General features: G+C 71.8%; 53 protein-coding genes and 1 other RNA gene (2 of these 54 running past the window's edge). 19 read left to right on the top strand and 35 right to left on the bottom strand.

Annotated elements, in window-relative coordinates; genetic code table 11:
- Both SKED_RS07515 and SKED_RS07510 read left to right on the top strand, forming a co-directional pair.
- Positions 1–778, top strand: partial view of an S-(hydroxymethyl)mycothiol dehydrogenase gene (locus SKED_RS07515; protein WP_012866537.1) — the 3' portion only. The gene continues 323 nt to the left of window position 1, outside the view; the window shows 778 of its 1,101 coding nt (coding positions 324–1,101); its start codon lies off the left edge, out of view; the stop codon is at positions 776–778.
- Complete coding sequence (locus tag SKED_RS07510) at positions 778–1,392, top strand: MBL fold metallo-hydrolase (protein ID WP_012866536.1); 615 nt, start codon at positions 778–780, stop codon at positions 1,390–1,392. Before SKED_RS07515 ends, SKED_RS07510 begins: the two co-directional genes overlap by 1 nt.
- 29 nt (positions 1,393–1,421) lie before the next feature.
- On the opposite strand, the gene SKED_RS07505 is transcribed toward SKED_RS07510, so the two are convergent.
- Both SKED_RS07505 and SKED_RS07500 read right to left on the bottom strand, forming a co-directional pair.
- Positions 1,422–1,748 carry a hypothetical protein gene (locus SKED_RS07505; RefSeq protein WP_012866535.1) on the bottom strand — a complete coding sequence of 109 codons (327 nt, stop codon included), beginning with the start codon at positions 1,746–1,748 and terminating at the stop codon, positions 1,422–1,424.
- 78 nt (positions 1,749–1,826) lie between these two features.
- Positions 1,827–2,585 (bottom strand): class I SAM-dependent methyltransferase, encoded by a 759-nt coding sequence (locus SKED_RS07500; RefSeq protein ID WP_012866534.1) that lies wholly within the window; start codon positions 2,583–2,585, stop codon positions 1,827–1,829.
- A gap of 210 nt (positions 2,586–2,795) precedes the next feature.
- On the opposite strand from SKED_RS07500, the gene SKED_RS07495 reads away from it, so the two are divergent.
- Positions 2,796–4,043 (top strand): AI-2E family transporter, encoded by a 1,248-nt coding sequence (locus tag SKED_RS07495; RefSeq protein ID WP_012866533.1) that lies wholly within the window; start codon positions 2,796–2,798, stop codon positions 4,041–4,043.
- Here SKED_RS07495 and SKED_RS07490 read toward each other — a convergent pair.
- Positions 4,025–7,108 carry a bifunctional [glutamine synthetase] adenylyltransferase/[glutamine synthetase]-adenylyl-L-tyrosine phosphorylase gene (locus tag SKED_RS07490; protein ID WP_245534617.1) on the bottom strand — a complete coding sequence of 1,028 codons (3,084 nt, stop codon included), beginning with the start codon at positions 7,106–7,108 and terminating at the stop codon, positions 4,025–4,027. The genes SKED_RS07495 and SKED_RS07490 overlap by 19 nt on opposite strands.
- 86 nt (positions 7,109–7,194) lie before the next feature.
- A complete protein-coding gene (gene glnA / locus SKED_RS07485; RefSeq protein ID WP_012866531.1) occupies positions 7,195–8,529 on the bottom strand; it encodes a type I glutamate--ammonia ligase in 1,335 nt (444 codons plus the stop codon).
- 80 nt (positions 8,530–8,609) lie between these two features.
- Here glnA and SKED_RS07480 point away from each other — a divergent pair, with 80 nt between their 5' ends.
- Both SKED_RS07480 and panB read left to right on the top strand, forming a co-directional pair.
- Positions 8,610–10,271, top strand: coding sequence for an NAD+ synthase (locus SKED_RS07480; protein ID WP_012866530.1), 1,662 nt, complete (start codon positions 8,610–8,612; stop codon positions 10,269–10,271).
- 121 nt (positions 10,272–10,392) lie between these two features.
- Positions 10,393–11,256, top strand: coding sequence for a 3-methyl-2-oxobutanoate hydroxymethyltransferase (panB, locus tag SKED_RS07475; RefSeq protein WP_012866529.1), 864 nt, complete (start codon positions 10,393–10,395; stop codon positions 11,254–11,256).
- Positions 11,257–11,282: 26 nt separating this feature from the next.
- Here panB and SKED_RS19955 read toward each other — a convergent pair whose 3' ends face one another.
- A complete protein-coding gene (locus SKED_RS19955; protein ID WP_012866528.1) occupies positions 11,283–11,459 on the bottom strand; it encodes a hypothetical protein in 177 nt (58 codons plus the stop codon).
- Between the two features lie 105 nt (positions 11,460–11,564).
- Between SKED_RS19955 and map the strand changes: the two genes are divergently transcribed.
- The gene (gene map, locus SKED_RS07470) at positions 11,565–12,434 is read left to right on the top strand and encodes a type I methionyl aminopeptidase (RefSeq protein ID WP_012866527.1); all 870 of its coding nucleotides are present in this window, start codon (positions 11,565–11,567) and stop codon (positions 12,432–12,434) included.
- Positions 12,431–13,213 carry a polyphosphate--glucose phosphotransferase gene (gene ppgK / locus SKED_RS07465; RefSeq protein ID WP_012866526.1) on the top strand — a complete coding sequence of 261 codons (783 nt, stop codon included), beginning with the start codon at positions 12,431–12,433 and terminating at the stop codon, positions 13,211–13,213. Before map ends, ppgK begins: the two co-directional genes overlap by 4 nt.
- 161 nt (positions 13,214–13,374) lie before the next feature.
- Here the strand turns inward: ppgK and SKED_RS07460 are convergent, their stop codons facing one another.
- Together SKED_RS07460 and SKED_RS07455 are read right to left on the bottom strand one after the other, a co-directional pair.
- Complete coding sequence (locus SKED_RS07460; protein ID WP_012866525.1) at positions 13,375–13,710, bottom strand: STAS domain-containing protein; 336 nt, start codon at positions 13,708–13,710, stop codon at positions 13,375–13,377.
- Positions 13,711–13,997: 287 nt separating this feature from the next.
- Positions 13,998–14,150, bottom strand: a complete 153-nt coding sequence (locus tag SKED_RS07455) for a hypothetical protein (protein ID WP_042438842.1) — start codon at positions 14,148–14,150, stop codon at positions 13,998–14,000.
- A gap of 148 nt (positions 14,151–14,298) precedes the next feature.
- Here SKED_RS07455 and SKED_RS07450 point away from each other — a divergent pair, with 148 nt between their 5' ends.
- Positions 14,299–14,727 (top strand): phage holin family protein, encoded by a 429-nt coding sequence (locus SKED_RS07450; protein ID WP_012866523.1) that lies wholly within the window; start codon positions 14,299–14,301, stop codon positions 14,725–14,727.
- A gap of 133 nt (positions 14,728–14,860) precedes the next feature.
- Positions 14,861–15,466 (top strand): hypothetical protein, encoded by a 606-nt coding sequence (locus SKED_RS19740; RefSeq protein ID WP_012866522.1) that lies wholly within the window; start codon positions 14,861–14,863, stop codon positions 15,464–15,466.
- Between the two features lie 25 nt (positions 15,467–15,491).
- Here the strand turns inward: SKED_RS19740 and SKED_RS07440 are convergent, their stop codons facing one another.
- The 8 genes from SKED_RS07440 to SKED_RS07410 form a co-directional block, all read right to left on the bottom strand.
- The gene (locus tag SKED_RS07440; RefSeq protein ID WP_012866521.1) at positions 15,492–16,442 is read right to left on the bottom strand and encodes a PfkB family carbohydrate kinase; all 951 of its coding nucleotides are present in this window, start codon (positions 16,440–16,442) and stop codon (positions 15,492–15,494) included.
- Positions 16,439–17,890 (bottom strand): purine-cytosine permease family protein, encoded by a 1,452-nt coding sequence (locus tag SKED_RS07435; protein WP_012866520.1) that lies wholly within the window; start codon positions 17,888–17,890, stop codon positions 16,439–16,441. The genes SKED_RS07440 and SKED_RS07435 overlap by 4 nt, the downstream gene beginning before the upstream one ends.
- A 184-nt stretch (positions 17,891–18,074) precedes the next feature.
- Positions 18,075–19,142 carry an ADP-ribosylglycohydrolase family protein gene (locus SKED_RS07430; protein ID WP_012866519.1) on the bottom strand — a complete coding sequence of 356 codons (1,068 nt, stop codon included), beginning with the start codon at positions 19,140–19,142 and terminating at the stop codon, positions 18,075–18,077.
- A complete protein-coding gene (locus tag SKED_RS07425; RefSeq protein ID WP_042437859.1) occupies positions 19,139–19,873 on the bottom strand; it encodes a GntR family transcriptional regulator in 735 nt (244 codons plus the stop codon). Before SKED_RS07425 ends, SKED_RS07430 begins: the two co-directional genes overlap by 4 nt.
- A gap of 67 nt (positions 19,874–19,940) precedes the next feature.
- Positions 19,941–20,537, bottom strand: coding sequence for a hypothetical protein (locus SKED_RS07420; RefSeq protein ID WP_012866517.1), 597 nt, complete (start codon positions 20,535–20,537; stop codon positions 19,941–19,943).
- Between the two features lie 9 nt (positions 20,538–20,546).
- The gene (locus tag SKED_RS07415; protein ID WP_012866516.1) at positions 20,547–21,107 is read right to left on the bottom strand and encodes a GNAT family N-acetyltransferase; all 561 of its coding nucleotides are present in this window, start codon (positions 21,105–21,107) and stop codon (positions 20,547–20,549) included.
- Positions 21,108–21,127: 20 nt separating this feature from the next.
- Positions 21,128–21,507: RNase P RNA component class A (gene rnpB, locus SKED_RS19320), an RNA gene on the bottom strand.
- A gap of 18 nt (positions 21,508–21,525) precedes the next feature.
- Entirely contained in the window at positions 21,526–23,976 is a 2,451-nt protein-coding gene (locus SKED_RS07410) for a glycoside hydrolase family 31 protein (protein WP_012866515.1), read from the bottom strand.
- Positions 23,977–24,125: 149 nt separating this feature from the next.
- Here SKED_RS07410 and SKED_RS07405 point away from each other — a divergent pair, with 149 nt between their 5' ends.
- The gene (locus SKED_RS07405) at positions 24,126–25,166 is read left to right on the top strand and encodes a LacI family DNA-binding transcriptional regulator (RefSeq protein ID WP_012866514.1); all 1,041 of its coding nucleotides are present in this window, start codon (positions 24,126–24,128) and stop codon (positions 25,164–25,166) included.
- Here SKED_RS07405 and SKED_RS07400 read toward each other — a convergent pair.
- From SKED_RS07400 to SKED_RS07385, 4 genes are all read right to left on the bottom strand, one after another.
- Positions 25,156–25,980, bottom strand: coding sequence for a carbohydrate ABC transporter permease (locus SKED_RS07400; RefSeq protein WP_012866513.1), 825 nt, complete (start codon positions 25,978–25,980; stop codon positions 25,156–25,158). The genes SKED_RS07405 and SKED_RS07400 overlap by 11 nt on opposite strands.
- Positions 25,977–26,912, bottom strand: a complete 936-nt coding sequence (locus SKED_RS07395; protein ID WP_012866512.1) for a carbohydrate ABC transporter permease — start codon at positions 26,910–26,912, stop codon at positions 25,977–25,979. Before SKED_RS07395 ends, SKED_RS07400 begins: the two co-directional genes overlap by 4 nt.
- A 6-nt stretch (positions 26,913–26,918) precedes the next feature.
- Positions 26,919–28,292, bottom strand: coding sequence for an ABC transporter substrate-binding protein (locus SKED_RS07390; protein WP_012866511.1), 1,374 nt, complete (start codon positions 28,290–28,292; stop codon positions 26,919–26,921).
- A gap of 223 nt (positions 28,293–28,515) precedes the next feature.
- Positions 28,516–28,902 (bottom strand): tautomerase family protein, encoded by a 387-nt coding sequence (locus SKED_RS07385; protein WP_012866510.1) that lies wholly within the window; start codon positions 28,900–28,902, stop codon positions 28,516–28,518.
- A gap of 58 nt (positions 28,903–28,960) precedes the next feature.
- Here SKED_RS07385 and SKED_RS07380 point away from each other — a divergent pair, with 58 nt between their 5' ends.
- Complete coding sequence (locus tag SKED_RS07380; protein WP_012866509.1) at positions 28,961–29,416, top strand: DUF7832 domain-containing protein; 456 nt, start codon at positions 28,961–28,963, stop codon at positions 29,414–29,416.
- A 10-nt stretch (positions 29,417–29,426) separates the two neighbouring features.
- Positions 29,427–29,972: an NUDIX domain-containing protein gene (locus tag SKED_RS07375; RefSeq protein WP_012866508.1), complete on the top strand. Its 546-nt coding sequence runs from the start codon at positions 29,427–29,429 to the stop codon at positions 29,970–29,972.
- 19 nt (positions 29,973–29,991) lie between these two features.
- Here SKED_RS07375 and SKED_RS07370 read toward each other — a convergent pair whose 3' ends face one another.
- On the bottom strand, positions 29,992–30,885 hold the full coding sequence (locus SKED_RS07370; RefSeq protein ID WP_012866507.1) for an alpha/beta fold hydrolase: 894 nt from the start codon (positions 30,883–30,885) through the stop codon (positions 29,992–29,994).
- Between the two features lie 186 nt (positions 30,886–31,071).
- On the opposite strand from SKED_RS07370, the gene SKED_RS07365 reads away from it, so the two are divergent.
- From SKED_RS07365 to SKED_RS07355, 3 genes are read left to right on the top strand one after another with little or no spacing between them, the layout of a single operon-like run.
- Complete coding sequence (locus SKED_RS07365) at positions 31,072–33,360, top strand: carbon starvation CstA family protein (protein WP_012866506.1); 2,289 nt, start codon at positions 31,072–31,074, stop codon at positions 33,358–33,360.
- A complete protein-coding gene (locus SKED_RS07360; RefSeq protein WP_012866505.1) occupies positions 33,357–33,548 on the top strand; it encodes a YbdD/YjiX family protein in 192 nt (63 codons plus the stop codon). Before SKED_RS07365 ends, SKED_RS07360 begins: the two co-directional genes overlap by 4 nt.
- Positions 33,549–33,594: 46 nt before the next feature.
- Entirely contained in the window at positions 33,595–34,371 is a 777-nt protein-coding gene (locus SKED_RS07355) for a YaaA family protein (protein ID WP_012866504.1), read from the top strand.
- Positions 34,372–34,405: 34 nt separating this feature from the next.
- Here SKED_RS07355 and ppk2 read toward each other — a convergent pair whose 3' ends face one another.
- Positions 34,406–35,323: a polyphosphate kinase 2 gene (ppk2, locus tag SKED_RS07350; protein ID WP_012866503.1), complete on the bottom strand. Its 918-nt coding sequence runs from the start codon at positions 35,321–35,323 to the stop codon at positions 34,406–34,408.
- Between the two features lie 168 nt (positions 35,324–35,491).
- Between ppk2 and SKED_RS07345 the strand changes: the two genes are divergently transcribed.
- Entirely contained in the window at positions 35,492–36,262 is a 771-nt protein-coding gene (locus tag SKED_RS07345; RefSeq protein WP_012866502.1) for a phosphotransferase, read from the top strand.
- A gap of 67 nt (positions 36,263–36,329) precedes the next feature.
- Here SKED_RS07345 and SKED_RS07340 read toward each other — a convergent pair whose 3' ends face one another.
- The 7 genes from SKED_RS07340 to SKED_RS07310 form a co-directional block, all read right to left on the bottom strand.
- Positions 36,330–37,061 carry a histidine phosphatase family protein gene (locus tag SKED_RS07340; RefSeq protein ID WP_012866501.1) on the bottom strand — a complete coding sequence of 244 codons (732 nt, stop codon included), beginning with the start codon at positions 37,059–37,061 and terminating at the stop codon, positions 36,330–36,332.
- A 2-nt stretch (positions 37,062–37,063) separates the two neighbouring features.
- The gene (locus SKED_RS07335; protein ID WP_012866500.1) at positions 37,064–37,813 is read right to left on the bottom strand and encodes a zinc ribbon domain-containing protein; all 750 of its coding nucleotides are present in this window, start codon (positions 37,811–37,813) and stop codon (positions 37,064–37,066) included.
- Positions 37,810–38,766, bottom strand: a complete 957-nt coding sequence (locus tag SKED_RS07330; protein ID WP_012866499.1) for a Nif3-like dinuclear metal center hexameric protein — start codon at positions 38,764–38,766, stop codon at positions 37,810–37,812. Before SKED_RS07330 ends, SKED_RS07335 begins: the two co-directional genes overlap by 4 nt.
- A 93-nt stretch (positions 38,767–38,859) precedes the next feature.
- A complete protein-coding gene (locus SKED_RS18930) occupies positions 38,860–39,945 on the bottom strand; it encodes an RDD family protein (RefSeq protein WP_012866498.1) in 1,086 nt (361 codons plus the stop codon).
- A gap of 54 nt (positions 39,946–39,999) precedes the next feature.
- Complete coding sequence (locus SKED_RS18925) at positions 40,000–41,097, bottom strand: RDD family protein (RefSeq protein ID WP_012866497.1); 1,098 nt, start codon at positions 41,095–41,097, stop codon at positions 40,000–40,002.
- 71 nt (positions 41,098–41,168) lie between these two features.
- Positions 41,169–41,849: a hypothetical protein gene (locus tag SKED_RS07315; protein ID WP_012866496.1), complete on the bottom strand. Its 681-nt coding sequence runs from the start codon at positions 41,847–41,849 to the stop codon at positions 41,169–41,171.
- Positions 41,850–41,927: 78 nt separating this feature from the next.
- Entirely contained in the window at positions 41,928–42,869 is a 942-nt protein-coding gene (locus tag SKED_RS07310; protein ID WP_012866495.1) for a saccharopine dehydrogenase family protein, read from the bottom strand.
- Positions 42,870–42,968: 99 nt separating this feature from the next.
- On the opposite strand from SKED_RS07310, the gene SKED_RS07305 reads away from it, so the two are divergent.
- Positions 42,969–43,583: a TetR/AcrR family transcriptional regulator gene (locus SKED_RS07305; protein ID WP_012866494.1), complete on the top strand. Its 615-nt coding sequence runs from the start codon at positions 42,969–42,971 to the stop codon at positions 43,581–43,583.
- A gap of 43 nt (positions 43,584–43,626) precedes the next feature.
- On the opposite strand, the gene SKED_RS07300 is transcribed toward SKED_RS07305, so the two are convergent.
- Positions 43,627–43,908: a hypothetical protein gene (locus tag SKED_RS07300; protein WP_012866493.1), complete on the bottom strand. Its 282-nt coding sequence runs from the start codon at positions 43,906–43,908 to the stop codon at positions 43,627–43,629.
- Between the two features lie 331 nt (positions 43,909–44,239).
- Between SKED_RS07300 and SKED_RS20845 the strand changes: the two genes are divergently transcribed.
- Positions 44,240–46,990, top strand: coding sequence for a glycosyl hydrolase 53 family protein (locus SKED_RS20845; protein ID WP_012866492.1), 2,751 nt, complete (start codon positions 44,240–44,242; stop codon positions 46,988–46,990).
- 167 nt (positions 46,991–47,157) lie between these two features.
- Here SKED_RS20845 and SKED_RS07290 read toward each other — a convergent pair whose 3' ends face one another.
- A complete protein-coding gene (locus tag SKED_RS07290) occupies positions 47,158–47,994 on the bottom strand; it encodes a TSUP family transporter (RefSeq protein WP_012866491.1) in 837 nt (278 codons plus the stop codon).
- Between the two features lie 13 nt (positions 47,995–48,007).
- Positions 48,008–48,682, bottom strand: coding sequence for a TetR/AcrR family transcriptional regulator (locus SKED_RS07285; protein ID WP_012866490.1), 675 nt, complete (start codon positions 48,680–48,682; stop codon positions 48,008–48,010).
- Between the two features lie 131 nt (positions 48,683–48,813).
- Here SKED_RS07285 and SKED_RS07280 point away from each other — a divergent pair, with 131 nt between their 5' ends.
- Positions 48,814–50,352, top strand: a complete 1,539-nt coding sequence (locus tag SKED_RS07280; protein ID WP_012866489.1) for an MFS transporter — start codon at positions 48,814–48,816, stop codon at positions 50,350–50,352.
- 79 nt (positions 50,353–50,431) lie between these two features.
- Here the strand turns inward: SKED_RS07280 and SKED_RS07275 are convergent, their stop codons facing one another.
- The 4 genes from SKED_RS07275 to SKED_RS07260 form a co-directional block, all read right to left on the bottom strand.
- The gene (locus SKED_RS07275) at positions 50,432–53,440 is read right to left on the bottom strand and encodes an alpha-mannosidase (protein ID WP_012866488.1); all 3,009 of its coding nucleotides are present in this window, start codon (positions 53,438–53,440) and stop codon (positions 50,432–50,434) included.
- 83 nt (positions 53,441–53,523) lie between these two features.
- Entirely contained in the window at positions 53,524–54,825 is a 1,302-nt protein-coding gene (locus SKED_RS07270) for a glycoside hydrolase 5 family protein (RefSeq protein ID WP_217167955.1), read from the bottom strand.
- A gap of 26 nt (positions 54,826–54,851) precedes the next feature.
- Positions 54,852–55,769, bottom strand: a complete 918-nt coding sequence (locus tag SKED_RS07265; RefSeq protein WP_012866486.1) for a carbohydrate ABC transporter permease — start codon at positions 55,767–55,769, stop codon at positions 54,852–54,854.
- A protein-coding gene (locus SKED_RS07260) for a carbohydrate ABC transporter permease (protein WP_012866485.1) crosses the window boundary here: on the bottom strand, positions 55,766–55,940 show its final stretch. It continues 779 nt past the right edge of the window; the window shows 175 of its 954 coding nt (coding positions 780–954); the start codon falls outside the window, past its right edge — the gene reads right to left on this strand; the stop codon is at positions 55,766–55,768. The genes SKED_RS07265 and SKED_RS07260 overlap by 4 nt, the downstream gene beginning before the upstream one ends.

The raw sequence follows: 55,940 nt of genomic DNA, 5'->3' as shown, positions 1-55,940 counted from the left end.
CACCGCCAACGCCACGCAGAAGATGACCCTCGAGGACGGCACCGAGCTCACGCCGGCCCTCGGCATCGGCGCCTTCGCCGACAAGACGCTCGTCGCGGCCGGGCAGTGCACCAAGGTCGACCCGTCGGCCCGTCCCGCCGCCGTGGGCCTCCTCGGCTGTGGCGTCATGGCCGGCATCGGTGCGGCCATCAACACCGGCGGCGCCACCCGCGGCAAGTCCGTCGCCGTCATCGGCTGCGGTGGCGTCGGCGTGGCCGCCGTCGCCGGTGCCGCGCTCGCCGGCTCGAGCCCGATCATCGCCGTGGACATCGACCCCAAGAAGCTCGAGACCGCGAAGAAGCTCGGCGCGACGCACACCGTCGACTCGTCCAAGGTCGACCCGGTCGAGGCCATCCGCGAGATCTCCGCGAAGACCTACCCCGGCGCCGAGGGCGCCGACATCGTCATCGAGGCCGTCGGTCGCCCCGAGACGTGGAAGCAGGCGTTCTACGCCCGCGACCTCGCCGGGACGGTCGTCCTCGTCGGGGTGCCCACCGCAGGCATGATGGTCCCCGAGCTCCCCCTCACCGACGTCTTCGGCCGCGGCGGCTCGCTCAAGTCCAGCTGGTACGGCGACTGCCTGCCCAGCCGCGACTTCCCGATGCTCGTCGACCTGTACCAGCAGGGTCGCCTCGACCTCGACGCCTTCGTCACCGAGGAGATCAGCATCGACGGCGTCGAGGCCGCCTTCGAGCGGATGCACGGCGGCGACGTCCTGCGATCGGTCGTGGTGCTCTGATGGCCGCGCGCATCGACCACGTGGTCACGTCGGGGACCTTCAGCCTCGACGGCGAGACCTTCGACGTCGACAACAACGTGTGGGTCGTCGGTGACGACAGCGAGTGCGTCGTGATCGACGCCCCGCACTCCGTCGACGCGATCCTCGCCGCCGTCGGGGACCGCCGTCTGACCGCGATCGTGTGCACGCACGCGCACGACGACCACGTCCGCGTGGCCCCCGAGCTGCGCGAGCGCACCGGGGCGCCGATCTACCTGCACCCCGACGACCAGCCGGTCTGGGACCTCACGCACGGCGAGTCCGTCCGCTGGGACCACGACCTGTCCGACGGGCAGACGATCGATGTCGCCGGCACCACGCTGACGGTGCTGCACACCCCCGGTCACGCCCCCGGCGCCGTGTGCCTGTCCGCGCCCGACCTCGGGTGCGTCTTCACCGGCGACACCCTGTTCGACGGCGGCCCCGGCGCGACCGGACGGTCCTTCAGCGACCTCCCGACGCTCGAGGCCTCCATCCGCGCACGCCTCTTCGCCCTCCCGGACGAGACGGTCGTGCACACCGGCCACGGCGGCGACACGACGATCCGCGCCGAGAAGGCCAACCTCGACGGCTGACCCTGCTCCGTCGAGGGGCGCCGAGGCCATCAGGCCTCGGCGCCCCTCGCTGCGCTCCACCGCACCGACTCCACGGTCGGGTGCCGACCCCCGACGAGCGTCCAGCAGACCGTCGCGTCGGCGGGATCCTGGACCGACCGGTCGACGGTCCGCAGCAGGGACCCGTCGAAGGCGAGCGCGTCGTCACCGACCGTGAGGTGCCACAGCTCTGCCTGGACGCTGCTCGACGGGTCGTGCGGGACGGCGTGGCGGGTGTCGACGTGCAGCACGCTGATACCGTGCCGCTGCGCCTGCTCGGCGAGGTCCCCCCGACCGCAGCTGCGCAGGATGGCCAGGACGAGGTCGATATGGGTCACCCGTCCATGGTGTCTGCTCTGAGCGTTTCGCACCAGTCCCGTCCGACGCGACCTTCGCGCCCTGTGCGGTGAGCCGGGCTACCTCCGTCGCGCGTCGATCAGGAACCGCGTCGAGTGCGCGACGAAGGCGCCCTCCCGCTCGATGTGGCCGTGCATCGCCCGGAGCTGCTCGTCGTAGGCCTCGGTCGTGAAGCCGGGGACCATCCAGATCACCTTGCGCAGGTAGTAGACGACCGCCCCGACGTCGAAGAACTCCGTGCGCAGCGTCTCGCTGCGCAGGTCGACCACCTCGAGACCGGCCGCCTCGGCTGCCGCCCGTGCGTCGTCGGGGTGTCGCGCCCGGTAGGTCTCGGCGGGCAGCGGCCCGAGGAAGTGCTCGACGAGCCCGAACATGCTCGCGGCACCCACCTGCTGCGAGAGGTACGTGCCGCCCGGCTCGAGGACGCGCGCGATCTCGTCCCACCAGACGGTGACGGGGTGGCGGCTGACCACGAGGTCGAAGGCCGCGTCGGCGAAGGGCAGCGGCGGCTCGTCCGGGTCGGCGACCACGACCACGCCGCGCGGACGCAGCAGACGGGTCGCGACCGTCACGTTGGGCGGCCAGGACTCGGTCGCCGCCGTCACGGGCGGGAGGACCGGGGCGCCTGCGAGGACCTCTCCCCCGCCGGTCTGCACGTCCAGCGCCGCCGACGCGACCGCCAGCCGCTCCGACATGACCCGTTGGTACCCCCAGGACGGCCGCTCCTCCGTGGCACGGCCGTCGAGCCAGCTGAAGTCCCAGCCGTCGACGGAGACTGCGGACGCCTCGGCGACGAGGTCTTCGTAGGTGCGTGACATGCCTCGATGCTGCCCGGCCTCACCGTCCGGGCGCAACGGGAATCTGACCGGCGCGGGGCCCTGACCTGGCAGTGCCGGCGGCGCAGTCGAACGTGCTGGACGGTCCTGTCGGCAGGGTGCCCCGCGACGTGTTCCAATGTTCCTGCCCTGCAGGGCACCGAGAGATCCGGCCGCGCCCAGCGCTGGCTGCCACCCGAAAGCTGTCGCCCCATGAACCAGTCCCCGGCTGCGTCGCCCGCACCGTCCTACTACTCCCGGCGACCGCCGCGCTGGCTCGGGCGCGCGCTGCTGTCGGCGGTCGTGACGGTCTTCGCCGCGATCTTCGTGTGGCGGGCCCTCGGGTCGCTCACCGGCCTCATCGTCAACCTCATCATCGCGCTGTTCCTCGCCCTCGCGATGGAGCCGATGATCCTCTGGCTGGTCAAGCACGGCTGGAAGCGCGGCGCAGCGACGGCGACAGTCCTCTTCGGGCTGCTGGCCGCGGCCGGTGCCGTGATCGCGCTGTTCGGCCGGATGTTCCTCGAGCAGGCCGGTGACCTCATCACCTCGCTCCCCCGCACCTACGACTCGGTGACGCTGTGGGCCGAGAACCAGTTCGACGTGATGATCCCGGAGATGGAGGAGCTCCAGGCCCAGCTGCTCCAGGACTACGGCAACGAGGTCGCCTCGCGCGCCCTGGCCATCGGCAGCTCCGTGATCGGCGGCCTCTTCGCCTTCGCGACCATCATGCTCGTCGCGTACTACCTGGCGGCCGCGGGCCCGCGGTTCCGCGCGTCGATCTGCGGGTGGCTGCGCCCCAAGAACCAGACCGAGGTGCTGCGTCTGTGGGAGATCACGCAGATCAAGATCTCCGACTACATCAACTCGCGCGTGGTGCTCGCGGCGATCGCGAGCTTCTTCACCGGGGTGTTCCTCACGATCATCGACATCCCCTACGCGCTGCCGCTCGCCCTGTTCACCGGGGTGGTGTCGCAGTTCGTGCCGACCATCGGCACGTACATCGGCGGTGCGTTGCCGATCGTGTTCGCCCTGACGTCGGGCAGCTGGCAGAAGGCCGTGATGGTCCTCGGCTTCATCATCCTGTACCAGCAGGTCGAGAACATGTGGCTGTCGCCCAAGATCTCCGCCCGGGCCCTGCAGATGAACCCGGCCGTGTCCTTCGTGGTGGTGCTCGCCTTCGGCGCCGTCTTCGGGGCGCTCGGCGCGTTCCTCAGCCTGCCGGTGGCCGCGACCATCCAGGCCGTCGCGACCACGTACCTGCGCCGCCACGAGCTCGTGGACTCCCACATGCTCCACGACCCGGCCCGTCCGGGCGACGACGACACCGACGACGAGGCCGGCGACGTCCAGCCCGACGAGAGCACGGCAGCCGCGGCACGCGCGACCTCCCACGACAGCGCGGCCGACCGGCTCCGTGACCGGGACGAGCGGTCCGGCGGTCAGTCCTCGAACTCGTAGAAGAGCCGCTCGACGACGCCGCGGGCGCGCCGTGCGGACCGCAGGTAGTCGTGCTCGAGCTGGGCGCCGCTGCCCGGCGGGTAGTGCACCACCCGCGCGATGCCGCTGAGCGCCGTGATGTCGGACGGCAGGACGTCGGCCGTCGCGCCACCCACGCGCCCTGACCACAGGACGAGGGCGTCGCGCAGGTTGGACGCGAGCTGCCACGCCTCGGCGAGCACGTCGGCGTCCTCGCGCTCGACCAGCCCAGCCTCGACGGCGGCCTCGAGCCCGGCCCGCGTCTCGGTGGTCCGCAGGCCCGGGACGGCGTGGCCGTGCTGGAGCTGGAGCAGCTGGACGGTCCACTCGACGTCGCTGATCGCGCCGCGACCGAGCTTGAGGTGCCGCGTCGGGTCGACGCCGCGCGGCAGCCGCTCGGCCTCGACGCGCGCCTTGATGCGCCGGATCTCGCGGACCGTCGTGGCGTCGAGCCCCGAGGCCGGGAACCGCAGCGGGTCGACGAGGGCCACGAAGTCGGCCCCGAGCGACTCGTCGCCAGCCACCGGACGGGCGCGGAGCAGCGCCTGGCTCTCCCAGGCGGCCGACCAGCGGCCGTAGTACTCGGCGTACGACGCGAAGGACCGCACGAGCGGGCCGTTGCGCCCCTCGGGCCGCAGGTCGGCGTCGACCTGCAGCGGAGGCTCCTCGCTGCTGCCCCCGAGAGACGACCGGACCTTGCGGGCGACCGCGAGGGCGTACGTCTGGGCGGTCGCGTCGTCGGTACCCGGGGCGGCGCGGTAGACGAACATCACGTCGGCGTCCGAGCCGTAGCCCACCTCCCTGCCACCCAGCCGGCCCATGGCGATGATGGACATCGCCGCGGGCGCCTCGGCGCGGGTGAGCCCGGCCTCCTCGCAGAGCACGAACTCGGCGACGCGCAGCGCACCGCGGAGCACGGCGTCGGCCGCGTCGGAGATGCCGAGCGCAGCGGCCTCGGGGCCGCAGAGCCCGAGGAGCTCCGCGCAGGCGATGCGGGCGAGCTCGCGGCGGCGCATGGCCCGCAGGACCGTGAGCGCGCGCACCTGGTCGTCGGCACGCGTGAGCACCGCGTTCGACTCGGCGACCAGCCGGTCGAGAGAGCGCGGCACGAGTTCGCTGTCCTCGGCGAGCCACATGACGGACTCCGGCGAGCGGCCGAGCGCCTCGGCGACGTACCGCGACGTCGAGAGCAGCGACGCGAGCCGGTACGCGGCCGACCCCGAGTCGCGGAGCAGCTTGAGGTACCAGTGGGTGGTGCCGAGCTCTTCGGAGAGCCGCCGGAAGGCGAGCAGGCCACCGTCCGGGTCCGACCCCTCCGCGAACCAGCCGAGCATCACCGGCAGCAGCTGCCGCTGGATCGACGCGCGCCGGCTCACGCCCTCGGTGAGCACGGCGATGTGCCGCAGCGCCCCCTTGGGGTCGCGGTAGCCGATGGCCGCGAGGCGTGCTTGGGCGGCGTCGGGCGCGAGGCTCGCCTCCTCGGCCGAGAGCTGGGCGGTCGCGGGGAGCAGCGGGCGGTAGAAGAGCTCTTCGTGGAGGGTCCGGACGTCGCGGCGCACCGTGCGCCAGCGCTGGAGCAGGCCCGTGGCCCCCTCGCTCCGCATCCCGGCCGAGCGGGCGAGGCGCCGCAGGTCGCCGTCGGCGGTCGGCATGAGGTGGGTGCGACGCAGGTGGACCAGCTGGATGCGGTGCTCGAGGACCCGCAGGAACCTGTAGCAGACGGCGAGCTGGGCGGCGTGCTCGCGCCCCACGTACCCGGCGCTCGCCAGAGCAGCGAGGGCGGTGAGGGTGTTGGAGCTCTGGATCGACGGGTCCGACCGGCCGTGCACCAGCTGGAGCAGCTGGACGGTGAACTCGACGTCGCGCAGGCCGCCCTTGCCCAGCTTGAGCTGGCGGTCCGCCTCTGCGGCGGGGACGTTGTCCTCGACGCGACGACGCATGGCCTGGGAGTCCTCGACGAAGTGGTCGCGCTCGACGGCCGACCACACGAAGGGCGTGATGGCCTCGATGTAGTCGCGCGAGAGGTCGACGTCGCCCGCCACGTGGCGGGCCTTGAGGAGCGCCTGGAACTCCCACGTCTTGGCCCAGCGCTCGTAGTACGACACGTGGCTCGACAGGGTGCGCACGAGCGGGCCGTTCTTGCCCTCGGGGCGCAGCGCGGCGTCGACGGGCCACAGTGCGGGCACGCTGCTCGGGCCGCCGCCGCAGACGCGGGTGAGGATGGTGGCCAGCCTCGCACCGGCCGTCATCGCGTCCCCCTCGTCCGTGCCCTCGGTGGGCTCGGCGACGTAGACGACGTCGACATCGCTCACGTAGTTGAGCTCGCGCCCGCCGCACTTGCCCATGCCGAGCACGGAGAGGCGGACGCCGGCCCCGTGGTCGGGGAGCTCGCCGCGGGCGACGGCCAGGGCCGCCTCGAGGGCCGCCGACGCGAGGTCGGCGAGGGCCGCGCCGACCGCCGGGAGGATCGAGAGCGGCTCGGAGGAGGTGAGGTCGCTCGCCGCGATGCGCAGCAGCCGGGTGCGGTAGGCGCGGCGGACGGCGTCGGTGGCCTCGAGCTCGGGCATCGACGCGACGGGGACCGGGGCCTGAGGGTCCGCGCCCACCGAGCGGAGCAGCTCGGCGCGCACAGCGCTCGCGTCCACGCCGAGGCCGCTCGTCGTGTCGCTCACCACGTCGAGCAGCTCGGGGTGGCGGACCAGCTCGTCGCCAAGCGCCACCGACGACCCGAGGACGTTGAGGAGCCGGTCCCGGACGAGCTGCTCGTCGGGGGCGAGGTACACCGCGTCGATGCCCTCGGTGTCCCCCGACAGCAGGCGCCCCAGGAGCGCCGCCCGCTCGGCGTGGTCCGGGTCGACGGTCGCGGCGCAGCAGAGCCGGATGAGCGCGATGAGCGCGAGGTCCGGGTCCGCCGTCGCCGCGAGAGCCGGCAGCAGCGCCGAGCTCGGGTGGACCTCGCCGACGACGGCGACGAGGTCCTTGTCGCCGCACAGCTGTGCGGCGCGCGCGACGTCAGAGAATCCGAGCCGGGTGAGTCTCCCGGTCATGGACGTGGTCCGGGAGGTGCTCACCATCGGTCGCTTCCGTCGGTCGTGGGGCGGGTCGGTGCTGTCGTGCCGGTCAGGCGCTCAGGTCAGAGGACCTGGAGGAGGCGCTTGATCTCGAAGGGCGTCACCTGCTGGCTGTAGCCCTGCCACTCCTGACGCTTGTTCTTCAGCACGAAGTCGAACACGTGCTCGCCGAGGGTCTCGGCCACGAGCTCGGACTTCTCCATGAGGCTGATCGCGTCGTCGAGGGTCTGCGGCAGCGGCTTGATGCCGAGCGCGCGGCGCTCGGCGTCGGTGAGCTCCCACACGTCGTCGTCGGTCGCCTCGGGGAGCTCGTAGCCCTCCTCGATGCCCTTGAGGCCCGCCGCGAGCGTGAGCGCGAAGGCGAGGTACGGGTTCGCAGCCGTGTCGAGGGCGCGGTACTCCACGCGGCTCGAGTTGCCCTTGCCCGGCTTGTACATCGGCACGCGGACCAGCGCGGAGCGGTTGTTGTGGCCCCAGCACACGTAGCTCGGCGCCTCGGCGCCGCCCCACAGGCGCTTGTACGAGTTCACGTGCTGGTTGGTGACGGCGGTGATCTCGGCGGCGTGGACCAGGAGGCCGGCGATGAAGTGCCGGGCCGTCTTGGACAGGTCGTACTGCGCACCGGGCTCGTGGAACGCGTTGCGGTCGCCCTCGAAGAGCGAGAAGTGCGTGTGCATGCCGGAGCCGGGCTGGTCGGCCAGCGGCTTGGGCATGAAGGACGCGAAGACGCCCTGCTCGAGCGCGACCTCCTTGATGACCGTGCGGAAGGTCATGAGGTTGTCGGCCGTGGTGAGCGCGTCGGCGTAGCGCAGGTCGATCTCGTTCTGCCCCGGGCCCGCCTCGTGGTGCGAGAACTCGACCGAGATGCCCATGGACTCGAGCATCGTGATCGCGGCGCGACGGAAGTCGTGACCCTGCGTACGGGCGACGTGGTCGAAGTAGCCCCCGTGGTCGATCGGCACGAGCGGCCCGTCGGCCTTCGGCGGCTCGAAGAGGTAGAACTCGACCTCGGGGTGCGTGTAGAAGGTGAACCCCTGGTCGCTCGCCTTCGCGAGGGCGCGCTTGAGCACGTTGCGGGAGTCTGCGAGGGAGGGCTCGCCGTCCGGCGTGAGGATGTCGCAGAACATCCGGGCGGTCCCGTGATGTTCACCACGCCAGGGCAGCACCTGGAAGGTCGTCGGGTCCGGTCGCGCGATCATGTCCGCCTCGTAGACGCGCGTCAGCCCCTCGATGGCGCTGCCGTCGAAGCCGATGCCCTCGGTGAAGGCGGACTCGAGCTCGGCCGGTGCGATCGCAACGGACTTGAGCATCCCGAGCACGTCGGTGAACCAGAGGCGGATGAAGCGGATGTCGCGCTCCTCGACCGTGCGGAGCACGAACTCTTGCTGCCTGTCCATGGGTCCATCATGGCTGATGCCGGAGCCTTTTGGTTCCCGACAGACCGAAAGACCGGAGAGAAAGCACTAGGGTCAGTCGCATGGTGGACATCCGGATCGCCCTCGCGCAGATCGACACGTGCGTCGGGGACGTCGACACGAACTCCCGCACCATCCTCGAGTGGTCCCGGCGCGCGGCCGCCGAGGGCGCGCAGGTGGTGGCCTTCCCCGAGATGACGATCACCGGGTACCCGATCGAGGACCTCGCCCTGCGCGCGTCCTTCCAGCGGGCGGCCCGCGCCGCGGTGCAGACCATCGCCGACCAGCTCGTGGCCGACGGCCTCGGTGACCTCACCGTGGTGCTCGGTACCGTCGGAGCGCCGCAGGTCACCCGCACCAGCCCGGGGACCCGGCCCACCAACCAGGCGCTCGTGCTGCAGGGCGGCGCCGTCACCGCGTCGTACGACAAGCACCACCTCCCCAACTACGGGGTCTTCGACGAGTTCCGGATCTTCGCGCCCGGCGCCGAGCCCTGCGTCCTGGAGATCCAGGGTCGACGCGTGGGCCTCGTGGTCTGCGAGGACATCTGGCAGGACGGCGGCCCCGTCGCCGAGCTCGCCGCGCAGGAGGTCGACCTGCTCCTCGTGCTCAACGGCTCACCCTTCGAGGAGGGCAAGGGGCACTCCCGCACCGACCTCGCCGTGCGCCGCGCCCGCGAGCTCCGCGCGCCGGTCGCCTACGTCAACATGGTCGGCGGCCAGGACGACCTCGTGTTCGACGGCGGGTCCTTCGTGGTCGGCGAGGACGGCTCGGTCCTCACGAGCGCGCCGCAGTTCGTCGAGCACCTGCTGGTGTGGGACCTCGCCGCGGACGGCGAGCCCGAGCACCGCGGCCCGATCGCGCCGCCGCTCGACCCGGACGAGGAGGTCTACCAGGCCATCGTCACCGGCGTCCGCGGCTACGTGCGCAAGAACGGCTTCCGCAGCGTGGTCCTCGGGCTGTCCGGCGGCATCGACTCCGCGCTCGTCGCCGCGATCTGCGCCGACGCGATCGGCGGCGACAACGTCTACGGCGTCTCGATGCCCTCGACCTACTCTTCCGAGCACTCCAAGGACGACGCCCTCGACCTCGCGAAGCGCATCGGCGCGCACTACCGCGTGCAGCCGATCGCGCCGATGGTCGACGCGTTCCAGGGCGAGCTCGACCTGCAGGACGTCGCCGCCGAGAACCTCCAGGCGCGCGTGCGCGGCATGATCCTCATGGGCCTGTCGAACTCCGAGGGCCACCTGGTCCTCGCGACCGGCAACAAGTCCGAGCTCGCGGTCGGCTACTCGACCATCTACGGCGACGCCGTGGGCGGGTTCGCACCCATCAAGGACGTCGACAAGTCGCAGGTCTGGGCGCTGTCCCGCTGGCGCAACAACGTCGCGCTCGATGCCGGGCAGATCCCCCCGATCCCCGAGTCGTCGATCACCAAGCCGCCGTCGGCCGAGCTGCGGCCCGGCCAGGTGGACCAGGACTCGCTGCCGCCGTACGACCTGCTCGACGAGGTGCTCGACGCGTACATCGAGCACGCCGAGGGACGCGCCGAGCTGCTCGCCCGCGGCTTCGACGAGGAGGTCGTCGACAAGGTCGTCTCCCTCGTCGACCGCGCCGAGTGGAAGCGACGCCAGTACCCCCTCGGCCCCAAGGTCACGGCGCTCGCCTTCGGGCGCGACCGACGGCTCCCGGTCACCTCGCGCTGGCGCGAGCCGCACGCCTGACCCGCGGGCGCGACGTCCCACCCCTGGCAGGACGCGCCCGCCCAGCGTCGGCGACCCGCCGACGACGCCCCACACCCGCACGACCCGACGCAGACCCACCCACGACGCAGAGGCAGCACTCATGGCACAGCACTCGCTCCCCGGATCCGGCACCGCCGCCGAGACCCCCGTCGCACCCGCGCAGCGCAAGCGCTTCCGGGTGCACCACCTGGCCGAGCACAAGGAGGCCGGGCGCAAGATCACCATGCTCACCGCCTACGACACGATCACCGGGCGGATCTTCGACGAGGCCGGGATCGACGTCCTGCTCGTCGGCGACTCCATGGGCGACAACACCCTCGGCTACGAGAACACCATCCCGGTGACCCTCGACGAGATGGTCGTGTCGGCCCGTGCCGTGGCCCGCGCCGCGAAGCACTCGATGGTGCTCGTCGACCTGCCCTTCGGCAGCTACGAGGCCTCGCCCGAGCAGGCGCTCGCGTCCGCCGTGCGCCTCTTCAAGGAGTCGGGCGCGCAGGCGGTCAAGATCGAGGGCGGCAAGCGCGTCGCCCCGCACGTCGAATTGCTCACCGGGGCGGGCATCCCCGTCTTCGGCCACCTCGGGTTCACCCCGCAGTCGGAGAACATGCTCGGCGGCAAGCGGGTGCAGGGCCGCGGCGACGAGGCCGCCGAGCTGCTCTGCGAGGACGCCCTCGCGCTCCAGGAGGCGGGCGCGGTCGCGGTCGTCCTCGAGATGGTTCCGGCGCCGGTGGCCGCCCGTGCCACCGAGATCCTGCGGATCCCGACGATCGGCATCGGCGCCGGCAGCGAGGTCGACGGCCAGGTGCTCGTCTGGACGGACATGGCTGGCATGGGCGACTGGTCGCCGCGGTTCGCCAAGCAGTTCGGCCAGGTGGGCCAGGCGCTCTCCGACGCGGCACGCGCCTACGTCGGCGAGGTCCAGTCCGCGACCTTCCCGGCTCCCGAGCACCAGTACGAGCACTGAGAGCACAGCCGGCGCAGGCGGCTCCGCTAGTCCCGCTCTTCGGCCTCGGCCTCGTCCCACTCCTCCGTGCGGGCGCTGGCCGTGCCCAGGGCGTCCTGCGCCGCCTCGCGGGTGGGGTACGGGCCCATGCGGTGGGTCCACGAGGACGGCTTGCCCTCCTCGACCTCACGGGTCTTGGTGTTGAAGTAGAACTCCGTGGCCACGGTGCCTCCAGCGCTGGTGGGTCGTCGAGCGGTGCTGCCCGTCCATTCTGCCCGGCAGCACCGCTCGACGCGCCCCGGACCCGCCACGGTCCGTAGACTGCACGCATGTCTTCAGCACGATCTGGTTCTCTGCTCGTCCCCGGGACGGTCGGCCCTCGCCGCGACGTCCCGACGTCGATCCCCCGGCCCGAGTACGTCGGGCGTCCCGGCCCCGCGACGTACACCGGGCCCGACGTCGTGGCCCCCGAGACGATCGAGCGCATCCGCGTCGCCTCGACCATTGCGGCCCGCGCCCTCGCCCTGGTCGGCGAGCACGTGGCCCCGGGCGTGACCACCGACGAGCTCGACCGGATCGGCCACGAGTACCTGCTCGACCACGACGCCTACCCCTCGACCCTCGGCTACCGCGGCTTCCCCAAGTCGCTGTGCACCTCGATCAACGAGGTGATCTGCCACGGCATCCCCGACTCGACGGTCCTCGAGGACGGCGACATCGTCAACGTCGACATCACCGCGTACGTCGGCGGCGTCCACGGCGACAACAACGCGACCTTCCTCGTCGGCGACGTCGACGAGGAGTCGCGCCTGCTCGTCGAGCGCACGCAGGAGGCCCTCGCCCGTGCGATCAAGGCCGTGAAGCCGGGCCGCGAGGTCAACGTCATCGGTCGCGTGATCGAGAAGTACGCCGACCGGTTCGGCTACGGCACGGTCCACGACTACACGGGGCACGGGGTCGGCGAGGCCTTCCACACCGGCCTCGTGATCCCCCACTACGACACCGCGCCGCACTACGGAACGGTGATCGAGCCAGGGATGGTCTTCACCATCGAGCCCATGCTCACCCTGGGAACCTATGACTGGACGATGTGGGACGACGGATGGACCGTCGTCACCGCAGACGGTCGACGGACAGCACAGTTCGAGCACACGCTGGTCGTCACCGACACCGGAGCGGAGATCCTGACACTGCCATGAGCCACTCGAAGAAGAGTCACAGCAAGCACGAGGTCGCCTTCGGCATCGACGTGGGCGGGAGCGGCATCAAGGGCGCCCCGGTCGACCTGAAGACCGGTGAGTTCGCGGCCGACCGCGTCCGCATCCCCACCCCCGAGGGCTCGACCCCCGAGGCCGTCACCGCGGTGATCGCCGAGCTGGTCGAGAGCTTCGACCTGCACAAGAAGACGCCCGTGGGTATCGCCTTCCCGGCGCCGATCCTGCACGGCGTCGTGCCGTCGATCGCCAACCTCGACCAGTCGTGGGCCGGCGTGAACCTCGACAAGATCGTGTCGGAGGCGCTCGACCGCACCGTGGTGGGCGTCAACGACGCCGACGCGGCGGGTGTCGGCGAGGCCGTCTACGGCGCGGCTCGGGACAAGGAGGGCACCATCCTGCTCTCGACCCTCGGCACCGGCATCGGCAGCGCGCTCCTCGTGGACGGGCACCTGCTGCCGAACACCGAGCTCGGCCACCTCGAGATCGACGGACACGACGCCGAGTCCCGCGCCTCGGACCGTGCGCGGACCCGGGAGGACCTGTCGTGGGAGCAGTGGGCCGAGCGCCTGCAGCGCTACTTCGAGACGGTCGAGTTCCTCTTCTCCCCCGACCTCATCGTGGTCGGCGGTGGTGTGAGCAAGCACCACGAGAAGTTCCTGCCCCTGCTCGACCTGCGCTCCCCCATCATCCCGGCGACGCTGCGCAACGCGGCGGGGATCGTCGGCGCGGCCCGGCTGGCCGCGGACGCCGACGCGAGCTGAGACGGCGGCGCCGAGCCCCAGACACGCAGAGGCGGTCACGACCTGGTCGTGACCGCCTCTGCGTGTCTGGGTGGGGCAGTGTCTGGATGGGGCTGTGTCTGGATGGGGCTGTGTCTGGGGCGTGCCGGTCGTGCTCAGCCGTGGCGGTCCGCCCGTAGCCGTCAGTCTGTCGGGGCGCGGTGCGTCACGAGGTCGTCGACGCCGAGCATCGACAGGACGTCCGAGACGACGGCCGGCGGGTCGACGAGCGACACCTCGAGCCCCTCGTCGCGGCCGATGGTGCAGACCTGCACGAGGAACGCGATGCCCGTCGAGTCGATGAAGTCGACCTTCGAGGTGTCGATGACGACGGGCAGGTTCCGGTCGAGAGCCCGGGCGAGGGCGCCGCTCGCGTCAGGACGCAGGGCGCTGTCGACCTCGCCCCACATCTGCAGGACACTGTGCCCTGGCTCCTCGAGGAGCCCGATGCCGCTGGTCTTGGCCTGGGTGGTGTCCATGTCGTACCACTTCTCTGCGATGTCGTCGGAGCCGGTCCCCCGGCACCGACAGTGAGGTCGGTGCCACCAGATCTGTGTCGAGTCTAGGCACCACATCCGACGCTTGGCAATGTCTTGACGCTTTCCATACATACGGTAGGTGTCTGCCTGTGGCACAGGCGTGAGCACGACCTCTCGACGTGAGAAGGCCCGCCCGGGTCTCCCCGGACGGGCCTGTGAGGGCTGGCGAGACCCCTGGCGGGCCGTGCAGCCCGGCGCGGACCGGACGACGCCCGGGCCGCGCTTGCCTAGGTGGTGCTGCGGCGCTTGATCATGCCCCAGACGACGGTCGCCGCGAAGAGGACCAGCGCGATGATCGCCAGCCACAGCAGTCCCTTGACGACGAACCCGAGGACGGCCAGGACGGCCCAGATGACGAGGATCGCGATGATGATGTTCATGCCCTGACCGTAGGCCCGTCCCGCCGGCACCGCACGTCCACCGGTCTCGCCCTGGAGGCCACGGAGCGCTATGTTCGCCAGAGGGGCACTGGTCGCCCGAGGGGCGCCCGCCCCTCCAGGGACTCCCCCGGGACCCGAGGAGCAGCAGATGATCCGGTTCTTGCTCAGGACGTTGATCTTCCTCGCGTCTGCAGCCCTCGGGCTGCTCGCCGCGGACCTCGCGCTCGACGGTGTCTCGGTGACCGCCTCGGGCTTCGTCATCACCGTCGTGGTGTTCGCCGTCCTGCAGAGCGTCCTCTCGCCGTTCATCGCGAAGATGGTCGCCCGGTACGCGCCCGCGTTCCTCGGCGGGATCGGTCTGGTGTCGAGCTACGTCGCGCTCCTCATCGCCTCGCTCGTGGGCTCGAGCCTGACCATCGACGGGGTGAGCAGCTGGGTGCTCGCGACCATCGTCGTGTGGCTGGTCACGGCTCTCGCGACCTTCCTGCTGCCCTTCGTGCTGCTGCGCAAGGCGGTCGACGGCGACGGGTCCCGGCGCGGGTCGCGCCGCGGCAAGGGCGCGCTGCCGAGCACCTGACCTGCAGGTCGGGACTCCTCCCCATCGACGCGGGCGGTCACCCCTCCTAGGGTCGGGGCAGGTCGACCGTCGACCTGCGAGGTGGGCACCGACCGTGCCCACGCTCGGTGCACCGGACCGGAGGTCACGTCCCATGGGTGAGCTCGAGGAGCACGTGCTCCGGTCACGGCTCGCGGGACGTCACGACGCCCAGACCTTCGCGGAGCTGGTCGACCACGGGTGGACCCCGCGCGACGTGCGCCTCGCCCTCGTGCGGGCCAGCCACGGACCGACCGTGCACGGCTCAGGCCCTACGACGCTCGCGCCAGGCGGTCAGCCTGGACCAGCATCGGCCTGGTCACGCGGCCTGCTCCCTGCGGCAGCAGTCCTGGCGGCGGTCCCGACGCTCGCGGTGTCCGTGGTCGCCCTCCCCATGCTCCTCGCCGTGGTCGTGATCTTCACGGGTGCGCCGGCACCCTGGGCGATGTCCACCGTGGGCTCCCTCGAGACGATCGTCGGCGTGCTGCCCTGGCTCGTGCTCACCTACCTCGCGGCCCTGGTGCTGCTGATCGTCCACCTGGCCCGCCGGCGCCCGCGCGACGCGTGGGGTCGACCGGCTCCGCGCCCGCGGTCGACCTCGGTGCTCACGGGTCTGACCATCGGGATGCTCGCCGCCTCGCCGTTCCTCGCCGTCGGCGGGTTCCTGCTGCTCCTCATGATGGCGGCGGTGTGCGGCCAGAACCCGGGCATCTGCCGCTGACGGCAGCACCGGCCCGGCCCGAGGCCTACCTCTCGGCAGCGTCGATCTCCGCGCGCGTCGGCGAGGTGGCCGGGCCGCGGCGGGCGACCGCCATGCCCGCGGCGACGTTCGCGCGACGCACCGCCGTGACGAGGTCGCGCCCGGCGGCCAGCTCGGCGCAGAGCACCCCGCAGTGCGCATCGCCCGCGCCGTTCGTGTCGACGGCCCGTACCGCGTGGGCGGGGACGTGCACGGCAGCGGTCAGGTCTCCCGTCTCGGCATCGAGGCGCACGACGGTCGCCCCGCCGGCGCCTGCACGCAGGACAACGGAGCACGCGAGCTGCTGCGCGAGCGCCCACGCCTGCTCCTCCGGGGTGGCAGGGCTCCCGATGCCCAGGCGCCCGAGGAGGACCTGCGCCTCGCGCTCGTTGGTGCTCCACACCGTCGCCGACCGGGCGACCCCTCGGACCGCCTCCAGGGGGACGTCACCCACGACAGGTGACGGGTCGACGACGACCTTGACGCCCGACGGGAGCTCGAGCAGCCACTCGAGCAGCGCCTTCCGGCTCGCCTGGTGCAGCACCGAGTAGCCCGTGACGTAGACGACGTCGCCCGCGCGGACGTGCGCGGCCCGGTAGTCGTCGACGGTGACGTCTCCCTCGGCCCCGAGCGTCGAGACGAAGGTGCGCTCGGCCGAGTCGTCGACGAGGGCGACGCAGAAGCCGGTGTCCTGGTCGGGACGGGGCTCGGACAGCACCTCGATCCCCTCTGCCGTCATCGCCGTGCGGACGAGGTCGCCGAAGGTCCCGGTGCCGTGCGCCCCCGCGTAGAGGACTCGTGCGCCGTCGCGGGCGGCGGCCGCCATGACGTTGAAGCCACCGCCTGCCGCGAGCACGTGGCGCCGGGCGAAGGTGTCGCCCCCGGGCTCGGGGACGGCACCCACCTCCATGACCAGGTCGACGATCGCCTGACCGGTGTGCACGACGCGCCCCGTCATCGGACGCGCTCCTGGCGTCGAGCGCCGCCGGCCAGAGCGTAGGCGCCGGCCGCGACCACCGCGGTCACCACCCAGGCGAGCCCGTTCTGCCCCACCCACGAGTCGTGCAGCGGCCCGGTGTACCAGACGGCCTCTCCGGGCTGGACCTGCAGGAACAGCGCGCCGACGACGATGGCCAGCAGCCACGAGCCGAAGGCGCGCCACTCGATGCCGCCGCGGTACCAGTAGCCCGAGCGCGGGCTGAGGTCGAGCAGGGCGTCGCCGTCGTAGCTCGTGCGCCCGATCATGTCGACGCAGAACACCCCGACCCAGGCGACGATCGGGACCGCGAGCAGCGAGATGAAGGTGATGAAGGGGCCGTAGAAGCCGTCGGCGAGCAGCAGGAAGCACAGGGACGCGACGGTGGTGACGACCACGTCGACGATCACCGCGTAGACGCGCGGCAGGCGGATCCCCAGGGTGATGGTGGTGAGGCCGGCCGAGTAGACGGACAGGTGGTTGGACAGCAGGAGCCCCACGAAGGACACCACGAGGTAGACGACCGCCATGCCCGACGGCAGGGTGTCGCGGATGGCGTCCATGGGGTTCGACGCACCGAGCACCTGGGAGTCCGAGGCCCCGAGCAGCGACCCCATCGAGATCATCAGGACGAGCGGGATGCCGGCGCCTGCGGCCGCAGAGGCCACCAGCGCGCTGGCCTTGACCCGCGGCGCCTGGTAGCGCGCCATGTCCGCGCCGGAGTTGGCCCAGCCGATGCCGGTGCCGGCCGCGATGGTCCCGATCCCGGTGAGGACGGCGGCGACGCTGCCGGTGGGGGTGTCGAGCACGAGCGACCAGTCGACGTTCACCACGAGGAACCCGATGACCAGGAGGTTGATCGCCCCGAAGATCCAGGTGGCCCACTTCTGCACCACGAGGATGAAGGCGTGGCCCATGCCCGACACCGCGACCGTGCACGCGACGAACAGCGCGACCCCGACGACGGTGAGCACGGGGACGTCCTTGGCGCCCGACCCGGTACCCGCGACGAGGGAGCACATGGTCACGAAGGCCAGGGCGGCGGTCGCGGTGTTGACGGTCTCCCAGCCCAGCCGTGAGCACAGGGCCACCGCGGTCGGGCCGATGTTGCCGCGGACCCCGAAGGTCGCGCGGGACAGGGTCAGGCTGGGTGCCCCGCCACGGCGTCCCGCGATCGAGATGAGCCCGACGATCGCGAAGGAGCCGAAGGCGCCCAGGACGGCGACGAGCACCGCCTGCCAGATCGCGAGCCCGCTCGCGACGAGCGCGACGCCGAGCGGCAGGCCGAGCACGGAGATGTTCGCGGCGAACCACACCCAGAACAGCTGGAGCGGGTTGCCGGTGCGCTCGGCGACGGGCACGGGCTCGATGCCGCGCTGCTCGACGGCGCCGAGCGCGCGCGTCCTCGTCGTGCGGGTGTCTGCAGTCATGATCTCTCCATCGAGGGTCTGGCGGCGGCGCCCGGTCGGCCTGGGCCGGCGGCAGCGCTGGTGTGCAGGGGGGGTGAGGTACGCGGTGCGGGCTCGCCGGGGGACGGCTGCTCGTCGACTGGTGCGTTCTGGAGATGCGGTAGCTGCCCGAGGGGCGCGTGCGGCAGGGTCGGGTGCGGGAGGGTCAGGTGCGCGAGCGGGTGCGCTCGCGCAGGGCGAGGAGACGCTCGGCGAGCGTCCGGAGGCTGAGGTGGTTGACGCGCTCGAGGGTCGCGACCTCGGCGTCCGGGAAGGCCCGGGCACCGTGGCACGCTCCGAGCAGCGCCCCGGCGACGGCCGCGACGGTGTCGGTGTCACCGCCGAGCGAGGCCGCCACGCAGAGCCCTTCGACCGGGGTGTGGCGGTAGCGGTCGACGAGCAGGAGCGCGCTGACGACGGACTCCTGGGACTGGACGGACGTCCCGACCACGTCGTAGAGGAAGTCGGCGAAGGCGTCGTCGTCGAGGGCCCGGGCGAGCGGGAGCAGCGCGAGGTAGCGCTCGGCGACGGATGCGCCCGCGACCCAGCCGCCCTCCCGGGCGCCGGCCCGCGCCGCGGCGACCGCGGCGTCGAGGGCCGCGCCGACGTCGGCTCCGTCGACACCGGCACTGACTCCGGCCGCGATCGCCGCGGCGCCGGAGATCCCGAGGCCCGTCGCGTGGGTCACCTGGCTGGACTCGACGACGGCGGGGAGCAGCAGGGCCCCCGGGGGCGTCGCGATGCCGACGGGGGTGACGCGCATGGCGGCGCCGTTGGTCGTGCCGTAGCGCCCGGCCTCGGCCGTGCTGGCACCGTTCTGCAGCGCGGTGATCGCCGCCTTGGTCGACGGGCCGAGGAGGTCGCGGGAGCCGCGGAGGATCATCGTCTGCTCCCAGTCGACGAGCGCAGCCGCGAAGTCGTCCGGGTCGATGGACCCCTCGCCCACGAGCAGCAGCTCGGCGACGAGGACGGCCTGCTCGGTGTCGTCGGTGACCGAGCCCGCGGGCATGCCCGGCGCGATGGGCTGGTCGGGCGCGGCGTCGACGAACCCGGTGATGCGCCCGTAGCGCTCACGGACCGCCTCGCGGGACAGCGACTGCGTGGGCATGCCGAGCGCGTCACCGAGGGCCAGGCCGAGGAGAGCGCCGTGGGCGCGGTCGAGGGCAGGGTGCGGCTCTGTGCTCGTCGATGCGGCGGCGCCCGCCGATGCAGTGGGGGTGGTGGGGGTGCTCACGCGTCCTCCCCGAAGCTCAGGCGGAGCGTGAAGCGCGCCGGGTCGAGCAGGGAGACCACGTGCTCGACGAAGCGGCCGTCCGAGGTGAAGGACGTCCGGACCGTCCGCAGGAAGGCGGTGCCGGGCTCGCGGCCGAGGATCCCGGCCTCGCGCTCGTCGAGGGCGTGCACGTCGACACACTGCTCCCCCGTGGTCCCGACGAGCCCCTCGGCCTGGAGCGTGGTCCAGAGGGAGCCGTCGGTGAGCCCCGTCGTCGGCAGGTCGCGGAGAGCGCCGGTCGCCGGGATCGAGGCGCACTCGAAGGACAGCACGCGCTGCGTGCCGTCGGGCTGCTGGGCGCTGCGGACACGGCGGACGGCGACGGCCTCGTCGAGATCGACGTCGTCGGGCAGGCCGGGGATGCTCGCGCGGTCGACCGGCGCGATGTCGAGGACGCTGGTGGTGAGGTCGGACCCCGCGTCCGCGAGGGCTTGCGCCCAGCCGCCGCGCTGGTCGAGAGGGTGGCCGTCGAAGGTGACGAAGGACCCGATGCCGGTACGGGTCGCGATGAGCCGGCGGCGCTGGAGCTCTCCGAGCGCCTGACGGATGGTCCCGCGCGAGACGTCGAACTCCTGGGCGAGGCGGTGCTCGCCGTCGAGCCGCTGGCCGTGGGCGAACTCACCGCGGCGGATCTGCTCCGCGAGGGTCTCGACCACGAGGTCGCGCTTGCCGTACATCACCTGACTGGTCATGTAGATACATGTACACCCCTGTACAGTCCAGGGTCAAGGATCTGGTGCGCGCTCGTCTCGGCCCTGCTCAGGAGGCCCGTGCCTCCGTCGACCTCGCGGTGAGGATGTCCGGCACGGCGACCAGCGCCGTGAGCAGGCCGAACAGCACCCCGGTCCCGGTGTGCGGCCGGCGCACGCCCTCGGCGGCCCGGCGCTCGTTGCGGCGGAAGACCCGCTGCTCGACCACGACCGTCAGTGCGGTGCTGCCGGCGACGACGACGGCAGCCCCCGCGAGCGCCGCCACGCTCGCACTGTCGTCGGTCGCGATCTCGTCGTCGAGAGCGTTGCGCACGCCTGCGGCGTGCGAGGCCGTGGCCTCGCGGGTCATGGGCGCCGTGGGCGTGACGTCGTCGTGCCGCTCCCCTGCCTCGCCGTCGACGCCGCGGGCCCTCGCCACCGTGCCGCGCAGCAGGTCTTTGGCCTCGCGCAGCGCGTCGCCCTTCATCGCCTCGCGGACGCCGAGGGTGGCGAAGGTCGCGAGGCCCACGGCCTTGAGGGCGGTGCGGGTCGTCTTCGAGGGCACGTAGTCAGGCAGGGCGTACCACCCCACGACGAAGGCGGTGGTCGCCGCGGTGCTGCGGATGACTGATCGGGAGTCCGGGCGGGGCGCGTCGATGGTCGTCATCGATCGAGCCTACAAGGTGCGGCTCTCCGCGCTCCGGGCCGGGCGTTCCAGGCACGCGAGCTGCTCTCGGGACTCCCACGAGGGCACCTCGACGAACCCGGCACGCCGGTAGGAGCGCAGGGCGTCGTCGCGCCAGCGCCACACGGAGAGGCGTAGGGATCCGTCGACGCGGTCGGCGACCGCGTCGAGGAGCAGCCGTCCGACTCCCGCCCCGCGGGCCGCCGGGTCCACCCAGAAGCGCTTGATCTCACCGCTGCCGCGCGGGTCGACCGTGAGGACGACGATGCCGACAGGACCGGTGGGCAGGCTCGCGAGCAGCACGGTCGCGGAGGCGAAGGCACGTGCCGGGTCGTCGACCTCGGACTGGTAGCGGTCGGGCAGCCTTCCGCCCTCGAGCGGTGACGCGAGCCCTCGGGCGACCTTCTCGTCCTCGGTCTGGCGCAGGTACGCGTCGACCAGACGGGAGACGTCCACGGTGTCGTCCGGGAAGCGTGCCTCGCGGACGGTCGGCGGGGCCGAGGGGTTCGCTCCGCCCCGGAAGGCGTCAGGTGCGCCGGTCTGCTCGCTCACGACGTCGATCGTAGTGAGTGCGGATGAGCTGGCCGGTACGCCGGGTTCTGTGTCCCACGCGCAGTTGCCCGCGTGTGGGCGACGACCATCCATCTACGACGTACGTTGCCGCACGCCTCTAGCGGTCTACCCGGGTGCTCGGGCGAGCAGCCCTCAAGCACACCCTGTCTGACCTTGCTCCAGGTGGGGTTTACCGAGCCACGCCAGTCACCTGGCGCGCTGGTGGTCTCTTACACCACCGTTTCACCCTTACCTCAGACGCGGACGTCTGCGGCGGTCTGTTCTCTGTGGCACTGTCCCGCGGGTCACCCCGGGTGGGCGTTACCCACCACCTCGCTCTGTGGAGCCCGGACGTTCCTCGGCAGGGCCGAAGCCCTGACGCGGTCGTCTGGCCAACTCATCCGCGCGTCCAAGGGTACTAGGGGTTCACCCTCCTGGTGTCCGCCCCGGTGCCGGTGGTCGCGGCGACCTGCTCCACGAGGGCGCCGAAGAGGTTCCCCGGCAGGTCGAGGCGATGCAGGGCGGCGATCAGGGCCGCGCCGTCGAGTGCCGACTGCGCGTCCATGACGGCGCGCTTGAGGTCGTAGGCGACGAGGGCGTCGTCCACGATCGTGAAGAACGCGGCCTCCAGGTCGCGGGGAGCCTGGCGGACGTCGTCGAGGGTGAGCGTCAGCCCCTCGGTCAGGTCGACGGTCCCGAGGTCGAGCACCGCCCCCGTCTCCCCCGGCTCGACGCTGACGCTGGCCTCGCCGCCCACAGTGCGGACGACCGCGGAGGCGACGTCGGCCACCCCGACGAGCTCGACGCGCACGGTGCGGTGCAGCAGGACGCCGGGCCCGGTCGGCACGTCGACCGAGACGACGACCGAGGTGGTGCCGGCGGTCTCGTCGTCCGTAGAGGTCTGCCGCAGGACCGTCACCTGCTGGTCGGCGAGGCCCGGGCGGGCCTGGCCGTCGTCCTCCACGAGGCGCGTGGTGCCGTCGGCCCCGGGGAAGACGCGCACGAGGACCGACTCGGCACGGGCACCGGTGTCGGCGGTGAGGTCGTCGGCGAGGACGACGAGCGACCCGGCCCGGGCGAAGACGGGCATCTGCTCGAGGCTGCGGTGGACCACGAGGTCGCGGCCGCCGTCGTACCGGCGACCGGTGAAGACGTCGACCCACTCCCCCGCGGGCAGCCAGACCGGGACGGCGGCGAGGCGGGTCTGCGCGTCGAGCGGGACCACGACGGGCGCCACCAGGAGGTCCGCGCCGAACATGTACTGGTCTGGGACCTCGAAGGCCCGCTGCTCGCGCGGGTGGTCGTGGTACATCGGGCGGACCGGGCCCACGCCGTGGGTGCGGGAGTCCCACATGGCCGTGTAGAGGTACGGGACCAGGCGGTGGCGCAGGCGGAGGAACTCCGTCATGACGCGTCGCACCGGCTCGGTGAACCGCCACGGCTCCTTGGACCCGAAGGGGCTCTTGGAGGAGTGCAGGCGGTTCACGGGCGAGAAGGCACCGAACTGGTACCAGCGGGCGGAGAGCTCGTCGTCACGCGCGCCGCCGAAGTGCCCGCCGATGTCGTGGCTCCACCAGAAGTAGCCGACGTTCGCGGCCGTCGACGTGAAGCGCGGCTGGAAGGCGAGGGAGTCCCAGGTGGCGATCGTGTCGCCCGAGAACCCGACGGGCGTGCGGTGGCTGCCGAGGCCCGCGTACCGGGAGAAGGTCAGCGGTCGCTCGCCGTCCCGGCCGGAGTCGGCGTAGTGCAGCTCGTTGAGCGCCCACAGCGGGTCGAGGCCGGCCGTGCGGCTGGCCGATCCCGACTGCCAGTCGAGCCACCAGAAGTCGACGCCGATCTCCTCGTGCGGGTGGTGCAGGTGCCGCAGGTACGCGTCGGCGAAGGCCCGCGACCCGATGTCGAAGCCGATGGCCGCGCCGGCCTCGGGGTCGAGACCGAGCTCGGTGGCCATGGCGACGTAGGCGTCCTCGTGGCGACGGACCCCGTCGGCCGGGTGCACGTTGAGCGCGGTCCGCAGGTGGCGGTCGTGGAGGCCGCGGAGGAACGCCTCGGGGTCGGGGAAGAACTCTGTGTTCCAGGTGTAGCCGGTCCAGCCCGAGCCGATCGCCGGGTCGATGTCGGTCACGTGCCAGTCCATGTCGATCACCGCGACCGAGAACGGGATGCCCTCGTCGGCGAACCGGTCCATGAGGGCCAGGTAGCTGTCGGTGGTGTAGTCGTGGAACCGGCTCCACCAGTTGCCGAGCGTCCAGCGCGGGAGCATCGGGCTCGGCCCGGTGAGTCGGAACCAGTCCGCGAGCGCGTCGGTGAAGTCACGTCCGTAGCCGAAGAAGTACAGGTCGTCGCCGCCCTCGCGCGGCACGGGCCACCCGGTGGCGTCGAGGGCGAGGCTGGTGGAGTCGTCGACGACGGTGTAGCCGTCCGTGGAGAGCAGGCCGGTCTCGATCGGCGTCGCGCCGTCGACGTCGTCGAGGGTCCGGGCCGTGCCGCCGAGGTTGGACGGGTGGGCACCGGTGCCCCAGGCGGGGTCGCCGTAGGTCCAGGTGGTGAAGTGCGCGCCCTGGGCCTTCTGCCGCATGGACACGGCGAGCCCGGAGGGTGTGAAGGGGCCGCGGTCGTAGCGCAGGTGGAGGTGCTCGGTCCACAGCTCGAGGCCGGTCTCGGTCTCGCGGACGCCGAACTCGGGGACGTCGAAGGCACGGTCCCGGACGAGCTGCGTCGGGCGGTCCTCGAAGGTGCCGTCGGGGCTGTGCTCGAGGCGGAGCATACGGCTGGTGAGGACGGTGATGCGGTACCCGGGCCCCTGGACGACGGCGCGGGGGTCGGCGGCCCTCAGGTGCTCGGTGCTGGTGGTCTGGTGGTCGCTCATCGCTGCTCCTTCGCGGCTGCGGGCCTTCCCGCACTCGGGCTCGTGGGACGTCGCACGAGTTTATCGCTAAACCGACCGCGTGGACACCCCCGGACGCCTCTCTCAGCGGTACAGTCACGGACGACCGCACACCGACGGAAGGACCTGCGATGACGACGCTCCGCGACATCGCCGAGGCGGCAGGGGTCTCGGTGATGACGGTCTCGAACGTCGTCAACGGACGGCTCGGCAAGGTCTCCCCCGCGATGGTCGCCCGCGTGCAAGAGCTCGTCCGGGACCTCGGGTACGTCCCCAACGCCTCTGCTCGGGCCCTGTCAGGTCGGACCTCAGGCATCGTCGCCCTCGTCTACCCCGACCCTGACCCTTCTCAGCCTGCACTCGCGAACGCGCACGACGCCACCTTCGTCGGAGAGGTCCAGCGGCAGGTGTCTGCCAGCGGCCGGTTCCTCATGATCCATGCGGCTCGAGACGTCGCCAGCACCGTGGCCGACCTGCGCACCTGGGGGGTCGACGGGGCGATCTTCCTCGGCACCTTCGGCAGCGAGGTCGACGCGCTCCGGGACAGGTACGACATCCCGATGGTGTTCGTCGACAACTACTCGGAGTCGGAGTCGGTGACGACCGTGCGCATCGACGACGCGCGCGGCGGCGTCCTGGCGGCTCAGCACCTGACAGCGGCGGGTCACACCCGGGTCGCCTTCGCCGGCCCGGAGACGGCGGTCGAAGGAGTGGTCCGTCGGCGGCTCGACGGATTCCTCCAGGGCTTGCGGGAGAGCGGCGCCGACGTCCAGCCGGACCTGGTCCTGCCCTGCGCGATGAGCTTCCGGGCAGGCCACGACCTCGCCGGCGCGCTGCTCGAGAGCTCCCGTCGCCCCACTGCCGTCTTCGCCACGGCCGACGTCATCGCGATCGGCATCCTCAAGGGACTTGCCGACCGTGGGCTGTCGGCACCGGACGACCTGTCCGTCGTCGGCTTCGACGACCTGTCGGAGGGAGAGCACCGCTCCCCCATGCTGACCACCATCCGCCAGGACGTGCCGGCGAAGGCCCGGGCGAGCGTCGACCTCCTGCTCGCGGCGGCCGAGGACGCCGCAGAGCGTGCACCGCGCGGGGGACGCGTCGTGCTCGACGTCGAGCTCGTCGAGCGCGAGACGGTCGGTGCTCCCCGCGCGGTCGGCCCTACCCCTTGACCGCGGCGCTCGCCGCCCCGGCCACGAACCGCCGCTGGAAGATCACGTAGACGACGATCACGGGGATGATCGAGAGCGTCGTCGCCGCGAACAACCCTCCGTAGTCGGTGCCGTAGCGACCGCTGAACGTCGTGAGCCCGACGGCCAGCACCTGCTTCTCCGGGCTGTTGATCATGAGGTACGGCCAGAGGTAGTCCTCCCACACCCACAAGAACTGGAAGATCGAGAGCGCCGAGATGGCGTTGACGCTCATCGGCAGCACGATCCTGTGGAACACGTAGGTCTCCGACGCGCCGTCCAGCCGGGCCGCCTCGAGGACCTCGTCGGGTACCGCCCCCATGCTCTGGCGCATCATGAAGATGCCGAACCCGCTCAGCGCTGCGGGGATGACGAGCGACAGGTACGAGTCCTGCAGCCCGACCGCGACGAACATCGTGTACCTCGGGATGATGGTCACCGCCCAGGGGATCATCATCGTGCCGAGGACGAAGGCGAAGATCGCGGTCCGCCCGCGGAACTCGTACTTCACCAGCACGAAGCCCGCGAGCGCGCTCGTGTAGACCACGATGCTGGTGATGGTCACGGAGAGCAGGACCGAGTTCGAGAACAGCCGCAGGATGTCGAAGGTCTCCTGGAGGTTGACGAAGTTCTCGATGGTCCACTCCCGCGGGAGCAGCGTCTGGTCGAGGCTGTTGATCTCGGCGTTCGTCTTGAAGGCCGACAGCGCCATCCAGACGAAGGGGGCGACGGTGAGCAGCCCGAGCCCGAGGAGCGTCGCGTGGAGGAGGACCGCCCCGGCCTTGCGCGCGATCATCGTGCGGCCTTGAGCAGCGAGCGTCCTCCGGCGAGGCGGAACGACACGACGGTCATGAGCGCCGTGCAGAAGAAGAGCACGAAGGCGATGGCCGAGGCGTAGCCGAAGTTGTACTTGACGAAGGCCTCCTCGTAGATGAGGAACGAGATGAGGTTCGTCGAGCGCCCTGGCCCGCCACCGGTCATCACGAGGATCTGCACGTAGGCCTGCAGGTAGGCGATCACCGAGGTCACCACGACGAAGACCGTCATCGGCGCGAGGAGCGGCAGGGTGATGAACCTGAACCGTTGAGCCGGCGAGCAGCCGTCCACGACCGAGGCCTCGAGGGTCTCCTCCGGGATGGCGTAGAGCCCGGCCAGGAACAGGATCACCGCGTAGCCGAAGTCCTTCCAGACCGTCATGACCATGATCGCCGGGAGCGCGAAGGTGCTGTCGTACAGCCAGTTGATGTCGAGCCCCAGGACCGTGTCCACCGCCCCGATCTGCGGGTGGTAAGCGAGCTTCCACACGTAGGCCACCGCGACGAGCGGCGTGACCGTCGGGAGGTAGAAGATCGTCCGGAAGAAGGTCTTCCAGCGCGTCACCCTCGCGAAGATGGCGCAGGCGAGGGCGAGCCCGACGGCGACACGCAGCGTGATGACGACCGTGCCGAAGACGACCGTGTTGAGAGCGGTCCGCCAGAACACCGGGTCGGTGAACAGGGTCGCGTAGTTCTCGAACCCGATCGGGTCGTAGGTGCCGTTGAGAGGGTTCCACCGGTGGAAGCTCCCCCGGAGAGCCGAGACGACCGGGTAGACGAGCAGGACGGCGTTGAACCCCACGACGAGCAGGACGACAGTGGTGCGCAGGGACCGCTCGCCGCGGTGCAGGCGGCGCCGGGTCCGGCGCGGAGCGGTGTCAGCAGGGACGCCAGAAGGGGCGATGGTGGTCACGGCGTCTCAGCGCTCTGCGGGGTACGCGGCGTAGTGGTTCTCCCGCGAGACGAACCCGTCGTGGGCGATCTCCCTCTCGACGGTCTGCTGGGCGGTCGCGAGCGCCGCCGCCGGCTCGACACCGTTGTAGAGGATGTCTTCCCACATGACGTCGACGCTGGACTCGAAGGCCGCGGGCAGCGGGCCCGGCCAGATGTAGCGGTCCACGTCGCCGAGCGCGCTCAGCACGGGGTGCGCGGCGATCGCGGGGTCGTCGGCGAGCGCGGTGTACATCGGGAGCACGGAGTAGTGCAGGCACAGGTCACGCATGAGGTCGGCGTGCGTGAGCGAGAAGCGGACGAAGTCCTGCGCGACGGCGATCTCCTCGGCCGAGGCACCGGCGTTGATACCGGTCGTCGACTCGCCGTTGTAGCGGTCGTAGGCGTACGGCTCTTCGCCTGTGTCGGGCACGGGAGTGCGGAAGGTACCGAAGTCGATGTCGGGGTAGTCCTCGAGCAGGCTCCCGTAGAAGTGGCCCCAGGTGTAGATCATGGCCGTCTGGCCCTGGCCGAAGCTCTCGTCCGCGACCGGACCGAAGTCCTTGGAGCCGACCTGGTCGACCTCGTAGAGGTCGAGGAACCGCTCGACGACGGACAGCATCGTGGGGTTGTCGAGGTCCGGGGTGACCATGTCGGCCGCGAAGAGGTGCTGCCCCTCCTGGTACGGCAGACCGAGGCTGAACTCACGGAAGAGGCTGTTGAACGAGAAGCCGGCCTGGGTGAGCCTGTCCCCGTCGCGCACGGTGAGCCGCTGGGCGACCTCACGCAGCTCGTCCCACGTCGCGGGGTGGTCGTCCTCGGTGAGGCCCGCCCGGGCCCACATGTCGGCGTTGTAGTAGACGAGGCCGGTCATGAGCCCGTAGTCGAGGTAGTGGACCTGTCCGTCGACCAGGTGGGCATCGACACCGAGGTAGTCCGCGGCGAGGGCGTCGAGAGGCAGGTCGTACGGCTCGAGGTAGCCGATGAGGTTGTCGTGGTGGCTGTTGTGGATGTTGAACAGCGCGGGCCCCGACCCGTCGCGCAGCGCGAGCGGCAGCTTGGTCCAGTAGTCGTCCCAGGGCTGGTTCACGATGCTGATCTCCACGTTGGGGTGGAGCTCGGTGTAGGCGTCTGCGAAGGCCTGGAAGACCTCGTCGCCGTCCCAGAGCCACCAGTCGAGGGAGATCACCTCGCCGTCGTTCACCAGCCGGTTGGGGTCGTAGGTCAGGGTCTCGCCCTGGACCGGCAGCCCTGACGGGGCGACGGTCACCTCGACCGCCGTCGAGCCCTCCCCCGGCGAGCACCCCACCAGCACGAGCGCGGTCACACCTATCGACGCCACGAGCGCCCCAGACCTCTTCATCGAGTTCTCCTCAGTCGTCCGTCAGAGGGTTTACCGTTAAACCCATCGACCACGCTACGAAGAGTCCCCGACGGGGTCAACGCCCTGGTTGACACGACGTGAAGCAGCCCGGAGGAGGCTTCCTGAGCAGGCCGCACCGGTGCCGGTCAGGACCAGCCGCGGGCTCCCACGCCCACGCTGGCCGACGCCCCACCCGCAGGTCGGGTCGCGCGGCGGACGACGCCTACAGGTCGACCGTGTACCCCAGGGTCAGCTCGTCTCCGCTGACGCCGCGGATGCCCCAGCTGTCGCGTGGGCTCTCGATGATGACGATCTCGAGGTCGTCGAGCGGCAGGTCGAAGCGGCCGCAGACGCGGACGTAGAGCTGGCGGATGAGCTCGCGGCGCGCCGGCTGGCTCCTGCCGGCGAAGGCGACCACCTGGACGACGAGGTAGCGCGGACCGCGCTGCGGTGCGACGAGGTCGTCGTCGTCGAGCCAGACGAAGCGCTGGAAGCGCTTCTCGACCGGGTACTGCCACGCGTCGACGAGCGCCTCGTGGAGGACGTCGGACAGCTCCGTCCGCTGGTCGAGCCACTGCGAGCGCCTGCCGTGCACGATGAGCTGACCCATGCCGATGATCGTAGTCGCGCCACCAGGTTCGTGAGAGGCCCGTGCGAGGATTGTCGGCATGAAGTTCGACGACGCCACGTGGCACTCCGAGGGCACCTTCCCGGCCGACCTGCCGCCCGAGGCGGGCGCGACCCACATCGGGATCTTCCTCACCTGGCTGATCCGCAGCCAGCACCTCACCGACCAGCTGTTCGCGACCGCCGAGGACGACATCTTCGCCGTCCAGGCGGGGACCATGTCCGGGGCGGAGTTCCTGCTCACCTGGTTCGACGGGCAGCTCACCGACACTCCCCTGTCACGCACCGGCGCCGACTTCACCATGGCGTACTACGAGGGAGCGGGCGGCGACGTCACGTTCATCGCCGACTACGCCGACGCGTTCTCCGACGACCCCGACATCGACACGCTCTACCGGGTGCCCGACACCCAGGAGAGCTACGAGAAGGTCGCCGCCGTCATCTCCTACCGGTTCGAGCAGTGGCAGCACGCCGGCCGCCCGCCGTTCCTCAGCTGACGGGCCCGCCATGACCAGCTGGACGACCCTGTCGTCGGACGTCGTGTACGAGAACGCGTGGATCCGGGTCCGTGAGGACGCCGTCGGGCGCCCGGACGGAACCGAGGGGATCTACGGCGTCGTCGAGATCCGCAACCCCGCGGTGTTCGTGGTGCCGCTCACCGACGCCGACGAGGTGGTGCTCGTCGAGGTGGACCGGTACACCGTCGGCGGTCCCTCTCTCGAGATCCCCGCGGGCGGCTCCGACGGCGAGGACCTGCTGCTCGCCGCGCAGCGCGAGCTCCGCGAGGAGACCGGCCTGGTGGCCGACTCGTGGGAGCCGATCGGCTTCATGTCTGGTCTCAACGGGGTCTGCCGCGCCCCCGAGCACGTGTTCCTGGCCCGGGGGCTGCGGGACTCGGGCGAGGCGCACGAGCAGGAGGAAGAGGGCATCGTCGGCACCCGCCGCGTGCCGTGGTCCGAGGCGCTCGGCATGGTGCGCGACGGCACGATCACCGACGGCGAGACGGTCGCGGCGCTCATGTACGCGGCGCTCGCGCTCGGGCGGGTCGGGTAGGCAGAGCTCCCGGGACGACTCAGGCCTGCTCCGCGGCCCCCGGGTCGAGCGTCAGGGACTCTCGGCCGGTCGACAGCCAGGCGTCGAGCGCGTGATGCACGGCACCAGGCGCCTCGAGCGGGGCCAGGTGGCCGACGTCGTCGAGCTCGACGACCGGGACGTCCCCCGGGAGCAGCGCCCGCAGCCGTCCCGCCTGCTCGACCGGGACCCACGGGTCCTCGGCACCCCAGCCGACGCCCACCTCGCAGCGCACCTCACCGAGCCGGGCCGCGACCGGCCGGGTGTCCTCGGGACGCAGCGCGGCGACCTGACGGTAGAAAGCCCGCTGGCCGTCCTCGTCGAGCCACGGCTCCACGAGGACGTCGGTCGTGGCGGCGTCGAGCCGGTGGCGCGACGCCCCGGACACGTACTCCCGGACGAGGGCCGCGTGGAGCGCGGGCGGCAGCTGCGGGAAGACGTCGGGGTGGTCGGCGACCAGGCGGAAGAACGGCGAACCCCACGGGTCGAGAGTCACCGCATCCCACAGGAAGAGGTCTGCGTACTCGGCGCCGTGCAGCAGGTGCGCGCCCAGTGCTACCGCACCACCGACGTCGTGCGCGACGACGTGCGGGCGGTCGAGACCCCAGTGCGAGAGCAGCCGCGCGAGGCGGACGGACTGGGTGGGCAGGCCGACGGGAGTCCCCGCGTCCATGGTCGACCGGCCATAGCCGGGCATGTCCCACAGGTGCACCCGGTGTGTCGCGCTCAGCCTCCGCGCGACCTGCGCCCAGACACGCGACGACCACGGCGTGCCGTGGCACAGCACGACGTCACCCGCGGACGGGCCGTCGGGCTCGAGGACGTAGGTGGCGATCGACGCCCCGTCGATCACGACGGGGACAGGGTCGGGCAGGTGGGGCTCGTGCAGGTGCATGCGCCGAGGCTAAGGCCTCCGGTCGGGCCGAGGTCGCGCCACGCCGAGGCGCCCCGCCTGGGTTGACAGGTTTGTGACCTCTGACCTGCGGTGATGCACGTCTCTCACCCGCCGGGGCGCCACACTCGCTAGCGTCTCCCGCAGGCTCGGGCCAGACCGGCACGAGGTGGACCCCAAGGAGTCTCGATGGCGACCTCCGCACGCGCACCGCTGCCCGACGTCGAGGTGCTGCGCACCCCTGACGGCGATCCCGTGGGGGTGGTCGAGAGGCCTCGGTGGACGCCGCTCAAGGTCACGCTCTGGACGGCAGTCGCACTCCTGGGCGGTGTGGCCTGGACGATGATCGCGGTGGTCCGCGGCGAGCAGGTCAGCACCATCTGGTTCATCGTCGCGTCCCTGTGCACCTACACCTTCGCCTACAGGTTCTACGCGAGGTTCGTCGAGCGCCGCCTCATGCGCCCCGACGACCGCCGCGCCACCCCCGCCGAGCGCATCGACGACGGCACCGACTACGACCCGACCGACCGCCGCGTGCTGTTCGGCCACCACTTCGCCGCCATCGCCGGCGCAGGGCCGCTCGTCGGCCCCGTGCTCGCCGCCCAGATGGGCTACCTGCCCGGGACCATGTGGATCATCTTCGGTGTCGTCGTCGCCGGCGGTGTCCAGGACATGCTCGTGCTGTTCTTCTCGATGCGACGCGGCGGGAGGTCGATCGGGCAGATGGCCCGCGACGAGATCGGACCGGTGGGCGGCGCCATCGCGATGGTCGTCGTCTTCGTCATGATGATGATCGTCCTGGCGGTGCTCGCCCTGATCGTGGTCAACGCGCTCGCCGAGAGCCCCTGGGGCGTGTTCTCGATCGGCTGCACCATCCCGATCGCCCTGTTCATGGGCGTCTACCTGCGCTACGTCCGACCAGGACGCGTCACCGAGATCTCCGTGGTCGGGTTCGTCCTGCTCATGGCAGCGATCGTCGGCGGGAGGTACGTCGCCGAGAGCTCCTTCGGGCACCTGTTCCACCTCTCCCCCGTCACCCTGACCTGGGCGCTCGTGATCTACGGGTTCAGCGCGGCCGTGCTCCCGGTGTGGCTGCTGCTCACGCCGCGCGACTACCTGTCGACCTTCATGAAGGTCGGGACCGTGCTGGTCCTCGCCGCCGGCATCGTCATCGTGATGCCAGCAGTCCAGATGCCCGCCGTCACCGAGTTCGCGAGCACCGGCGAGGGCCCCGTGTTCTCCGGCTCGCTGTTCCCGTTCCTGTTCATCACCATCGCCTGCGGCGCACTGTCCGGGCTGCACGCGACCGTCGCGTCGGGCACCACACCCAAGATGGTCGAGAAGGAGTCTCAGGTCCGCGTCATCGGGTACGGCGGGATGCTCATGGAGTCCTTCGTCGCGATCATGGCGCTCGTCGCCGCGATCTCCCTCAACCAGGGCGTCTACTTCGCGATGAACATGCCCGAGGCCATGACCCAGGGCACCTCGCAGGGCGCGGCCGACGCCGTGGACGCCCTCGGCCTCGTCGACATCGCGGGCGACCCCGTCGAGGTCCGGTGGGAGACCGAGGTCGACGGCCAGACGGTCACCCTCACCGGGGCCGAGGCTCTCGACGCGGTCGCCTCCGACATCGGCGAGCCGTCCGTGGTGTCCAAGACCGGGGGCGCGCCGACGCTGGCCGTCGGGATGGCGAACATCCTGCACGAGGTCGTCGGCGGCAAGGGGATGATGTCGTTCTGGTACCACTTCGCGATCATGTTCGAGGCCCTGTTCATCCTCACCACCGTCGACGCCGGGACACGGGTCGCCCGGTTCATGCTGTCGGACTCGCTCGGCACCTGGATACCCCGGTTCCGGAAGCCCTCGTGGCGGCTCGGGAGCTGGCTGTCGACCGCCGCCGTCGTGAGCGCCTGGGGCTCGCTGCTCATGATGGGCGTGACCGACCCGCTCGGGGGCATCAGGACGCTGTTCCCCCTGTTCGGCATCGCCAACCAGCTCATCGCGGCCGCGGCACTCACCCTCGTCACGGTCATGGTCGTCCGCAGAGGCTACGTGCGGTGGGTCTGGATCCCGCTGGTCCCGCTCGTCTGGGACGTGGTCGTCACCTTCACCGCCTCGTGGCACAAGATCTTCTCGAGCGTCCCCGAGATCGGGTACTGGGCGCAGCGCGCCCTCTACCAGGAGCGCATCGCCTCCGGGGAGATCACCGGGGCGGCGGAGCTCGCCGACGCGCACGCGATCGTCCGGAACACCACCGTCCAGGGCACGCTCTCGATCGTGTTCGTCCTCATGATCACCGCGCTGCTCGTCACAGCGGTGCGCGCGGTCTGGGGTGCGCTGCGGGAACCGGGGACGACGAGCTCCGAGGACCCCTTCGAGGCGTCGAGGCTCTTCGCGCCCTCGCACCTCGTGGCGACCCGCGCCGAGAAGGAGGTCCAGGCGGAGGTCGTGCGGACCACCGGGGAGGTGAGGAGGTGAGACTGCTGGTGCGCTGGCTCCGGGCCGTCCGGTGGTACGTCCACGAGCTCATGGGCGACACCGCGTACGCCAGGTACGTCCGCAGGCACGCGTCTGCCCACCCGGGAGCGGAGCCGCTCAGCGAACGGGACTACTGGCGCAAGCGCACGGCGGACCAGGAGGCGGCGCCCGTGTCCCGGTGCTGCTGACGTGCTCACGGTCTGGCGTGACACCTGCGCTGACTAGACTCCTCTGGTGCTCATCCTGCTCCCACCGTCCGAAGGCAAGTCACCGGCGCCCACCGGGGAGCCGGTCGACCTCGATGCCCTGAGCGCCCCGACGCTCACCCGTCACCGCACGAAGGTGATGCGCGCCCTGGCCAAGGTCAGCGCCCGCAAGACCGCCCTCGACGTGCTCGGGGTCGGGCCGAGCCTCGCCGACGACGTCGCACGGAACACCCGGCTCGGCACCGAGCCCGCGGCTCGGGCGGCGACCGTGTACACCGGGGTGCTCTACGCCGCAGCGGGCCTCGACGACCTCACCCCGGAGCAGGCCGCGCTCGCGCACGACTCCGTGCGGACCGTCTCGGCGCTGTGGGGCGCGGTCTCCCCCGACGACGTCATCCCCGCGTACCGCCTGTCCATGGGCACCGACCTGCCAGGCGTCGGTCCGCTCGCGACCGCGTGGCGCCCGCACCTCGAGAAGGTCCTCAGCCCACGGGCCGAGGGCGACGTGGTCGTCGACTGCCGGTCGGCCGCCTACCTCGCCGCCTGGAAGCCCGCGAAGGGCACCGACTGGGTGAGCGTCCGCGTCCTCCGCGAGCTCGACGGCAAGCGCTCCGTCGTCTCGCACAACGCCAAGCACACCCGTGGCGTCCTCACCCGGCACCTGCTCACCCGCGGCGGCGACCAGCCCCGCACCGCGAAGGAGGTCCTCGAGGCCGCGACCGAGCTCGTCGGCGGGCCGCTGGTCGACGCCACGCTCCTCGACGGGAAGAACGGGGCGTCCACCCTCGAGCTCGTGGTGCTGTGACACGCGAGCCTCGACGAGAGGCCGTCCCTGTGCGTCAGCTCAGCGTCGAGGCGTGGTCCGGGACGTAGGTCTGCAGCTCGCGCGGGGTGCGGCGGTACCCGGTCGACGCGGGGCGCTCGGGGAGCGTGATCGGCGGGTGCGTGACCTCCTCGTACGGGACCGTCGACAGCAGGTGCGAGATCATGTTGAGGCGCGAGCGCTTCTTGTCCTCGCTCTCCACCACGAACCACGGCGACGCCGGGGTGTCGGTGTGGATGAACATGTCGTCCTTGGCGCGCGAGTAGTCCTCCCACCGGGCGATGGACTCGAGGTCCATGGGTGAGAGCTTCCACTGGCGCATCGGGTCCTCGAGGCGCGACGCGAACCGCTTCTCCTGCTCTGCGTCGGAGACGGAGAACCAGTACTTGCGGAGCATGATGCCGTCGTCGATGAGCAGCTGCTCGAACACCGGGCACTGCGCCATGAACCGCTTGTGCTCGGCCGGTGTGCAGAACCCCATGACCCGCTCGACGCCCGCCCGGTTGTACCAGGAGCGGTCGAACAGGACGATCTCCCCGGCCGCCGGGAGGTGCTCCACGTACTTCTGGAAGTACCACTGGGACTTCTGGCGCTCCGTCGGTGCAGGCAGCGCCGCGACGCGCACGTGGCGCGAGTTGAGGTACTGGGTGACGCGCTTGATGGCGGAGCCCTTGCCCGCCGCGTCGCGCCCCTCGAAGACGATGACGAGCCGCTCGCCCGACGCACGCACCCACTCCTGGAGCTTGACGAGCTCGGACTGGAGCCGGAACAGCTCGGCCTCGTACGCCTTCTTCTTGAGCTTGGGGAGCTTGGGCGGTGTGTCGTCGCCTGCGTCGTGCGGCCCACCCGGGATGCGCGTGTCTGTCGCGTCCGAGGCCGGCACCGGGTCTCCGCCCTTCGCGTGGCGGTGCTGGGCAGGTGTGTCGTTCGCCATCGGACGTCCTCCTGGTTCGGGCCCCCTGAGCAGGGCCGTCGTTCGCTGCAGCCCATCATGCACCCTGCGCCCGGAGAGCACAGGGGTGGCGGGCACACCGGGGTGACCGCTCGGGCGGCACCTCCGGGTCGGACGTGCGGCGCGGTGCGGCGCCGCTAGTCTCGGACGGTGGACGACGTCGAAGAGCCGCTGGCGGGCGGCAACGCCTCGGACGCTGTCGTGCGGGTCGGCTCGACCGTGCGAAAACCCTGGACTTCGGCGACCCCGGCCGTCCATCACGTCATGCGCCACGTCCGGGAGGCCGGGGTCGACGTCCCAGCCGTGCTCGGTCGCGACGAGCAGGGCCGCCAGGTGCTCGAGATGGTCCCGGGCCGGATCGCCATGGACTCACCACCGCTCACGCGCGACGAGCTCGCACGCGTCGGACGGCTCGTCCGGTCTGTGCACGACGCGACGCAGGACCTCGCGACCGACCGTCGCGCCGCGTGGGACGTCTTGCTCCCTGCTCCAGCCGCGGCAGACGCTGGTGCCGACCTCGTGTGCCACAACGACCTCGCGCCGTGGAACCTGGTCGTCGGGGCCCGATGGGTGTTCATCGACTGGGACGGGGCAGGTCCGAGCACCCGCCTCTGGGACCTCGCGTACGCCGCGCAGTCGTTCACGATCAACGACTCGCGGGCCGACCCGACCGACGCCGCCGCCGACCTGGCGGCCTTCGTCGAAGGTTACGGCGCCGACCAGACGCTCCGAGACGCTCTCCCTGCCACGCTCGGACGGCGAGCCGCTGCGATGCACGAGATGCTGCGCTCGGCCCACGCCACCGGTCGCCAGCCGTGGGGGTCCATGTTCACCTCGGGCCACGGAGACCACTGGCTCGCCGCTACCCGCTACGCGCAGAGCAACGAGGAGACGTGGAGGGTCGCGCTGCACGGCCGCTGACCCGCCCCCGCCGGACCGTGCCCGGCGGCTCGGACCTGATCCTGCACCTCAGACCGGTGGCCGGACCTCAGATCTCCGGCGGGATGCCGATCGCGGTGATCTCCGAGGTGCCGTCGGCCCAGTAGCGGATCATGCTCACGGAGGCCGGGGCGATGCGGATGCGGTGCCACTGGGACGCGGGCGCCCCGAAGGCGGTCCCGATCACCGAGCGGAGCGCGACCGCGTGCGACACGACCACGACGGTGCGGCCCGGGCCGCCGGCGATGAGGTCGTCCATGGCCGTGGCCAGCCGCTCGCCCGTCTGGGCGATCGACTCGCCGCCGGGGATCGCGAAGGTCCCGGACTCGTGCCACTCCCGCAGCTGTCCGGGCCACCGCACCTCGATCTCGTCGGCGGTCAGGCCTTCCCACTCGCCGAAGTGCCCCTCGGCGAGGCGCGGGTCGGTGACGACGGCGCGGCCGAGACGTCGGCTGATCGCCGCCGCCGTCTCCTGGGTCCGGACCATGGGCGACGCGACGATCTCCGTCGCACGCGGGACGTCCGGCCAGATCTTGCGGCCGATGCGGTGCACCAGGTCGGCCGCCTGCGCTGCCTGGATGCGGCCGTCCCCGCTGAGGCTGGGCCCGGGGACGCCACCGCCGGAGTAGGCACCGCTCGTCGTGTGCGGCGTGACACCGTGCCGGACGAGGATCGCGGTGAGCGGCTCGTCGGCGTCGGGGCGGAACGTCGCGCCCGTCGGCCTGGCGCCGGTCGGCCGCGCTGCCCCTGGTCCCCCGGTGGTCTCCGGCGTCTGGCTCATGCTCACTCCTTCGGGCGGTCGTCCTTGATACGCACCAGGATGCGCCCGCACTCCTCGCACCGCACGACGTCCTCGGGGGCCGCCGCACGGATGGCGGAGAGGTCCGTCTGGTTCATGTCGAGCTGGCACCCCTCGCAGCGGCCGCCGCGGAGCGCCGCGGCGCCCTGCCCGCCGAGCTGCGTGCGGATCTTGTCGTAGAGCGTGACGAGCGCGGCGTCGAGACCCTCGACGGCCTTCGCACGGTCCGCCTGAACGACGTTCAGCTGTGCGTTGATCTCCGCGGTCTGCGCGTCGACCTCGGCCAGCGCCGCAGCCTTGGCGTCGAGAGTCTTCTGGTGCGCCTCGTCAAGCTTGCCGAGGGTGTCCTCGTGCGCCTCGAGACGCTCCATGACCTCGAGCTCGACCTCTTCGAGCGCGCCCTGCCTGCGGACGAGCGACTCGAGCTCGGTGACGAGCGCCTGCGCGTCCTTGGCCCCGACAGCACCGGAGTCGAGCCGCTGCTGGTTGCGTGCCGCACGGGCCCGCACCTGCTCGACGTCGCCCTCGGCCTTGGCGAGCTCGCGGCGCAGGTCGCTCGCGGCGGTGCGCGACGCGACCAGCGCGGAGGTGACGTCGGCGAGCTGGGAGTCGATGTCCTTGACGGTCGCCAGGCCTGGGAGCGTGGTGCGACGGTGCACGAGCTGCTGGGCTCGGGTGTCGAGCGCCTGGACGTCCAGGAGTCGGCGCTGGTCCTCGACAGGGGCCTTGGTCACGGCTGGTGTCCTTCCGTTGGGTCGTGAGAGGTCTGGTCGTCGGTGCCCGGCGACCCGAACCGTGCGGTCCACGGGTCGGTGCGCAGGACGCTGACTCTGGTGACCACCGTAGTGCCGTCAGAGGCGCAGTCGTGCACCAGGTCGTCGGCCGCGTACGGCAGCCAGGGCCACTCGCTCGCGAAGTGCGCGGTGTCGACGAGGAACGGCCTGCCGGTCCCCGGTGCGTCACCAGCCGCGAGGGCGTCGAGCCGGGCCTGCTCGCGGGCCTCGGAGACGGAGTGGTGCTTGAGGTCAGAGGTGACGTAGACGTCGGCTCCGGCGGCACGGGCCGCGGCGACGTACGAGTCCCCCGAGCCACCGAGGACGGCCACCGTCTCGACCGCCGCGTCGAGGTCTCCGGCCACACGGACACCCTGCGGCGTCGCGGGCAGCACCGCGGCGACGTGCTCGGCGAAGGCCCGCAGTGTCGTGGGCTGCGGGAGCCTGCCCACACGACCGGCGCCGGTCGTGGCACCGGGCGAGTGCGGGTCGAGAGGACGACGGTCGACCATGCCGAGCAGGTCCGCGAGCGCGTCGTTGACGCCGCGCTCAGCAGCGTCGCCGTTGGTGTGGGCGACGTACAGGGCGCACCCGGCCTCGATCAGCCGGTGCACGACCGACCCCTTGACGCTTCCGGCGGCCACCGAGTGGACGGGCTTGAGGAGGAGCGGGTGGTGGGTGACGAGGAGGTCGGCACCCCAGGCGACGGCCTCTTCGACGACGTCGGCGACCGGGTCGACCGCGAAGAGCACGCGGCGGACGGCGCGCTGCGGGTCGCCGACCACGAGGCCGACGGCGTCCCAGTCCTCGGCCGTGGACGGCGGGTACCGGGTGTCGAGCATCTCGACGACGCGGGCGAGCGTCGGAGCCGGGGTGGAGTCGTCTGGCAGGTCCTGCTGTCGATCGGCGGTCACTGTGGCAGGTTACCGTCCGGTCGGTGGGGTGCGCTCGGGGCGCACCGGCTGCTCGCGGCGCAGGGGTACGAGGTCAGCGGTCGTCCGGGCGGGTCAGGCGAGCGGGTCCGTCATGCTGCAGGTGGCCAGCTGGGAGCCGTCGACCGAGATCGACGTCTGGGCCACCCAGCCCGGGCCCAGGGTACTGACGTCGACGGTGAGCTCACCGACGACCGCTCCGTCCACGACGGTGTCTGTCGGGGTGGCGACGGGCAGCTCTGCGACGGTGCGCGCGTCGAGGGTCCCGTCAGCGGAGGTGGCGACCAGCTGGACCGTCGCGCCCTCGGGCACCGTCCTGACCCAGTGCCACCGGGCGGCGACCTCGGTGGCGGGTTGCGTCGTGGTGCTCTCCACCCAGAACCGTCGCTCCGTGGAGACGCTGTCGTCTGCGGAGAGCGTCGCCCCGGTGGGGGTGAAGGTGCCGGAGTCGAGGACGGGGAAGCTGCAGCTCTCCGCGCTGGCCCCGCTGGCACCCCCGCTCGACCAGGATCCGGAGAACAGCGCGAGGCCGACGGTCACGACGGCTGCGACCGCGGTGGTCCGGGCCTCCCAGCCGGGTGTCGCGGGCTCGCCGAGGCTCCCCCGTGCACCGGGCCTGCCCGTCCGGAGGGTGCCGCGCCGGCTGACGAGCCCCTCGAGGGCGAGGTTGGACCTGACGGTGCGGGTCCGGAGCACGACCGTGCCCACGATGGAGTCTGCGAAGGTGCGGCGCTCGGCGTTCCAGAGCGGCCGCAGGTACCCGATGAACAGGATCGCGTCGAGCAGGTGCGCGAAGGAGCGCAGGACGGTGCGGACGAGCCCGACGGGCCGGCCGGTCTGGTCGTCGACGACCGCGATGCCGACGACGCGTTTGCCCGGGGTCGCTCCCCCGTATCCCTGCAGCAGCAGGACGAGCACCACGACGGCCACGAGGACGGCCCGTGCGCCGGGGGCCACGTCGGACATCGAGCTGGTGTCGGTGCCGAAGGTGACGGGCGGGATGAGGTCGACGTCCAGGGCCGGGCCTGCGACGAGGTAGCCGAGGCCGGAGAGCGCGAGACCGTCGAGGACGGTCGCGACGACGCGGGCCGTCCACGACGCGTAGACGGTCTCGTCGAGTACCTCGGGGACGACGTCGGGGCGCGGATCGGCGATGACCATCGGTCCATCCTGGCAGGTGGGGCGTGGTCCGACCAGGGTGAAGCCTGACCGGGCTCAGCGGCTGAGGGTGCAGGACCCCACGGGCTCGTCGTCCACGGAGATCGTGGTGGTCGCGGTCCAGGAGCCGCCGAGGGAGGCGAGGTCGTGGCCGTCGATCTCGACCGTCCCGGCGCCTCTGCCGGGCAGCCCGGGACCGTCGCCGTCGAGCCACTCGTCCGAGACGGACCCGGCCGGGACGAAGGCCGTGCGACGGATCTCCGTGCCGTCGGCGGAGGTCGCGACGAGCTCGACGGACGTGCCGTCAGGCGCCTCTCCGGTCCATGCCCAGTCGGCGTCGATCCTGCCGTCCGGCGTGGACACCGACCTCTCGATGCCGAGTCGGCGCTCTGTCCGCACACCGCCCTCGCTGCGTATCGACACCGAGAGCGGCTCGAAGGTCGACGACGTGCCGTCGCCGAAGGCGCACTGGGTCGAGGTCTGACCTCCTGACGACTGCACGCTCACGGCGAGCGCGGCGAAGAGCAGGGCGAGCACCGTCGCGAGCGCGGTCAGCGTCCGCCCCCACGGGCCCGTGTCGGGGTCGCCGAAGGTCCGGCGCTCCTCGACCGTTGGTGACGACAGCCCTCGGCGACGCTGCAGCAGCCGCTCGACGAGACGGTTGGGCCGGACCGTGCGGGTCTGCAGCACGACGGTGCCGAGGATCGAGTCCGCGAAGGTGCGGCGCTCGGCGTCCCAGAGCGGCCTGAGGTACCCGATGAGCAGGATCACGTCGGCGAGGTGCGCGAACCACCGCAGGACCGAGCCGAGGAGCCCGATCGGGCGGCCGGACTCGCGGCTCACGACGGCGATCCCGACGACGCGCTTGCCGAGGGTCGCGCCGCCGAGGCCCTGCACGAGCATGAACGCGAGCCAGACCCCGACGATCGACCACCGTGCGGCGGCGGGGACCACCGACATGTCGAGGTCGTTGAGGGCGAGCAGCGGGATGGCGATGTTCGTGTCGGTGATGACCGGACCGGCGACGAGGAAGACGATCCCGCTGAAGGCGAAGCCGTCGATCACGGCCGCGACGACGCGCGCGGTCCACGACGCGTAGTGCACCTTGGCGACGGTCTCGGGGACACGGGTGAGGTGTGCGTCGTCGGTGACCATCGGTCCACCCTGCCAGACCTGGGACGTGACCGCAGGCCCCTGATCAGGTCAGGGACCGTGCCCAGCGCCTCTCAGGCGCGGTCGAGGGCGTCGGCGACCACGTCGAGCCAGCCGGCCCAGAAGGTCTTCCACCGCTCGCCCGCCGCGGTCGAGGCGAGCTTCTCGTGGCTCACCGTCGCGCGGCACCGGTCTGCCCCGGCCGCGGCGAGGGTGACGAGGATGCTGCCCTCCGGCTCGCCGTCGTCGACGATCGCGAACCGGAGCGACTTGGAGGTGGGCTTCGACCGCAGGGTCACCTCGAGCCCGGGGAGCAGCAGCGCCCAGGACGCCGCGTCGAGGACGATCTCGCGCAGCTCGGGCTCCGTGATCGGCAGCGTCTTGGTGCGGCTCACGGCGAAGGTGCCGTCGGCCATCTGACCGGGGACCCGCTGGCCCGTGAGCCTGCGGACGCCGACGGCCACGCCGTGGCCCCACCATCCTGTGAGGCCGTGGTCGTCGATCGCCCAGGTCGCGATCTGTGCGTGGGAGGCGTCGCGCCCCGGGCCGGCGGCCGCGAGGGTGACCCACTCGTCCCACCCACGGCCGGTCCCGGCGCGGATCTTCTCGTCGGACATCTCGGGTGCGGAGGCCCCTGGGCCGTCCGCCGGGTCCTCGCCAGCCCCGTCCCCCGCGAGCCGCGCGGCGCGCACCTGCTCGACGAGGGGGACGATCCGGTCCAGCGTGGGGTTGTCGAGCGCAGCGGCGGGCGTCATGCCCCGACCCTACGACGGCGGGGCGGGGCGCGGGAGGGCTCGGCCGGATCGCGCCCTCCCGACCGCGTCCCGGCTCGGCTACCCGAAGACCGTGAGGTCGACGTCGTCGACGGTCATGAGAGCCGGGAGGTGGTGCACCCCGGCGTCGGCCGACCGCACGTGCTCGACGGCGAGCGCGGCCACGAGGCCGGTAGCGCGCGACTGCCCGACGCCGGTGGCGGTGCCGTGCACGCGCTCGGCGTCACGGACCTGGAGGTACCAGCGCTCGCCTCCGGGCATGGGGATACCCGTGGGCAGGTGGCGTGCGCCCGGCACCCAGGTGAGCGCGGCGAGAGAGGTGGTCGCGAACCTCGAGTCCAGGCCGAAGTAGCTGCGGACGGGGCGGCCGAGCTCGGCGGTCAGCGTGGTCTGGTCGGAGAAGTCGGTGCGGTAGAGGCGTCGGCGTCCGGACGGGAGGTCGAAGGTGGCGGGTCGGGTGTAGCTGCGGACCGCGGTCCCAGACGAGGGGTCCTGGAAGCTCCGGCCCAGCATCCCGTACACCCAGGCGGACCCGGCCGCTCCGTGGTGCTCTCCTGCCCCGAGCACGATCGCGACGTCGAGCGGCAGGTCCGTCTGGGCGGCCGCGGCGTGCGCGAGGAGGTTGGTGATCCCGGGGGCGATGCCGACGCTCAGCGCGACGGGCGCGGCGAGGTCGAGCGTCTCGATGCCGGCGAGGTAGGTGGCGGTCGCGCTGATGTCGACGACCGCGGCCCCGGCCGACGTGGCTGCGGCGACGACACGGGGGTCCTCGCGCCCCGAGGTGTTGAGCACCACGTCGACGTCGGCGCTGGCACGGCTGACCGCAGTGAGGTCGGCGAGGTCGAGCACGAGGTCGGCGCGGCTCGGGTCGCGCCCCGCGGTGGTGACGGCGTGGCCGCGTGAGCGCAGCTGCTCGACGGCGAAGGACCCTGCGGCGCCGTATCCGCCGAGGGCGAGGACCCGCAGCGGGGTGGTGCTGCGCGGGCTGTGGTGGTGCGACATCGTCAGATCCTCTTCTCGAACAGGTGTGTACGAGTTGCAACGTAGCACAACCCGAACACCAGTGTTTGAGATGCTCGAGACCTCGGCTAGCCTGAGACCGTGACACCCGCTGCCCCACGCCCGACCGCGACCCGAGAGCCGGACGCGCGACCACCCGACGCACGCCGAGCCGACGCACGCCGCAACCGCGAGGCGATCCTCGCCAGCGCGCTCGAGCTCTTCGCACGAGACCCGAACGCCTCCATGTCGGCGATCGCCACGGCTGCCGGCGTCGGCCGGGTCACGCTGTACGGGCACTTCGCGGGACGCGACGAGCTCGTCGAGGCAGCCCTCGCCACGGCCGTCGAGCAGTCGGACGCGCTGCTCGCGACCCTCGACCTGTCCGGCGACCCGATCGACGCGCTCACCCGGCTCGTCGGCCAGTCGTGGCGGCAGGTCGAGGCCAACAGCGCGGCGCTCGACGCCGCCCTCGCCGCCCTCGGCGAGGAGCACGTGCGCTCGTCGCACGACGCCGTGCTGACCCGCGTCCACGAGCTCGTCGAGCGCGGCCAGGCGTCAGGCGCGTTCCGGGCGGACCTCAGCGCGGACTGGCTGACGGCCGTCGTCTACTCGACCCTGCACACCGCGTGCGCCGAGGTCGCCGGAGGGCGCCTCGGACCGGACGAGGCCGAGCAGGCCATCGTCGCCACGGTCACGAGCGCGGTACGCGGCTAGCGCCACCAGCCCGAGAGGTCATGTCCTCCCGGGGCCCACGAGGTCAGAGCAGGCCCGGCGTCTTCCCGGGGCACGTGCCGTCGGCCCGCGGCGCACGGCGCGCACGGGTCGAGAGGTAGCGCAGCAGCGCGCTGTCGACGAGCAGGACCACGCCGACGGCACCGGCCCAGAGCTGGCCCTGGAGGATGCCGAACGCGAGGAAGGCGAGCCCCAGCACCGCGAGCCCGATGGCGACCGCGGGTCGGAGCTGGGCGAGGCCGTCGATGCCGGTAGGGCGCGCAGGCCTGCCGTCGCCGGGGACCGGGGACTTGGCGTCGTACGTCATCGTGGCGGCTCCTGCTCGTCGAGGTCGGGCGTCACGCCACTCTAGGAGACCGTGCCGAGTTCGGCCTGCTGGCAGCGCGATCACGCGGCTCATCCTGTGCGCGGTCACAGTTCTAGACTCAGTCGACGCGAATACGTGATCAGAAGTCGTTCTCTCCGCTCGAATCGCTGGGATCGCTGGACTGTGACCGTGTACAGTCCACCTCGACGCACCCACGACGGTGCCCACGAAGGTCATGGACGACCACCGTGCCGCGGCAGGCCACGTCGCCTGTCCGCGAGGTCGCGATCGACTGACGAACAATGACGCTCGCAGGAAAGGACATCCCCCGATGCACCCACCACGACGACGCCTCCCCCTGAGGCTCGCGGCGGCAGCGACGGCAGGCGCCGTGCTCCTCACGCCCCTCGTCACCACCTCCGCCGTCGCAGCCGACGACCCGACGGGACCGGTCGAGGCCGGGATCGTCGTCGACAAGGTGGAGGGCCTCCCCGAGGACTTCATCAACGGCGTCGACATCTCGTCGATCCTCGCCCTCGAGAAGAGCGGCGTGACCTTCCAGGACTGGGACGGCCAGCAGGCCGACATCTTCGAGGTGCTCGCCGACGCGGACGTCAACTACGTCCGCGTCCGCGTGTGGAACGACCCCTACGACGCCCAGGGCAACGGCTACGGCGGCGGCGACAACGACATCGCGGCAGCCGTCGCGATTGGCGAGCGCGCCACCGCGCACGGCATGCGCCTCCTGGTCGACTTCCACTACTCCGACTTCTGGGCCGACCCCGCCAAGCAGCAGGCCCCCAAAGCCTGGGCCGAGATGACCGTCGACCAGAAGGCCGACGCCACCGAGGCGTACACCGCCGACGCCCTCACCCAGCTGCGCGACGCGAACGTCGACGTCGGCATGGTGCAGGTGGGCAACGAGACCAACAACTCCGTCGCCGGCGTCACCGGCTGGGCCGGGATGTCGCAGATCTTCAGCGCCGGCAGCAGCGCCGTGCGCACCGTCTACCCCGACGCCCTCGTCGCGGTGCACTTCACCAACCCCGAGCGGGCCGGCTCCTACGCGAACATCGCCCGCCAGCTCGACACCCACGGCGTCGACTACGACGTCTTCGCGAGCTCGTACTACCCGTTCTGGCACGGGTCGCTGAGCAACCTGACGACCGTGCTGGACCAGGTCGCGACGACCTACGACAAGCAGGTCATGGTCGCCGAGACGTCGTGGAACTACACCCTCGAGGACGGCGACGGCCACGAGAACACCATCAAGCCGACCTCCGGGTTCACGCAGTACCCCTCGTCCGTCCAGGGCCAGGCGACCGCGGTCCGCGACGTCATGCAGGCCGTCACCGACGTGGGCCCCGAGGGGATCGGCGTCTTCTACTGGGAGCCCGCGTGGCTGCCGGTCGGCCCACCCGAGGAGCTCGCGCAGAACAAGCTCCTCTGGGAGGAGCACGGCTCCGGCTGGGCGTCCAGCTACGCCGCCGAGTACGACCCGGAGGACGCCGGCGAGTGGTACGGCGGGTCGTCGTGGGACAACCAGGCGCTCTTCGACTTCCAGGGTGCACCGCTCGAGTCGCTGCGCGTGTTCCAGTACGCCCGCACCGGTGCGACCGCGCCGCGCGAGGTCGTCGACGTCGAGAAGGTGACGCTCACCGTCCCTGACGGATCACCCGTCACCCTTCCGGCCACGGTGCGCGTCACGTACAACGACGGCAGCACCGAGGACCGACCCGTCACGTGGTCGACCTCCGTAGACTGGATCCGCGGGCCGGGGGCGTACACGGTCTCCGGGACCACCGCCGACGGCGCGCGGGTCACCGCGACCGTCACGGTCAGCGCGGTGAACCACGTCGCCAACCCCAGCTTCGAGGACGCGACCGCCGCCCCGTGGACCATCACGGGGACGGGGGCATCCGTCGCGGCCGACGCCGACGCCTCCGACGGGGCTCGCTCCCTGAAGTTCTGGTCCGCCACCCCCTACACCTTCGCGGTCGAGCAGACGATCACCGGCGTACCCGCCGGCACCTACCGGCTGTCCGCCACGAGCCAGGGCGCACTGGCAGGCCCGACCGACACCCGCACCCTGAGTGCGACCACGGCCGAGGGCGAGCAGTCGGCGCCCATCACCCTCGACGGCTGGCGGGCCTTCTCGACCGCGACCGTCGACGACGTGGTCGTCGGCGAGGACGGCCTCGTCACCGTCGCCGCGCGCTACTCGCTCAGCGGTGCCGCCTGGGGCAACCTCGACGACGTCCGCCTCACCCGCGTGGAGAGCACGACGACCGTCGACACCGCCGCCCTCGAGCAGTCGCTCCAGACGGCCCGCACCGTCGACCGCACGCTCTGGACGCCGGCGTCGCTCGCGACCCTCGACGTCGCGGTCGAGAGCGCCGAGGTGCTCCTGTCCGGGTCACGGGCCACGCAGGAGGACGTCGACGCGGTGACCGCGCTCGTCGACGCGGCCGTCGCCGGGCTGGAGGCGATCGACACGACGCCCCCGGTGGACCCTGAGCCTCCCGTGACTCCGCAGCCCCCGGTCACGCCCGAGCCCCCGGTCACGCCGGAGCCGCCCGTCACGCCCGAGCCCGTCACGCCGGTCATGACGCTCAGCTCCGGGTCCGTCACCGCGGGTGACGACGTCACCGTCACGGTGACGGGGCTCGACCTCCCCGAGGTCGAGATCGGCATCGAGAGCGAGTACCAGCGCCTCGCCTCGGCCACCGTCGTCGACGGCGCCGCGACGGTCACCGTGACCGTCCCGGCCACCCTCGAGGCCGGCACGCACAGCCTCCAGGCCCGCGACGCCGACGGCGCCGTGCTCGCCCAGGCAGCCGTCGAGGTGCTCGCCGCGCCCGTCGCCACGCCCACGCCGGGAGAGCCGGGGACGGATGCACCGACGACGCCTGCACCAGGCGTCCCGTCATCAGGGGCTCCGGCAGCAGGCGGCACCGGAACGCTCAGCGAGACCGGCGCCGACGTCGCCCTCCTCGCCGGGCTGACGACGATGCTCGTCGCGGCCGGCAGCGCGGTGCTCGTGCTGCGTCGCCGTAGGGCCGGGACCTCGACCCTACGGTGACACGCACCGTCGAGGAGGCGCCGTGGGAGATCACGGCGCGAGACCGTTGACGTCCTGACGCGACGGCGGTGCACGACCGGCAGAGGCCGGGACCACGGGCAGCACGCCCGAGGCCCCGGCCTCCGCCGTCTGACGTCAGCGCAGCAGGAAGTGAGCGCAGCAAGAAGTCAGCGCAGCAGGAACAGGCTGGCGAGGACGGTCATGACGATGACGAGGCGTTCGAACACGGACTGCTTGATGGTGCGGAGCAGCCGGCGGCCGAGCAGTGCGCCCAGCAGCACGAGCGGCACCAGCACCAGGGCGGTGCGGAGGGTGTCGACCGTGACGATGGACAGGCCGATCGAGAAGGGCAGCTTGACGAGGTTGGTCGCGAAGAAGAAGCAGGCCGCGGTGCCCATGAACCGCAGCTTCGTGGCGCCCGTCGACAGCAGGTAGAGACTCATCACCGGCCCGCCGGCGTTGGCGACCATGGTGGTGAAGCCGGCGAGCGACCCGTAGAAGACGCCGGCGCCGTGGCGCCTGGGGAGCGGTCCCGAGCCGTCGGCCGGTGCGCTTGCCGCGAGCGCGGCGACCGGCACCGCGGCAGGGTCGACGTCTGGCTCCGGGTCAGCCTCGGCATCCCGGCTGGCCCGGCGCGCGGCCCTACGGTCGACGATCGCACGGACCGCGCGGACGGCGAGCAGCAGCAGGAGCACGGCCCCGATGGTCCGACGCATGACGAGGTCGTCGACGCGCGCGAGGAAGGCGACGCCGACGAGCACACCGACCAGCACGGGCAGCATGAGTCGCAGCAGGAGGCGCCAGTCCGCCTGGCGCCAGTAGCTGCTCACCGCCACGAGATCGCCGCAGATCAGCAGGAGGAGCAGGAGCCCGGTCGACTCGCGGGCGGGGATCACGGTGGCGACCAGGGCGACGCCGAGCGTCGACAGGCCCGGGAGCGCGGACTTGGAGACGCCGACGGAGAGCGCGACGAGGCCGAGGACCAGCCAGGTGGTGAGGGTCATGGACAGGTCAGGGCTAGCGCCCCGCCACCCCGGCGTCGGCAGTGGCACGCACGTCGTCGGCGGCACCAGGAGCAGCGGTCGCGAGCGGCACGAGGACGGAGTCGACGAGCCGCTCGAGGTACTCGGGGTCGAGCGGCTTCCCGGTGGTGACCTTCTGGTAGGAGATCATCGCGGGAGCGACGGTGGCGATCATGTCGAGGTCGCGCCCCGGAGGGATCTCACCACGGCGCTCGGCACGGCCGAGCAGGTCGCGCATGAGCCGGGTCCGGGCCTCGACGAACTGGCGCTGGAAGGCGGCCGCGACCTCCGGGTCGTCCCGGATCGCCGCGGTGAGGCCCGTCATGAGGTCTTCGGTGTCGGACCGCAGGTGCTTGACCTGGCGGATGCTCAGCAGGTCGCCGCGCAGCGAGCCGGTGTCGGGGATGTCGTCGGCGGTGAGGTCGGCGTACCGGTGGCAGGTGATGGCGTCGACGGTGAGCTGCGTCTTGGAGGACCAGCGGCGGTAGAGCGTGGCCTTGCCGGCCCCGGCGCGCTCGGCGACGGCGTCCATGGTCATGTTCTCGTAGCCGCGCTCGACGAGGAGCTCGCGGGCGGCGTCGAGGATGGCCTCGTCGCGTGACTCGTCGCGCCGTCGGCCTGGGCGGCGGGGGCGCCGCGACGGTGCGGTCGGGTCCGGCTGGGGGTCCATCGGTCTCCTCGTGTCGGAGCCCATGGTGGCAGGAGCGACCCGCCCGAGACAAATCGAGACTGGGGGGTTTCGGAACTGGTCGGTTCTGCATTACGGTCGAGTCTCCGACCACGACGTCCCCGGAGACACCCATGCCTGCACCCACCTCCTCGCAGAAGCCCGCGGCACCCGCCGACGGCGCCGCTGCGGCCACGACGTCACACCACGGCTCGCGCCGCTGGCTCGTCCTCGCGACCGTCGCCCTCGCCCAGCTCATGGTCGTGCTCGACGCGACCATCGTGAACATCGCCCTCCCCTCGGCCCAGGCCGACCTCGTCTTCAGCGACAACGACCGCCAGTGGGTCGTCACCGCCTACGCCCTCGCCTTCGGCAGCCTCCTGCTCCTCGGCGGGCGCCTGTCCGACATGCTCGGCCGCCGCCGCATGTTCCTCATCGGGCTCGTCGGGTTCGCCTTCGCCTCCGCCCTCGGCGGCGCCGCGGTGAACTTCCCGATGCTCGTCGGGGCTCGCGCGCTGCAGGGCGTGTTCGCCGCCGTCCTCGCCCCCGCGGCGCTGTCGGTCCTCACGACCACCTTCACCGACCCCAAGGAGCGCGGGCGTGCCTTCGGCGTCTTCGGCGCGATCGCCGGGATGGGCGGGGCCATCGGCCTGCTCCTCGGCGGGTTCCTCACGCAGAACCTCGACTGGCGCTGGAACCTCTACGTCAACGTCCTCATCGCCGTGATCGCCTTCGTGGCGGGCACCGTGCTGCTCCCCCGCGGCGGGCACTCCGGCCGCCAGCCGCTCGACGTCCCCGGCGTGCTGCTCGGGTCGGTCGGCCTCTTCGCCCTCGTCTTCGGCTTCTCGCAGGCCGAGCCGCAGGGCTGGGACGCCCCCGTCACCTGGGTCTCCCTCGCGCTGAGCGTCGTGCTGCTCGTCGCCTTCGTGCTGCGTCAGCGCACCTCGGCCAACCCCGTGCTGCCGCTCGGCATCATCCTCGACCGCGACCGCGGGGCGGCCTTCGTCGCGATCCTCGTCGCCGGCTCCGGCATGTTCGGCGTGTTCCTGTTCCTCACGTACTACCTGCAGGCCACGCTCGAGTTCAGCCCGATGCGCACCGGCACCGCGTTCCTGCCCATGGTCGTGTCGATCATCATCACGGCGCAGATCCAGAACAACATCCTGCTCCCCCGCCTCGGCCCGCGGATCATCGTCCCGATCGGCATGGCGCTCGGTGCGATCGCGATGTTCTCCTTCACGCTGCTCGAGGTCGACTCGACCTACATCCACGTGCTGCCCGGGCTGATCCTGCTCGGCATCGGCATGGGCTCGATCATGCCGCCGTCGTTCCAGGTCGCGACGCTCGGCATCGACCGACGTCAGGCCGGTGCGGCATCGGCCATGGTGTCCACCTCGCAGCAGGTCGGCGGGGCCATCGGCACCGCGCTGCTCAACACGCTCGCCGCGACCGCCGCGACGACGTACATCGCGAGCCAGTCGACCCAGACACCGGCCGTCATGGCCGAGGCCGCGCTGCACAGCTACTCGACGGCCTACACCGCCTCGGCCGTGATCTTCATCCTCGGCGGGATCGCCACGGTGTCGCTGTTCCGCACCCGGACGGACCGCGCAGCACGCGCCGCGGCGAGCGCCCCGCTCGACGGGGACGCTCGCCCCGTGGTCGCGCACTGAGCTCAACGGTCACCCGTACGACACGACGAAGCGCCGGCAGGTCTTCCTGCCGGCGCTTCGTCGTGTCACTGCGGTCGTGTCATCCCGCCAGCCGCACGCGGTAGGTGCGCACCTCGAAGGGCGTGAGCTCGAGGGTGATCTCGCCGTCGGGCGCCGGGACCTCGTCGGCGACGTCCTCGATGAGCGAGGCCTCGTGGACCTGCGCCACGGGGGCTGCGACGCGGAGGACGCCGGAGGTGCGGCGACCGTCGGGCTCGTAGACGCGGACCACGAGGTCGCCCGAGCGGTCGGCGGCGAGCTTGACGCCCGAGACGACGATGCCGGCGGTCGCGGTGACCAGCGCCTCGACCGGCGAGCCGGTGCGCTCGCGCGCCGGGAGGTTGAGGGCGAGCCCTGCCTCCGTGGCGTCCGAGGTGGTGGCGCCGATGACCAACCCGTAGCGGTGCGTGTGCTCGCCCTGGTCGGTCTCCGGGTCGGGGAAGCGCGGGGCGCGCAGGAGCGACAGGCGCAGCGTGGTCGTCACGCCGGTCGCGGGGTCGGCGTCACGGGTGACGTCGTACCCGTAGGTCGAGTCCGTGACGAGGGCGGCACCGAAGCCGGGCTCGCCCACGTGCACGAACCGGTGCATGGACGTCTCGAACTTCGCCTGCTCCCAGCTGGTGTTCGTGTGCGTCACGCGCTTGGCATACCCGAACTGCGTCTCGGCCGCCGTGTGCTCGGCCTGGACGGCCAGCGGGAAGGCGAGCTTGAGGAACTTCTCTGTCTCGTGCCAGTCAGTGCGCTGCGAGATCTCGAGCGTGCGCGACCCGGGGCGCAGCACGATCTCCTGGGTGACCCCGGAGGCCGAGAACGACCGTTCGACCCGTACGTGCGCGGCGCCGTCGCGGACCTCGTGCTCGAGGGAGTCGAGGCCGCGCAGGTCCTCGACCCGGTTGCGGTAGTAGCGGTCGACGTCCCACGCATCCCACATGTTGGGGAAGTCCTGGTGGAGCTGCAGCAGGTTGGCCTCCTTCCCCGCTGCCACGCTCTCCCGCCCGGTCGCGAGGTCCACGGCGGAGGTGACCAGGCCCTCCGACGAGACCGTCACGCGCACCAGGTCGTTCTCGAGGACGAGGGTCCCGTCGGTGTCGGTAAGGGTGACCGTCCCGTCGGCCGGGACCGCGAGCGCGGCCGCGTGCCCGGGGACGCCGTCGCGGGCGAGCGGGGACGCGTTGAACACGACGCGGTCGCTGCCGTCGCCCGCGAGCGCCGTCTGCGCTCGCTCGATGATGGCGGTCGCCTCGGCGGCGACGCGGGCGTACTGCTCGACGGCCTCGCGGTGCACCCAGGCGATGGAGGTGCCGGGGAGGATGTCGTGGAACTGGAGCAGGAGGACCTGCTTCCAGAGGGCGTCGAGGTCGTCGTGCGGGTAGTCGAGGCCGGTGCGCACGGCGGCGGTGGCGCTCCAGAGCTCGGCCTCGACGAGCAGGTGCTCGGTGAGGCGGTTGCCCTGCTTGGTCTTGTGCTGGCTGGTGAGAGTGGCGCGGTGCAGCTCGAGGTAGAGCTCGCCGACCCACACCGGTGGCGAGGGGAGCTCGCTCTTGGCGCGCTCGAAGAAGGCGTCGGGGTGCTCCCAGCGGACGCGGGCGCTGCCCTCGAGGTCGGCGAGGCGCTCGGCCTTGCCGGTCATCTCGCGGGTGGTGCCGCCACCACCGTCGCCCCAGCCGACCGGGGCGATCGACCCGGTGGCGAGGCGTGACTCGCGGAACTGTCGGGAGGCCTTGGCGACCTCCATGCCGGACAGCTGGGAGTTGTAGGTGTCCATCGACGGGAAGTGCGTGAAGACCCGTGAGCCGTCGATGCCCTCCCAGTCGAAGCTGTGGTGCGGGAACTTGTTGACCTGGTTCCAGGAGATCTTCTGCGTGAAGAACCAGTCGAACCCGGCCCGCCGCATGAGCTGCGGCAGTGCGGGCGAGTACCCGAAGGAGTCGGGCAGCCACACACCGGCAGAGCGCACCCCGAACTCCTGCTCGAAGAACTGCTGGCCGTAGAGGAACTGGCGGGCGATGGCCTCGCCGGTGGGCATCACGGTGTCGGACTCGACCCACATGCCTCCGAGCGGGAGGAACCGTCCGTCGGCGACGGCGGCCTTGACCTTGGCGTAGACCTCGGGGCGGTGCTCCTTGATCCAGGCGTACTGCTGGGCGCTCGACATGCCGTAGAGGAAGTCGTCGGTCTGACCGATGAGCTCGGTCATGGTCGAGGTGGTGCGCGCGACCTTGCGGATGGTCTCGCGGACCGGCCACAACCACGCGGAGTCGATGTGGGCGTGCCCGACGGCGGAGACGACGTGCGCGCTGGCCTCGGCGGGCGAGGCGAGGGCCGGGGCGAGCGCGGCCCGTGCGTCGGGGGCGGTCTCGGGGATGCGCTGCAGGTCGAGGAGGTCGAGGGCGTCGTCGAGGGCCTGGAGGATGCGCATGCGGCGCGGTGAGCTCTCGGGCAGCTCGGCCTGGAGCTCGAGGAGGACCTCGACGTCGAGGGCGAGCTCGTGCACCTCGGGCTCGAAGACCGCGAGGTCGGCGTGCCGGAAGGTGTACAGCCGCTTCGGGGAGGAGGTGCGGATGTCGCCCTCCTGGGTGGGGAGGAAGGGGTGGTAGTCGAGCAGCACCGGGTTGGACGCCGCCTCGAGGTACAGGTCGAGCGTCTCGTCGCCCTCGGCACGGTCGGTGACCGGCACCCACTGGTTGCGCGGGTTGAGCGACTTCACGGGCTCGCCGTCGGCGGTGTAGACGAGGCCCTCGCACTGGAAGCCAGTCATGTTCTGGTCGAAGCCGAGGTCGACGAGGAGCTCGACGCGCTGGCCGGCCCAGTCTGCGGGGACGGTCGCGGTGAGGTGGAACCAGGTGGTCCCCCAGGCCGGGCCCCACGCGGAACCGACCTCGAAAGGGCTGAAGTCGAGGGCGCGACCGTCGGCGGGGGCGATCGGCTCGCCGGGCAGCTCGTGCCAGGCGACCTCGACCGGGGTCCGACGGCTGTGGATCGCGGGGCGGATGCGCTCGCTGAGCACCCGGGCGGCCCGGCCGGTGGTGAGCGGGATGTCGTCGTGCATGTCGGGGTGTCCGTTCGGTGGGGGACGGTGGTCTGGGGGGCTGGGGGTGTTGGGGGTGCTGGGGTGGAGCGGGGGCCGGTCGGCTACCGGTGCATCGTGGCCGCTGCTCCCCCGCTGGCGACTGCCGTCGGCACGAGGTGGCCGGGTGTCTCGTCGACGTCTCCGGGGTGCTCCAGGCGTTCGATCCCGCGCTCGGCCAGGACCCCAGCCTCGTGGCTGCGGGACTGCAGGACCACCTGGGGGCCGCGTCCGTCGCGCTCGGCCGCGTGGACCCAGGCCTCGAAGAAGTCGCCGCCGGGTGCGCAGCCGGTGCGGTGGGGCACGGTGTCGTCGAGCACGAGGCCGACCGGTGACGGTGCGGGCGTCGGCGCGTCGCGCAGCTCGCGGGCCAGGGCGGCGAGGGCGCGGCCGGTGGGCTTCACCGTGCCGTGCTCGTCGACGAGCCCGAGGTCGTACTCGACCGGCGGGAAGTCGAGCATCGTGCGGGAGACGTCGTGCGAGCACCACCAGGTGATGCCCGAGAGGCCTGCGACGCCCGCCGCGTGCCGGACCGTCTGCTCGAGGAAGGCCACCGCGTCGTCGGGGTCGACGACGGTGGTCGGCACGCCGACCTCCTGGAGCCAGACCGGACGGCGCGCGTCCGTGTGCCACGCGGCGGCGAGCTGCACGAGGTACTCGGCGTGCCGCACCGACCCGGTGCCGAGCCCGCCGTGGCGCTGGGCGGCGCCGTTGAACACCCACGAGTGCACGACGGTCTGGTCGCCGAGCTCGGCGGCGTGGCGCGGGAGGAACGGCTGGCGCTCGTCGTACCAGGTGGCGTCGTAGGCGGCGTGCGTGACGAGGACGTCGGCGGTACCTGGTGTCTCGGCACCTGCTCCCTCGGTGCCGAGCAAACCTTCGCGGGCGGCGCCGAGGAGCCGGCGGAGCCAGGCCTCGGCCTGGTCGGCGTCGATCTCGTGCGGCCGTGGGTGCGGCCGGGCGGCGAACTGGTTCACCTCGTTGCCGAGGGTCAGGCCCATGAGGTTCGGGCGTCCGCGCAGCGTCTCGCCGAGCGCCCGCAGGTACGCCTCCTCCCCCGCGAGCGCGTCGGGGTCGGTGAACATGTTGCGCTCGTGCCAGGTGGTCAGCCAGGCGGGCAGGTAGTCGAAGCTGGACAGGTGCCCCTGGAGGGCGTCGACGTTGACGTCGAGCCCGACCTCGGCGGCGGCGTCGACCACGTCGGCGACCGCTGCGAGAGCGGCGGGGCGGATGTGCCCGCGGTTGGGCTGGACGAGGTCCCAGAGCGGGAAGATGCGGACGTGGTCGAGGTCGAGGGCGGCGACCTGCTCGAGGTCGCGGCGGACGGCGTCGCGGTCGTGGTCGAGCCAGGCGTGGAACCAGCCCACGCGGGGTGTGTAGTTGACGCCGAACCTCATCCCTTGACCCCGCCCTCTTCGATGCCCTTGAAGAAGTGCCGCTGCAGGACGGCGAACACGATGGCAATGGGGATGAAGGCGATCATCGACCCGGCAGCGATCATGCGCTGGTCGCTCGAGAAGGTCCCCGAGAGGTACTGCAGGCCGATGGTCAGCGTGAACTGGTCGGGGCTGGTGAGCACGATGAGCGGCCAGAGGAAGTCGTCCCAGGCGCCGATGAAGCTGAAGATCGCGATGACCGCGACGGTCCCCTTCACCGAGGGCAGGGAGACGTTCCAGAACCGCTGGAACGCGTTGGCGCCGTCGATCACGGCCGCCTGGTCGATCTCGGCGGGCAGCTGGCGGAACGCGTTGTACATGAGCAGCACGTTGAGCGCGGCGATCATGCCCGGGAGCGCGACGCCCAGGAGCGTGTCGGCGAGGCCGAGGTTCCGGATGGTGACGAAGTTGGCGATGATCGTCGCCTCGCCCGGGAGGATGAGCGTGGCGAAGAACAGCCCGAGGGCGATCTTGCGCCCGCGGAACCGCAGCCGGGCGAGGGCGAAGCCGGCGAGCGTCGAGAAGATGACGTTGCCGGCGACGGCGAAGACCGCGACGAACAGCGAGTTGCCGATGAAGGACATCACCGGGATGGCGTCCATGACCCGCACATAGTTGTCGAGGGTCGGCTCGCTGGGCCAGAGCTGCGGGATCCGCGTGTAGATGTCCTCGCTGGTGCTCTTGAGCGACGTCGAGAGCTGCCACAGGAACGGGCCGATCGAGATGAAGAGCACGAAGACCAGGAGCGCGTAGCGACCGATCTTCTCGCCCAGGCTCATGGAGCCGAAGCCTCGGGCGCGGCGTCGCCGCGGCGGCGGGGCTGGTGCCTCGGGGGTGACGTCGGGGGTGGTCCCCCGGTCGGTGACGGCGCTCATTCGCTGCTCCTTCCGTTGATCTTGGCGAGCAGCAGGAGCGGCAGGAGCGTCACGACGAACATGAGGATGCTCAGGGCGCTCGCGTAGCCCAGGTCGCCGGTGAAGCCGCGGGAGTACTGCTGGATGAGCATGACCATGGTCATGGCCTCGCCACCGGCACCGCCGGTGCCG

It is taken from the genome of Sanguibacter keddieii DSM 10542, from assembly GCF_000024925.1.
Taxonomy (GTDB): domain Bacteria; phylum Actinomycetota; class Actinomycetes; order Actinomycetales; family Cellulomonadaceae; genus Sanguibacter; species Sanguibacter keddieii.
This window is presented reverse-complemented; position numbering and strand designations above follow the sequence as displayed.

Coding starts and splice junctions, on each gene's coding strand:
- SKED_RS07390 (WP_012866511.1), bottom strand. CDS start 28,292: ATGAAGAGGTCTGGGGCGCTCGTGGCGTCGATAGGTGTGACCGCGCTC.
- SKED_RS07300 (WP_012866493.1), bottom strand. CDS start 43,908: ATGACGTACGACGCCAAGTCCCCGGTCCCCGGCGACGGCAGGCCTGCG.
- SKED_RS20845 (WP_012866492.1), top strand. CDS start 44,240: ATGCACCCACCACGACGACGCCTCCCCCTGAGGCTCGCGGCGGCAGCG.
- ppk2 (WP_012866503.1), bottom strand. CDS start 35,323: ATGGCGAACGACACACCTGCCCAGCACCGCCACGCGAAGGGCGGAGAC.
- SKED_RS07420 (WP_012866517.1), bottom strand. CDS start 20,537: ATGACGACCATCGACGCGCCCCGCCCGGACTCCCGATCAGTCATCCGC.
- SKED_RS07375 (WP_012866508.1), top strand. CDS start 29,427: ATGACCAGCTGGACGACCCTGTCGTCGGACGTCGTGTACGAGAACGCG.
- SKED_RS19740 (WP_012866522.1), top strand. CDS start 14,861: ATGGGTGAGCTCGAGGAGCACGTGCTCCGGTCACGGCTCGCGGGACGT.
- SKED_RS18930 (WP_012866498.1), bottom strand. CDS start 39,945: ATGGTCATCGCCGATCCGCGCCCCGACGTCGTCCCCGAGGTACTCGAC.
- SKED_RS07440 (WP_012866521.1), bottom strand. CDS start 16,442: ATGACGGGGCGCGTCGTGCACACCGGTCAGGCGATCGTCGACCTGGTC.
- SKED_RS07450 (WP_012866523.1), top strand. CDS start 14,299: ATGATCCGGTTCTTGCTCAGGACGTTGATCTTCCTCGCGTCTGCAGCC.
- SKED_RS07315 (WP_012866496.1), bottom strand. CDS start 41,849: ATGACGCCCGCCGCTGCGCTCGACAACCCCACGCTGGACCGGATCGTC.
- SKED_RS07460 (WP_012866525.1), bottom strand. CDS start 13,710: ATGGACACCACCCAGGCCAAGACCAGCGGCATCGGGCTCCTCGAGGAG.
- SKED_RS07370 (WP_012866507.1), bottom strand. CDS start 30,885: ATGCACCTGCACGAGCCCCACCTGCCCGACCCTGTCCCCGTCGTGATC.
- SKED_RS07435 (WP_012866520.1), bottom strand. CDS start 17,890: ATGACTGCAGACACCCGCACGACGAGGACGCGCGCGCTCGGCGCCGTC.
- SKED_RS07290 (WP_012866491.1), bottom strand. CDS start 47,994: ATGACCCTCACCACCTGGCTGGTCCTCGGCCTCGTCGCGCTCTCCGTC.
- SKED_RS07480 (WP_012866530.1), top strand. CDS start 8,610: ATGGTGGACATCCGGATCGCCCTCGCGCAGATCGACACGTGCGTCGGG.
- SKED_RS07400 (WP_012866513.1), bottom strand. CDS start 25,980: ATGATCGCGCGCAAGGCCGGGGCGGTCCTCCTCCACGCGACGCTCCTC.
- SKED_RS07380 (WP_012866509.1), top strand. CDS start 28,961: ATGAAGTTCGACGACGCCACGTGGCACTCCGAGGGCACCTTCCCGGCC.
- SKED_RS07385 (WP_012866510.1), bottom strand. CDS start 28,902: ATGGGTCAGCTCATCGTGCACGGCAGGCGCTCGCAGTGGCTCGACCAG.
- SKED_RS07310 (WP_012866495.1), bottom strand. CDS start 42,869: ATGTCGCACCACCACAGCCCGCGCAGCACCACCCCGCTGCGGGTCCTC.
- SKED_RS07280 (WP_012866489.1), top strand. CDS start 48,814: ATGCCTGCACCCACCTCCTCGCAGAAGCCCGCGGCACCCGCCGACGGC.
- SKED_RS07265 (WP_012866486.1), bottom strand. CDS start 55,769: ATGAGCGCCGTCACCGACCGGGGGACCACCCCCGACGTCACCCCCGAG.
- SKED_RS18925 (WP_012866497.1), bottom strand. CDS start 41,097: ATGGTCACCGACGACGCACACCTCACCCGTGTCCCCGAGACCGTCGCC.
- SKED_RS07455 (WP_042438842.1), bottom strand. CDS start 14,150: ATGAACATCATCATCGCGATCCTCGTCATCTGGGCCGTCCTGGCCGTC.
- SKED_RS07425 (WP_042437859.1), bottom strand. CDS start 19,873: ATGACCAGTCAGGTGATGTACGGCAAGCGCGACCTCGTGGTCGAGACC.
- SKED_RS07365 (WP_012866506.1), top strand. CDS start 31,072: ATGGCGACCTCCGCACGCGCACCGCTGCCCGACGTCGAGGTGCTGCGC.
- SKED_RS07410 (WP_012866515.1), bottom strand. CDS start 23,976: ATGAGCGACCACCAGACCACCAGCACCGAGCACCTGAGGGCCGCCGAC.
- glnA (WP_012866531.1), bottom strand. CDS start 8,529: ATGGACAGGCAGCAAGAGTTCGTGCTCCGCACGGTCGAGGAGCGCGAC.
- SKED_RS07490 (WP_245534617.1), bottom strand. CDS start 7,108: ATGACCGGGAGACTCACCCGGCTCGGATTCTCTGACGTCGCGCGCGCC.
- ppgK (WP_012866526.1), top strand. CDS start 12,431: ATGAGCCACTCGAAGAAGAGTCACAGCAAGCACGAGGTCGCCTTCGGC.
- panB (WP_012866529.1), top strand. CDS start 10,393: ATGGCACAGCACTCGCTCCCCGGATCCGGCACCGCCGCCGAGACCCCC.
- map (WP_012866527.1), top strand. CDS start 11,565: ATGTCTTCAGCACGATCTGGTTCTCTGCTCGTCCCCGGGACGGTCGGC.
- SKED_RS07405 (WP_012866514.1), top strand. CDS start 24,126: ATGACGACGCTCCGCGACATCGCCGAGGCGGCAGGGGTCTCGGTGATG.
- SKED_RS07500 (WP_012866534.1), bottom strand. CDS start 2,585: ATGTCACGCACCTACGAAGACCTCGTCGCCGAGGCGTCCGCAGTCTCC.
- SKED_RS07495 (WP_012866533.1), top strand. CDS start 2,796: ATGAACCAGTCCCCGGCTGCGTCGCCCGCACCGTCCTACTACTCCCGG.
- SKED_RS07285 (WP_012866490.1), bottom strand. CDS start 48,682: ATGGACCCCCAGCCGGACCCGACCGCACCGTCGCGGCGCCCCCGCCGC.
- SKED_RS07510 (WP_012866536.1), top strand. CDS start 778: ATGGCCGCGCGCATCGACCACGTGGTCACGTCGGGGACCTTCAGCCTC.
- SKED_RS07340 (WP_012866501.1), bottom strand. CDS start 37,061: ATGAGCCAGACGCCGGAGACCACCGGGGGACCAGGGGCAGCGCGGCCG.
- SKED_RS07275 (WP_012866488.1), bottom strand. CDS start 53,440: ATGCACGACGACATCCCGCTCACCACCGGCCGGGCCGCCCGGGTGCTC.